A 55,924-nucleotide genomic window follows, 5' to 3' on the forward strand; every position below is an offset into this window, starting at 1 on the left:
TACAATGCAGAGCGCCCGCACGAGGCGATCGACGGCGCCGTGCCGCTCGACCGCTACCGGTCTTCCCCGCGCGACTTCAGGGAGACCCAGCAGCCCTTCGACTATGCGCCCGGCGACCATATCCGCAAGATCCAGCAGAAGGGCGCGACCTCGCTGTTCGGCCGCCACTTCAAGATCTGCAATGCCTTCGCCGGGCGCGCCGTCGCCTTCCGTGCGACCGACAACGACGGCGTCTTCAACGTCTTCTTCCGCCATCAGAAAATCCAAACCATCGACCTCAACCTCGTCGAGAGATAGCATGGAGCACTGTTCGCGATGTCCTCGCACACCTGTTCGCGATGTCTCCGGTCCAAACAGGGGGGAGATTGGCAGTTCCCGCGCCCTGCCCGCCCTTCCGGCGCCGGTGATTGGCGAAAGCCGAGGCGACATCCGATCTCCCCCCTTGAGGGGGAGATGCCCGGCAGGGCAGAGGGGGGTGCCTCGCGCCGACATTTCCTACCAAGGCATGACACTGATCTCCGGCCAGTTCTCCCTGGCACGCGCGCCCTTTGCCTCGTGCGTCTGGCGACTGTCCAGTACCCGGTTCGGCGTGATGCGAAACGAGAAGATGTCATCCAGGCCAAACGGCGCAACGAGATCAAGTCGCCCGTCCGTATCGAAGCGGACACCGACCGCATGGGTCTTCGAGGCGAAGAAGCGAACCGAGTCGCTGGAACTGGAATAACATGGACAGGACCGTCCGAACTTGGACGGATACCATAGATGCACCCGCGCCTGGTTGCGAATCTCGACCGGTAGGGGCAGATCGGCAAAGACCGGCGCGGCGCGGGCGATCACACTGTCCTCGGCTTCATAGGACAGATCGCTCTCATCGAAATAGAACAGGTCGACATCCCGGATGCCGTACCCCGAGGGCTTTCCGGTCAGATGATTCCAGACGCTGTTGTAAAGCGCGCCGGACACGACCAGCCAGTCCGGCAGGCCCAGCACCCGTACCCGCGACAGCGTCTCGGCAATCAGCGGATCGGCCGAGACGATATCGAGAAAGGCTGCACGCTGTTTCTCGAAAGACAGCCCTGAATAGCGCAAATGGTCCATCGCCCTTTGGACGGCGATTCGTCACCTGCCGGCAACCCCTCTAGATCATCAACGCGCCATGCGTTGTGCAATTATCGGAAAGGGCGTCGTGACGCCCATTTCTGCAGGCTAGTTTCCCTCCCGTCCAAGGCTCATTGTTCGGTCGGTCTCGGACCAGAAGACTGGCTCCTCGATTGACGGCCATTCTTCGCCATACACAAAGCCTTCGATCGCATCTAGCTTTCCTTCAATCCCATCGAAGAACAGCACCATGCCGCAAAGAAGCTGGTCAGGTCCAACGCACGCTACCCGAAGCGAACTGAACACTCGACTCTCAAAGCGCAATTCCGGGGGAACCGATGAGGGAGTGACTCTGGTCATGAATCCTACAGGATCGCGGCTGCGTTCTTTGACTTTCAGCGCACGCATCATGTCAGGAGAAACGCCGGCGGAACGGCAGAACTCTCCTTGACGAAAAACACTTCCAGCGGGGTCAGTTGCATTTAGCTCAGCGGCAGAACGGACAGCGTTTCATTGGCGCTTGTACATCACGTCCGTTCGGATGACGTACTTGCGCCCCGACAGCACCTCGTCGCCGCGATGCTCGATCGGATGGTAGAACGCCAGTGCCATTCCTTTCTTCGGCTTCACCAGAAGACTGCTACCGGCATAGCCCGGCATCTCGCCGCGAAACGAGGTTCCTCCCCCTTCAAATCCATCTGAAAGATAAATCATGAACGTGAACTGACTGCGCTCCAAGGCGTGGCGCTCGAAATAGCCGTCATGGTGCCAATCGAACTTCTGGCCCGGCCCATAGCGATAGAAACGGAAACGCTCATTCAGCCCGGTCAAGCGCCAGTCGCCGAGACCACGATAGAGCAGAGGCCGCGCCCGTGCGAAGAGCAAATCCGCAAGGTCCTCGTCATCGAAGACAACCCGGTCGTTATTGCGAAGCTCCTTCAGGACGGTGGCGCCGCCGGAGCTGTTCACCTTGGCCGCCTCGAAACCGCGCCGTTCACTGTCAGCGATCAGATCGGCGCATTCCTGGTCATCCAAGAACCCGTCGATCGTCCCGATATGCGTTGCCAGCCAGTTGATGGAGAGCTTGTGGTCCATCAGAGCATCCCCTTACATCCGCAGCACGCCGCCGGTCTGCTTGCCGACATTCTCGACGATGCGCTTGGCCAGCGCCTCGAAATCCTCATCGGTCAGCGTCTTTTCGACCGGCTGGATCGACACTTCAATGGCGATCGATTTTTTCGCCGCGCCGAGCGCTGCACCCTCGAAAACATCGAACACCGAGACGCCGGAAATCAGCTTCCGGTCGGCGGCAAGGGCGGCGCGAACGAGTGTGCCGGCTTCGACCGCCTTGTCGACGACGAAGGCGAAATCGCGCTTGACTGCCTGGAAGGCGGACAGATCCAGTCTCGGCTTTGTCCGCGTCGGCTTGGTCTTCGGCTCAGGCACCGCATCGATGAACACTTCGAAGCCGCAAAGCGGGCCGGAGATGTCAAGCCTCTCCAGCGTCTTCGGGTGGAACTCGCCAAACGTGCCAAGGATTACCTTCGGCCCGAGCTTGATCGTGCCGGAGCGGCCGGGGTGATACCAGGCCGGGCCGCTGGCCTCGATCTGCAGCCGCTCGACCGGCGCGCCGCAGGCTTCGAGTGCTGCGATCGCGTCGGCCTTGGCATCGAAGACGCCGACGGCGCCGGCATTGCCGGCCCAATGGCGGCCGGAGCCCTCGAGCCTGGCGGTGCCGCGCCGCACGCCGGCGGCAACACGCCGCTGCTGGTCGGCGCCGTCGCCCTCATAGGTGCCCGACACTTCGAACAGCGCGACATCGCCGATGCCCCTGTCGGCATTGCGTTGCGCTGCCGCGATCAGCCCCGGCAGCAGCGACGGCCGCATGTCCGACATATCGGTGGCGATCGGGTTGGCAAGCTTCAGCGCCTGCTGGCCGCCGCCGAACAATTCGGCGTGTTTTGCCGGAATGAACGACCAGGTGACGGCCTCCATCATGCCGCGCACGGCAAGTGCCCGCTTGGCGGCGCGGGTGCGGATCTGCAGCACAGTCAGGATCCTGGCGTTGACCGCATCGTGCGAACCGAGCGGCTGCGGCGCGATGTTGTCGACGCCGTGGATGCGCATGACCTCCTCGACCAGGTCGGCCTTGCCGTCGACATCCGGCCGCCAGGACGGGACCGCCACATTGACGACATCGCCCGTGCCCTCCGGCCTGAAGCCGAGGCGGGCAAGAATGTCGAGGCTTGTCGAGCGCGGCACTTCGATGCCGGTCAGCCGCTTCACTTCCGACAATGGGAACGAGACGATCTTCGGCTGATGGCCGGCATAGCCGACGACTTCGGTTTGCGCTGGCGTACCGCCGCAGAAATCGAGCACCAGCTTCGTCGCCAGCTCCACACCGGGAATCATCATTTCCGGGTCGACGCCACGCTCGAAGCGGTAGCGTGCGTCGGTGATGATGCCGAGCGTGCGGCCGGTGCGGGCGGTGGTGATCGGGTCCCAAAGCGCCGACTCGATCAGCACGTCGGTGGTGTTCTCGTCGCAGCCGGAATGCTCGCCGCCCATGATGCCGGCAATCGATTCGATGCCGTCCTGGTCGGCGATCACGCACATCTCCGGCGTCAGCGTGTATTCGCGGCCGTCGAGCGACAGCACCTTTTCGCCATCACGCGCCCGGCGCACGGCGAGATTGCCGGTGACCTTCGCAGCGTCGAAGACATGCAGCGGCCGGCCGCGGTCGAAGGTGACGTAATTGGTGATATCGACGAGCGCGCTGATCGGCCTCAAGCCGATGGCGAGAAGCCTTTGCTGCAGCCATTTCGGCGACGATCCGTTCTTGACGCCGCGCACCAGGCGCAGCGCAAAGCCGGGACAGAGCTCCGGCGCTTCGATCGTCACCTTGACCGGCGTCTCGCCCTTGCCGGGGATCGGCTCTATCGGGGCGCTCTTCAGCGTGCCGAGCCCGCTCGCCGCCAGATCGCGGGCGATGCCATGGACACTGGTCGCATCCGGCCGGTTCGGCGTCAGATTGATCTCGATCAGCGGGTCGTCGAGATGGGCATAGGCGGCGAAGCTGGTACCGACCGGCGCATCGGCCGGAAGGTCGATGATGCCGTCATGCTCCTCGGACAATTCGAGCTCGCGCTCGGAGCACATCATGCCATGGCTTTCAACGCCGCGGATCTTGCCGACGGTCAGCGTCACGTCGATGCCGGGAATATAGGTGCCCGGTGCTGCAAAGGCGCCGACCAGGCCCGCGCGGGCGTTCGGCGCTCCACACACGACCTGCACCGGCGGCTTGCCGTCGCCGGTGTCGACGGTCAGCACGCGAAGTCGGTCGGCGTCGGGATGCTGGACCGCCGTCACCACCTTGGCGATGACGAAGGGAGCCAGGCTCGCCCGGTCGTCGACATGCTCGACCTCGAGGCCGATCGAGGTGAGACGCTCGACGATTTCCGCCAGCGAGGCGTCTGTCTCGAGATGATCCTTGAGCCAGGAGAGGGTGAGTTTCATGACTGTGTTCCGTCTGGTCTGGGCACGTTGCACTTGAAGCTATGCGGCCGCGCGTCGGACATGTGCAGGAAGGCGAGCTGCCCGCGGATTTGCTGCGGCCCGGTCGTCACGCGCTCAAGCCCCCGAACAGCGTCGGCATGTCGAGCGGCCTAAAACCGTAATGCGACAGCCAGCGCACATCGGCGTCGAAGAAGGCGCGCAGATCCGGCATGCCGTATTTCAGCATGGCGATACGGTCGATGCCCATGCCCCAGGCGAAGCCCTGGTATTCGTCGGGATCGAGCCCACCGTAACGGAGCACATTGGGGTGGACCATGCCGCAGCCGAGGATCTCCATCCAGTCCGAGCCCTCGCCGAAGCGCACCTCGCCGGGCCGCGAACGGTCGCACTGGATGTCGACCTCGAGGCTGGGCTCGGTAAACGGGAAGAAAGACGGCCGGAAGCGCATCTTGACGCTCGGCACCTCGAAGAAGGCTTTGCAGAACTCCTCCAGCACCCATTTCATGTTGGCGACGTTGGCTGATTTGTCGATCACCAGCCCCTCGACCTGATGGAACATCGGTGAGTGGGTGGCATCGGAATCCTGCCGGTAGGTCTTGCCGGGGATGACGATGCGGATCGGCGGCTTCTGCATCTCCATGGTGCGGATCTGCACCGGCGAGGTGTGGGTGCGCAAAAGCTTGCGCTCCCCCTGCTCGTCCGGCTGGAAGAAGAACGTGTCGTGCATCTCGCGCGCCGGATGGCCTTCCGGGAAGTTCAGCGAGGTAAAATTGTAATAGTCGGTCTCGATGTCCGGACCTTCGGCGATGGCAAAGCCGAGATCGCCGAAAATCGCCGCGATCTCGTCGATAACCTGGCTGATCGGATGGATGCGGCCGCGCTCGGCCGGCGATTGCCTGACCGGCAAGCTGACGTCGACCTTCTCGGCGGCAAGCCGTGCCGTGATCGCCACATCTTTCAGCTCGGCGCGGCGCGCCGAAAGTGCCTCGGTGACGCGGTTCTTGAGGCCGTTGATTGCCGGGCCTTTGACCTGTCGCTCCTCGGCGCTCATCGAGCCGAGTGTCTTCAGCATCTCGGAAACCGAGCCCTTCTTGCCAAGGGCAGAGACACGCACCGCCTCGATCGCCTGCTCGTCGGCGGCCGAGGCGATCTCGGCCATCAGGGAATTTTCGAGAGTTTCCATGTCACTCATGTTCCAGATCCGATTGGAAGCAAAGAAAAACCCGCGCCAGCCCTGCCAGCGCGGGTTTCCCAAATCAAGTATCGAATAGCTTGGGAAGCGCTGGTCTTAAGCGACAGCGCTTTCAAAAGCATTCGGCGTGGTATTCTTCAGGTATTCGAGCGCGACTTTGGCCTTGGCCACGAGTGCGGCGAAGGCCTGCGGCTCGTGGATGGCCATGTCCGACAGGATCTTGCGATCGATCTCGATCCCGGCCTTGTTGAGACCGTCGATGAAACGGCCATAGGTCAGGCCATGCTCATGCGTCGCCGCATTGATGCGCTGGATCCACAGCGCGCGGAACGAGCGCTTGCGGTTCTTGCGGTCGCGATAGGCGTACTGCAGCGACTTTTCCACCGCCTGCTTGGCGATGCGGATGGTGTTCTTGCGACGGCCGTAAAAACCCTTGGCGGCTTTCAGGACCTTCTTGTGCTTGGCGTGCGAGGTGACGCCTCTCTTTACGCGTGCCATGTCATGATCTCCTTAACGCTGTCCAGACCGAAGGCTCAGAGGCCGTTCGGCAGAAAATTCTTGATGACCTTCTTGCCATCCGGTTCAGCCAGAACCATCGTGCCGCGGGCATTTCGAATGAACTTGTTGGACCGCTTGATCATGCCGTGACGCTTGCCGGCTGCAGCCGACAGAACTTTACCCGTACCTGTGATCTTGAACCGCTTCTTGGCGGCCGATTTGGTCTTCATCTTGGGCATTTTGCTACTCCGTTTATATGCGCACCAATGCGCTTGTTTGTTCGCTTCAGGCCGACCAAAGCCCGAAAAGCAAATGAAACCGCCACGGCATGCCCTGCCGGGCGGTTTTTTGGGAACGGCGGTCCTATACGTCAAAGCGGGGGCGCGCGCAACACCCCGTGCCCAGCAACACTGTACTCAGCAACACCGTACTCAGGGGAAACGGAACAGCACCGGCAATATGCCGGACTGCTGGGCGCCGTCGATCAGTTCGAAAGCCGGCAAGGCAACCAGGAAGACCAGACCGTCGAGCAGCGTGGTTCGTAGCAGGCGCGGCTTGAAGCCGCCGGTGTCGCCTTCCTGATACAGCGACAGTTTCGGGAAGAAGCGCGGCACTTTCAACAGGTAGGCCTGGTATGGCGCGCCAAGAACCTGCCTGAGGAATTTCTCCTCGCGCAGGATAACGATGTAAAATGCACCCGCGCAGAGCGCTCCAAAGCCGATCGTGGCGGTGATGGAGCCGATCTGTGCGCCGACACCGGCGGCAGCTAAAGTAGAGAAGACATAGAGCGGGTTGCGGGTGATCGAATAGGGTCCGCCGGTCACCACTTCGGAGGATTTGCGTCCACCAATATAGAGCGTCGACCACAAGCGTCCGACAACGCCGAGAAAGATCAGCAGGACGCCGACCATTTCGATCGTTTCATGCACAGGCGTATCGGGCGGAAAAACCGACTGCCCGAACAAAAGCATCGCGAAAAGGACGACGACGACGACGGCAAGCACCATCCTGCGCGTGTGCTGGTAGCTGCCCAGCCCATATTTGGCTTCCGAATGCTTGACGTCATTGACCATGTCGGGAATCCGATCGTCGAGGGAACCAGAGCGTCTTTGCTCTCGCCGGCGATCGCAGCGTCTGGCCAAGAAACAGGCGCCCCGCCGATCGCCGGGACGCCTTGCAACATGATTCAGGCGGATTTAATGCACGTCGCCCAAAAGTGCGCTGCGGTTTTGCGACAACGACATGCACAAACAGAACTAAAGCGCAACGCGCTTTAGCGGGGCGCCAGCACCATCATCATCTGGCGGCCTTCGAGCTTCGGTTCGGCTTCGACCTTGGCGATGGGCGCCACTTCCTCGCGAACCTTGTTCAGAAGCTGCATGCCGAGTTCCATATGCGCCATCTCGCGACCGCGGAAGCGCAATGTCAGCTTGACCTTGTCGCCTTCCTCGAAAAAGCGCCGGACGGCCTTCATCTTGGTCTCGTAGTCGTGGCTGTCGATGTTCGGGCGCATCTTGATCTCCTTGATCTCGATGACCTTCTGGTTCTTGCGCGCCTCGGCCGCCTTCTTCTGGTTGGCGTATTTCAGCTTGCCGAGATCGAGGATCTTTACGACGGGCGGCACTGCATTGGGCGATATCTCGACCAGATCGAGCCCAGCCTCTTCGGCGAGCAGCAATGCGTCGTTGATGGAGACATCGCCGCGGTTCTGGCCTTCGGCGTCGATTAGCTGGACCCGGGGAACCCGGATGTCACGGTTGGAGCGCGGGCCTTCCTTGGTGGGCGCCGCTGCTTTGAAAGGTCTGCGAATGGTCGTGGTCTCCTTGAGCCGTTTCGTTAAGGGGTTCTTCAGTTCAGAATTGCGAACGCGCAATGTGGTGAGCGCGCGGTCGGAGTCAATAGCACAGCATTCTCAGGAAATCACCTGCTCGATGGAATGCTCCTCTGCACCAAGCGAAGAAAGTGGCGGAGCACTTTTCGTTGAATGCCTTGCTGTGCCAAAAGACCGGCGTGAGGGAATACACCATGAGCACCACCCCGATCTTCCTGGACGTCGACGGGACGAGCATCGCCGTCAGGCATGCGGCAGGTGCCGAGCCCGGTATCGTCTGGCTTGGCGGCTACAAATCCGACATGCTGGGCACCAAGGCCGAAACACTGTCGGAATGGACGCGCAAAGAAGGCCGCGCCTTTCTCCGCCACGATTATTCCGGCCACGGCGAATCGGGTGGCGCCTTTGCCGACGGCACCATCTCGAAATGGCTGGGCGAGAGCCTGGCCGTTTACCGCCGTTTCACCCAGGGCAGGCAAATCCTGGTCGGCTCGTCGATGGGCGCGTGGATCGCGCTGCGCATGGTGCAGGAATTGCGCAAGGCGGGCGAGAACAGCGTCGCCGGCCTTGTGCTGCTGGCCCCGGCGCCCGATTTCACATTCGAACTGGTGGAGCCGGTGCTGACCGGGGCGCAGAAGCGCAACCTCAGGAAAAAGGGCTTTTTCGAGGAGCCGTCGGACTATTCCGCCGAACCGTACATCTACACGCGCGCACTGATCGAGGACGGCCGCAACAACCGGGTGATGACCGGGCCGATCGACACGCACTGTCCGGTCCACATCCTGCAAGGGCTGGCCGATCCCGACGTGCCGTCGAGCCATGCGCTGAAGCTGGTCAGCCTGCTGCCGGCCGACGACGTCACGCTGTCGCTCATTCCGGACGGCGACCACCGCCTGTCGCGGCCGCAGGATCTCGACATGCTGGTGCGGGCGGTGGACGCTATGGTGCGGCAGGCGGGATAGAGACATGCGCATTTCCATTCCGGTGTCCGCCTTCGTGGCGGCGATCGTCGGCTTCGGCGGTACGCTGGCCATCGTCATTGCCGCCGCCAAGGCGGTCGGCGCAACGCAGGTCGAGACCGCAAGCTGGGTGACGGCGCTTTGCCTGGCGATGGCGATCGAGAGCCTGTGGCTGTCCTGGCGTACGAAAATGCCGGTCATCACCGCCTGGTCGACGCCAGGCTTGGCGCTGATCGCCGCGTCGACCGGCTTTTCGATGGGTGAGGCGGTTGGTGCCTTCGTCGTCACCGCGGTCCTGCTGATCACCACAGGCCTGTTCGGGCCCTTGACCAAGCTGATCGCCAGAATACCGGCGTCCGTCGCGTCCGGAATGCTGGCCGGCATCGTCGTCACCTTCGCCATCAATGCGGTGAAAACCGTTCCCGTCGATCCCTGGCTGATCCTGCCGCTGGTTGCGGCGTTCTTCGTCATCCGCCTGTTCAACCCGGCCCTGTCGGTGCTGCTGGTACTGATCGGCGGCGGTCTCGCCGCCTTCCTCACCGGCCGGGTCGGCGGTCTGCCGGCACCGGAACTCTCGAGCTTGACGCTGGTGACGCCGCAGTTCACCGCCACTGCGATCATCGGCCTCGCCTTGCCGCTCTACCTCGTCACCATGGCCTCGCAGAACCTGTCCGGCCTCGCCGTGCTGAGGGCAGCCGGCTATCATCCCGAACCCGGGCCGCTGATCGGCGTCACCGGCCTGTTTTCGCTGCTGACGGCGCCGTTCGGCGCCTCGACCACCAATCTGGCGGCAATCTCGGCGGCGATCTGCACCGGGCCCGACGTGCATCCCGATCCGGCCGAGCGCTGGAAGACCGGGCCGTTCTATGCGTTGGCCTATCTCGTCTTTGCCCTGTTCGGCGCCTCGCTGGTGGCGATCTTCGCGGTATTGCCGCAGAGCCTGATCGCGCTGGTCGCCGGCCTGGCGCTGATGGCGCCGCTCGCCAATGCACTGTCGATCGCCTTGAAAGACGAGGACGAGCGAATGGCCGCCACCGTCACCTTCGCCGTCACCGCATCGGGGCTGACGCTGTTCGGCGTCGGTGCGGCGTTCTGGGGCCTGATCGCCGGATTGGTCGTGCTTTTCCTTGAAATGCTCAAAAAGCGATAATCATTTCAGCCGCTTGTCCGGTTTTGGCGGTTGCTGTCTTGAATCGCCGTTTTCTTCATCCCATTTCGATTCCACGCAGCCGGATTTGGCTGTCTCCAACTGAAGGATTGGGAGAAAATGAACACATCTGCATTGATCCGTCCGGCCTGGACGCCGGCAACCATCGCGTTGATGGTAATCGGGTTCATGGTGTTCTGGCCGCTCGGCTTCGCCATGCTCGCCTACATCATCTGGGGCGACCGGCTCGAGGGCTTCAAGCGCGACGTCAACCGCGCCACCGACGGCATCTTCGCCGGTTGCCGCCGCGGTTCCGACAGGGCCGCGCGCTGGGGCCATGGCTCCGCACGCACCGGCAACGTCGCTTTCGACGACTGGCGCGAAAAGGAACTCGAGCGGCTTGCCGAGGAACGCCGCAAGCTCGACGAGATGCTGAGCGAGTTCGATGAATATGCCCGCGAATTGCGCCGCGCCAAGGACCAGGAAGAGTTCGATCGCTTCATGGCCAACCGCAACAAGTCGACGTCGCCCACGACGGGTGGGTCAACTGGCTCGACGACGAACAACAAACGCGGCGGCAACTCCACGCCAGGCCTGCTCGACGAGTAAGGTCCCGTGCCCAGATAGATAATCCAACGGCGTCGCGTTAGCGGCGCCGTTTCTTTTTTGTTCTAGTCGTTTCCCTCGAATCACGTATCGTCCCGGAATGTCCTTCGGCTTCTTCCGCACCCCGACGAAACCCAAGCCCACGCCCGTCGTGGAGCGCGAGCATTGCGTTGCCGGCCGCACGCTGCCGCTCAAGATCGTCGAGAACGACCGGGCGCGGCGCCTGACGCTGCGCATCGATTCCGGCGGCCGTGGTCTGCGCATCACCGTGCCGCCGGGGCTGCGCCGCGGCGAGGTGGAAAAATTCCTCGACCGCCATCAGGACTGGCTGGAGCAAAGGCTGGCCAAGGTACCCAACCGGCCGCAAGTGCGGCCCGGCATCAAGGTACCGGTGCGCGGCGTGCCGCATCGCATCGTCCATGAACCGTCGAAACGCGGAACCGTCACGCTGTCGCGCGACGATCGCGGGCCGCTGATGATCGTGCATGGCGAACGCGTGCATCTGCCGCGCCGCATCGCCGATTTCCTGAAGCGCGAAGCCAAGCGCGAGATCGAAGCGCTGGTGACCAAACACAGTGCGGCGGTCGGCAAGCGCGCCAAGGCGATCCGCTTCAAGGATACGTCGAGCCGCTGGGGATCGTGCACGTCGGATGGCAATCTGTCGTTTTCCTGGCGCATCATGATGGCGCCGCGGCCGGTGATAAACTACCTCGTCGCGCATGAGGTGGCGCATCTCAAGGAGATGAACCACGGCCCGAAATTCTGGAAACTATGCGAGCAGCTTTGCCCGGATACCGAGCGCTGCAAGGATTGGCTCAAGCGCAATGGCGGCGCGCTGCAGGCGATCGCGTTCGAGTAGGATGCTTGTAGGGGCACGAAATGGAAACTGTAGCGATCCTTCGCGCCGGCCTCAATAGATTCTGCACTGCCGATCAATCGTCATTGGCCGCGTTCAACTCCTCCGGCCGCAACCCCTCATCGACATGGCGCGGCCAGGGCAGGAAATCCTTCTCGAAGGTCTCGTTGCTGAAATAAGCCAGCGCCCGGTGCGCCTCGGCGCCATTGAAGGCTGCCTTGTCCATCAAATGAGCGATGACCTCATGGGCCTGCGCCAGCTTTTGCCTGAGTTCCGCGACGGTCTTTTCCGGCATGATCTTTGTTCTCCCGCCTCTGTGCCTGAGCAAGTAGCGTTGCGCTCTTATATTAGCAAGGCAGCGCGTTGCGCTCTTACTTAGCAAGGTAGCGCGTTCCGCGCTGGCGGCAAACAGGACGCTTTTTCTCGACTCTTTGGCCGTTTCGTGCCAATCCCGCGCCATGGCGCTGGACATCAAGATATGCGGGTTGAAGACCGACAAGGCACTGGCTGCGGCATTGGCCGGCGGCGCCAGCCATGTCGGCTTCATTTTCTTTGCCAAAAGCCCGCGCTATGTCGAGCCGGCGGAAGCCGGCCGCCTGCGCGAAGCGGCGCGCGGCAAGGCCAAGGCGGTTGCCGTGACGGTCGACGCCAGCGATGCGTTCCTGGATGACATCGTCGAAAAGATGCAGCCCGATATGCTGCAGCTTCACGGCGCCGAGTCTCCCGAGCGGGTGGCCGAGGTGAAGGCCCGCTACGGCTTGCCGGTGATGAAGGCACTGCCGGTCAGCGGGGCCGCCGATCTCGGGCGAGTCAAGCCCTTCATCGGCATTGCCGACCGCTTCCTGTTCGATGCCAAGCCGCCTAAGGGTTCGGAATTGCCGGGCGGCAACGGTCTTGCCTTCGACTGGCGCATTCTGGCTGGCCTTGACGCCGGCGTCGATTACATGCTTTCCGGAGGGCTCAATGCCGGCAATATCGGCGACGCCTTTCGGCTGGCGAACCCGCCCGGAATAGATGTTTCCTCGGGCGTGGAGAGCGCGCCGGGCGTCAAGGAACCGGCGCTGATCGAACAATTTTTCCGCGCCGTCGGGGCAGCACGCGACAACCGCGCCGCCTGACCACGCTTCAAACCACAGACCAGGAGATCGGCGATGGACAAGCCGGCGATACCGAATTCCTTCCGCACCGGCCCCGACGAGCAGGGCATGTTCGGCATTTTTGGCGGTCGTTTCGTTGCCGAAACGCTGATGCCGCTGATCCTCGAGCTGGAGCGGCACTGGAACGAGGTCAAGAACGACCCGGATTTCAAGGCCGAACTGACCGATCTCTCGACGCATTACGCCGGGCGGCCGTCGAAGCTCTATTTCGCCGAAGGCCTGACCAGGCATCTTCGTGAGGTGTCCTCGGCGAAGGGCCTCGGGGGCGGCGCAAAGGTCTATTTCAAGCGCGAGGACCTGAACCACACCGGCTCGCACAAGATCAACAACTGCCTCGGCCAGATCCTGCTCGCCAAGCGCATGGGCAAGACGCGGATCATCGCAGAGACCGGCGCCGGCCAGCATGGTGTCGCTTCCGCTACGGTGGCGGCGCGTTTCGGCCTTCCTTGTATCGTCTATATGGGTGCAACCGACGTCGCCCGGCAAAGCCCCAACGTCTTTCGCATGAAGCTTCTGGGCGCCGAGGTGCGGCCGGTAACGGCCGGCCACGGCACGCTGAAGGACGCCATGAACGAGGCCCTGCGTGACTGGGTGACCAATGTCGAGGATACCTATTACCTGATCGGCACCGCCGCCGGCCCGCACCCCTATCCAGAGCTGGTGCGCGACTTCCAGTCGGTGATCGGCACCGAGGCGCGCGCCCAGATCCTCGAGCAGGAAGGCCGGCTGCCGGACACCATCATCGCTTGTGTCGGCGGCGGTTCCAACGCTATCGGCCTGTTCCATCCCTTCCTTGACGACAGTGAGGTGCGCATCATCGGCGTCGAAGCCGGCGGCCGCGGCCTCGACGGCATCGAGCATTGCGCCTCGATGAGTGCCGGCGCGCCCGGCGTGCTGCATGGCAACCGCACCTACCTCTTGCAGAACGCCGACGGCCAGATCATGGACGGCCACTCGATCTCGGCCGGGCTCGACTATCCGGGCGTTGGGCCGGAGCACTCATGGCTGCGCGATTCCGGCCGCGTCGACTATGTGCCGATCCTCGACGACGAGGCGCTGGAGGCGTTTCAGCTGACGACACGCGTCGAGGGCATCATTCCGGCGCTGGAATCGGCCCATGCCATCGCACAGGCGGTGAAGATCGTGCCTGACATGGACAAGGACCAGATCGTCATCGTCAACCTGTCCGGCCGCGGCGACAAGGACGTGCATACGGTGGCCAATATGCTGGGCATGGAGATCTGATCATGGCCACCCGTATCGACCGCCGCATGGCAAAGCTGAAGGCCGAGGGGCGACCGGCACTCGTCACCTATTTCATGGGCGGCGATCCGGACTACGATACGTCCCTGTCGATCATGAAGGCGCTGCCCGGCGCCGGCAGCGACATCATCGAGTTAGGCATGCCGTTTTCCGATCCAATGGCCGACGGCCCGGCGATCCAGGCGGCCGGCCTGCGGGCGCTGAAGGGCGGCCAGACTTTGGTCAAGACGCTGAAGATGGCCTCGGAATTCCGCGCCGGCGACAGTGAAACGCCGATCGTCTTGATGGGCTATTACAATCCGATCTACATCCACGGCGTCGAGCGCTTCCTGAGCGACGCGCTGGCCAGCGGCATAGACGGGCTGATCGTCGTCGACCTGCCGCCTGAGATGGACGAGGAGCTTTGCATCCCGGCACTCAAGGCCGGCATCAATTTCATCCGGCTGGCGACGCCGACCACCGACGACAAGCGCCTGCCCAAGGTGCTGCAGAACACGTCGGGTTTCGTCTACTACGTCTCGATGACTGGCATCACCGGTTCGGCGCTGGCCGACACCGGCAAGGTGGCGGCAGCGGTCAAGCGCATCAAGAGCCATACCGACCTGCCGGTCTGTGTCGGCTTCGGCGTCAAGACCGCAGAGCAGGCGCGCACCATCGGCGCGTCGGCCGACGGCGTCGTTGTCGGCACCGCGATTGTCAATGCAGTCGCCAACGTGCTGGGGCCGAAGGGCGAAAAGACCGCCGATCCGGCCGAGGCCGTCGCCACGCTGGTCAGCGGGCTTTCGCAAGGGGTTCGCGCGGCTCGCCTTGCTGCCGCCGAATAATCTTGATCTTCTGGTTGGCCATGATCTCCAGCGAAAACCGGTTTCCACTTTTCGGGATCATGGTCTAACTCTTCGTAAGGACAGGAGCCGAAGCGATGAACTGGATCACCAATTACGTCCGCCCGAAGATCAATTCGATGCTCGGCCGCCGCACCGACATGCCGGAAAACCTGTGGATCAAGGATCCCGAGACCGGCGAAATGGTGTTCCATAAGGATCTGGAGCAGAACCAGTTCGTCATCCCGTCCTCCGGCCACCATATGAAGATATCAGCCAAGGAACGGCTGAAATTCTTCCTCGACGACGGCAAATACGAGACGCTGGAAAACCCCAAGGTCGTTCAGGATCCGCTCAAGTTTCGCGACGAGAAGCGCTACGTAGACCGGCTTAGGGATGCCAAGGCCAAGACCGGCATGGAAGACGCCATCATCAATGCGCTGGGCACGGTCGAGGGCGTGCCGGTGGTGGTGACGGTGCAGGATTTTGCCTTCATGGGCGGCTCGCTCGGCATGGCGGCAGGTGACGCCATCGTGCATGGTTTCGAGGTCGCCTTGCAGCGCAAGCGGCCGCTGATCCTGTTTGCGGCCTCCGGCGGCGCCCGTATGCAGGAAGGCATCCTGTCGCTGATGCAGTTGCCACGGACCACGGTCGGCGTCGACAGGCTGAAGGAGGCCGGCCTGCCCTACATCGTCGTCCTGACCAACCCGACGACCGGCGGCGTCACCGCCTCGTATGCCATGCTGGGCGACGTGCATATTGCCGAGCCCGGCGCCCTGATCGGCTTTGCCGGCCCGCGCGTCATAGAGCAGACCATCCGCGAAAAGCTGCCTGACGGCTTCCAGCGCGCCGAATATCTGATGGAACACGGCATGGTCGACATGGTGGTGTCGCGGCTGGAGATGCGCCAGACGGTTGCACGGCTGCTGAGAATGCTGCTCAAGCTGCCGGAAGAGCAAAACCCGCGGGAGCCGGAAATCCTGCCGCCGGTGGCGATACCGGCCGAAGCCCGGCCACAAGCCTGACGCGACATCACGCGGCGCGAGCGGCTGTTGTGTGCCGTTGTGCGCGCGCGTAGGATTCCTTCATGACCACGCTTGCCGCCGACCGCGAAATCGAAAGCCTGATGGCGCTTCACCCGAAGGGCTTCGACCTTTCGCTCGACCGCATTTCGCGGCTGCTCGAGCGGCTCGGCAATCCGCAGGACCAGCTGCCGCCGGTCATCCACATCGCCGGCACCAACGGCAAGGGCTCCTGTGCTGCTTTTTCACGGGCGCTGCTCGAAGCCGCCGGCTACCGCGTCCACGTCCACACCTCGCCACATCTGGTGAACTGGCACGAGCGCTACCGGCTGGCCGCGGATGGCGGCGGCAGGCTGGTGGACGACAAGGTCTTCGCCGAAGCCATCGCCCGCGTCGCCAGAGCCAATCAAGGCCAGAAGATAACCGTCTTCGAAATCCTCACCGCCGTCACCTTCCTGCTGTTTTCCGAACATCCGGCCGATGCCGTCATCCTCGAGGTTGGCCTTGGCGGCCGCTTCGACGCCACCAATGTCATCGCCGAGCCGGCCGTGTCGGTGATCATGCCGGTGTCGCTCGACCACGAAGCCTATCTCGGCGACCGCGTCGAGCTGATCGCCGCCGAAAAGGCCGGCATCATCAAGCGCGGATGCCCGGTCGTCATCGGCGCGCAGGAAAGTGAGACGGCCCAGCAGGTGCTCATCGAAACCGCCGAGCGGCTCGACTGCCCCGCCTTCGTCTATGGCCAGGATTTCCTTGCCTATGAGGAAAACGGGCGCATGGTCTATCAGGACGAAGACGGATTGATGGACCTGCCGCCGCCGCGCCTGCCGGGGCGCCATCAATTCGCCAATGCGGCGGCGGCGATCGCGGCGGTCAAGGCGGCGGGCTTCGAGATCAGCCACCGCGCTGCCGAGAAGGCGATGGCGAATGTTGCCTGGCCGGGCCGCATGCAAAAGCTGCCGCAAGGACGGCTGAGCGAACTGGCGCCGAAGGGCGCCGACATCTGGCTCGACGGCGGCCACAATCCCGGCGCTGGCGTGGTCGTCGCTGAGGCGCTGGCCGAGCAGGAGGAAAAGAACCCGCGTCCGCTGTTCCTGATCTCGGGTATGATCAACACCAAGGACCAGAGCGGCTATTTCCGCGCCTTCAAAGGGCTGGTCCGGCATGTCTACACCGTGCCGGTGAGCCTGAGCGACGCGGGCGTGCCGAACGACGAGCTGGCGACCCGCGCCATCGAGGCCGGCCTGCCGGCCGAACCGGTCAGTTCCGTCGCCAATGCGCTGATGCTGCTGCGCGACACGTGGGACGGACCGCCGCCGCGCATCCTGATCGGCGGGTCACTTTACCTGGCCGGCGCGGTGTTGGCCGAAAACGGCACGCCGCCGGTTTGAGGCGTGCTTCAGCCGGGCCACGGTGACGCCACACTTGTCAGACCACCGCGAGGAGCCAATCATGATCAAGGTAAAGCAGCTCGCACACGTTTGCATTTTCGCGAATGACCTGGAGATGACGCGAAGCTTCTATCGGGACGTCCTCGGCATGGACACCCAGTTCAATTTCCTGCGCGACGGGAAGATTTTCGGCTTCTACCTCAATTGCGGCAGCCGTAGCCATGTCGAGGTGTTCCAGAAAGACGGCGCCAGCTATGGCGACTTGAACCAGATCAACCACTTCTGCCTCGAAGTGGAAAACATCGACGCCGCGATCGCCCATCTGAGGTCAAAGGGGGTTGATGTCACTTCCAAGAAACGCGCGTGCGATGACACCTACCAGGCTTGGATCCGCGACCCCAACGGCGTGAGGATAGAACTGTTCGAATACACTGAAAAAAGCGCACAATTCGTCGGCGGCGATCGTATCGCGGATTGGTGATCGCGCCTCGCCGGGACAATTGTAGCGGCGCAGCCGATGGTTGGTGGACTACTTCAGCTCGACCTCGATGAAGGCGAATTCGCCATCGTTTGCACTGATGACGTCATGTTCGACGCCCTCGTTGCGGAAATACGGGGCGCCCTTCTTCATCTCGGCAAAGGATTCGCCATCCTTGGTCAGGAGCTTCACCTTGCCGTCGGTCAACGGCACGATCACATAGTCGTGGCCATGGCGGTGCCAGCCGGTGTTGTCGCCCGGGGCGAAGCGGTATTCGGTGACGATGACGCGCTCATTGTCGATGAAGACGGTGGCCTTGGCGGATCCGGTCATATCGCTTCTCCTGCTTTAAGCCAGACAAGAGCATGAGACTGCAAGTGGCGAGTGCCAGATCTGCGGATCGGTGACGCCACAAGAAAGCCCGGCGCGAGGCCGGGCTTTTCTGCAAAATTTTGATCGGATCAGGCGAGGCTGCCGTTGATCCAGTGCGACAATGCAGTTTTCGGCGCAGCACCGACCTTCATGTCGGCGACTTCGCCGCCCTTGAAGATCATCAGCGTCGGGATCGAGCGCACGCCGAACTGCGCGGCCAGCTCAGGATTCTCGTCTATGTTGAGCTTGGCGATCTTTATCTTGCTGCCGAGTTCGATGGCGATGTCCTCGAGCGCCGGGGCGATCATCTTGCACGGGCCGCACCATTCCGCCCAGAAATCGACCACGACCGGCTCCTTGGCGTTGAGCACGTCGGCCTGGAAATTGCTCTTGTCGACCTTGACGGTGGCCATGCTGAGATCCTTTCGATTTATTCGTCCCACCAAATGTGGTGGTGATCGTGTCCGTCTTCAAGCAAGTGTTGTGTCACGCTCCCGTGAGTCTAGCAAGCGCGTCGTCCATGGCCGCTGCCGGCAGCTCGATCAGCCGCGGCACCTCGGTGAACAGCAGCGCCGCCGAGACCTCGCGTCCCGGATAGAGCGGCTGAAGCAGCGCGCGATAAAGTGCGAGCTGCAGAACATAGGCTTGCGGCACTTCGGCGAGCGTAGCTGGCGCTGGCCGATTGGTCTTGTAGTCGACGATCGAAACCTTGTCCGGCGTTACTGCCAACCGGTCGATCTTGCCGGAAATCGAGCGCAGTTTGCCCCTTACCTCCAGGCTGCCCATGATGGCGACTTCGGCGCGCGAGTTTGGCGCAAACAGCGGCGCGAAGCGGCTGTCGGCAAGAATTCTGAAAACGCCAGCCAAGGCCTTGTCGTGCTCGTCGTCGGGCCATGCCGCGCCGGCTCTTGCCAGATAGCGTTCGGCGGCATCCCGGCGTTTTCCCTCGGCGATGCCGGGCAGCATCTGCAGCAATTTGTGCAGCGCCAGCCCGCGCATGACGGCAAAACCGGGCTCGGCGTCGGCATCCAGCACCGGCGAACGCGTGTCGGCCACCGCTTGCCGCGCCTCGTCGATCAGCACCGAGGCGCCGGACGGCGAGAGCGGCCGCGGCAATTCCTCGAAGGGCGGCAGAGGCCGGAACAGGGTTTCCGGCAATGGCGCAAAGCGTTCCGCCTGTCGTGCCTCATTCACTGCCGCCAGTGGCATGGGCGGCAGTTTCGTCACCTGGAAACGATGCACGGTCTCGCCAGTGGCGGGATGCCGGCGTTCTTCGCTCTCTGCGGCACCGACCAGTGCGCGGCTGACGATCGAATGCCAGGTACCGATATTCGGCGCCCGCTTGCCGTGATAGCCGCAGACGATCAGCCGATCCTCGGCGCGGGTCATGCCGACATAGAGCAGCCGGCGGTATTCGTCGTCGGCGAGCTCGCGGGCGCGGGCCGATGCGGCGCGTGAAAACCCATTTGCGACATCGCTGGCCGAACGCCAGAGATAGCCCTTGCCCTCCCAGCAGTCGCCCGAGCCTTCGAACGGCATCAATCTCGGCAGATGCTGGTCACTGAACGGCGCGGAGCCGCCATCGACAAGGAATACCACCGGCGCCTCCAGGCCTTTGGCGGCATGCACGGTCATGACGCGAACCTCGTCGCGGGTCTGGTCCATTTCGCGCTTGATCTCGGGGCCGGCGTTTTCCAACGTCGACAGGAAGGATTCCAGTCCCGGCAGGCCGGTCCGCTCCTCTGCCAGGCAGAAATTCAGGAATTCGTCGAGGACGTCGCCGGCCTCCGGCCCGAGCCGCGCGATCATCTTCTTGCGCAGGCCGTCGCGGGCGAGAGCTGCAGCATAGAATTCGAACACCGGCTTGAATGCGGCCTCGTTCGACCATGTGCCGAGCCGGCTGACGACGGCGGCCAACGCCTCGCTTTCGCCGGCATGCCGGCGCAGCGAGGCGATCAGCGAGACGCTCGATGGCCTCTCCGCAGCAAGCGCGAAAAGCTGCTCTTCCGAGACATCGAAGATCGGGCTGCGCAGCACGGCGGCCAGCGACAGATCGTCCTCGGGCTGGATTAGAAAGTGACCGAGTGCGATCAGGTCCTTCACCGCGATATGGCCAGGCAGGCTGAGCCGGTCGGCGCCGGCCACCGGGATGTCGCGGCGCTTCAACGCCCGTGTCAGCGCATGGACGAAGCGGTCGCGCTTGCGCACCAGCACCAGCACGTCGCCGGGCCGGAGTTTCTTGCCACGCCCTTCGATGACCTCGCCGCCGCCGATCCAGCCGGCAATGGTCGCTGCAACGCTTTCGGCAACGCGCACCGCCGGTGCGTGGGCGTGATCCACCGCTTGCGTCCAGTCGTCCGGTTCGTCGACGATGTCGGCGCCGAGCGAGGGCCAGACGTCGACATAGCCCGGCGCATCGTTGCGGATCGCCTTGTGGTCGAGCGGATCGGGATCGTGGCTGATGCCGCGCCGCACGTTCGGGTCAGCAAAGACACGATCCACCGCCGCAAGCACGTCGTCGGTCGAGCGAAACGACCAGGTTAGCTTGAGATCGGCGAAGGCGGCGGCGGCGGATCTGACTTTGCCGGCAAACAAAAGCCGGCTGTCGGCAAAGGAGTCCGGGGCGGCGCCCTGGAAGGAATAGATCGACTGCTTTTCGTCGCCGACCGCAAAGATGGTGCGGTGGACGGCGTCGCGTGCGCCGAGCCCGGCAAAGAACTCCTCCGCCAGCCGCTTGACCACCTCCCACTGGTCGGGACTGGTGTCCTGCGCCTCGTCGAGGAGGATGTGGTCGATGCCCTGGTCGAGCTTGTACTGCACCCATGGGCCGGCGTCGGGCCGCGCCAGTAGATGGACCGTGCGGGTGATCAGGTCGTTGAAGTCGAGGAAGCCGCGGGCGCGCTTCAATTGCTCATAGCGGGCGATCAGCCAGTCGGCGATGGTCAGCGCCGCACGCGTGCCTTCCAGCATCCTGAACAAGGCCAGCCGGTCGGAGATTTCGAGAATGGCGTCGACCGCCGCCAGATATCGTTCGGCAAGATCGGGCAACCGGTTAAGCAATGCCCTCTTAAACGTCTTTGCCGGATCGTAAGGCTCGCCGTCGGCCCTCAGGAAAGCCTTGGAGAGCAAATTCAGGCGACGTACCGGATCCTCCTCGGCAAAGGCAAGGCGGGCGTATGGCAGCAGATTGTTCAGCACGATGCGCGCATCGGCGGCCTCGGCTGCCCGTGAAAAGGTGACGAGATAATCCGGCAGGAAGCCGGGCAGCGGCCAGACCGAGGCGGCTATACCTTCGGCCGTCTGGCCGGCGCGGAAATGGAACTCCTCGAACAGCGCCTGAAAACCATCGCCGCCGGCCGCGGCGATGAACGCACGCAAACCATCGCGCTTGCGCACGATCTCGGCCAACAGTGCGTCGAGCCCATGCTCGCCGCCGCGCTCCAGCACGGTGGCGAAGGCCTCGGACAATGCCGCATCGCCTGCAACGCCGCCCGAAATCATGTCGCGGCGGGCGGCGGCAAACAGCGAAGCCTCCATTTGCGGATCGAGCATTTCGAAATGCGCAGGGATATTGGCTTCCAGCGGGAACTGATGCAGCACCGATTCGCAGAAGGCGTGGATGGTCTGGATCTTCAGCCCGCCCGGTGTTTCCAGCGCCCCGGCAAACAACCGCCGCGCCCGGCGCATGGTTTCGCGGTCGGGCTGGCGGCCGTCCAGCGCCTCTATCCGTGTCGAGAGCTCGGCATCGCCCAGGGCCGTCCATTGCGACAGCGTCGAAAACACCCGGTTCGACATGTTGGCGGCGGCGGCACGCGTATAGGTCAGGCACAGGATCTTGGACGGATCGGTGCCGCGCAGCAACAGCCGGATAACGCGCTGGGCGAGTACATGGGTCTTGCCCGATCCGGCATTGGCCGACACCCAGGCGGAATTGCGCGGGTCGGACGCGCTTGCCTGGCTCGCGGCAGTGTCGCTTGGAATGGGGTAGGCCTTTTTCATGCCTCCCCTCCCTCGTCATCGGCGTCGCCGCCGGCGGACCATTCGAGCACGCGGGCGAGATGGTCGTAGTCGCCGTCGGTCTCGCCCTCGCGGAACGGCAGCGCCCGCGACAGATAGCCGGTCGCCGGGTCGGCGTAGTGGATCAGCAGTTTTTCCAGCCGCGCCCACGCTTCTTCGGCGAGATCGGCGGCGGTTCGCGGCTTGCGGTTGTATTCGAGGATGGATTCCTCGAACACTTCGCCATTCGGCCTCAGCCGCACGAAGGCCAGTTGCGACGGCTCGCATGCGCCAAGCTCCTTGAAAGCGCCGCGCCTGAGCAGCGCGCCCTCCAGTGCCAGTTGCGGCGCGAGCAGCGTGTGTGCCTGTGCTTTGGATGGCGAGGAGCCGGTCTTGTAATCGAGGATGTCGGCCATGCCGCCGGCCAGCAGATCGATGCGATCGGCATAGCCGGACAGGGTCACACCGGATCGGCCCACACCGGTCTTTTCGGCGCGTTCCTCGGCGTGCCGCCGTGCCACGGCTGCGGCCCGGCCGCGCTCCCATTCGATGATGCCGGCGGCAAGCTTTTCGAAGCGTGGCCACCACACCGCCTCGACATCGGCCGGCAGCGCCGCCTCGGCAAAGCAGGAGCGGCCTGCGGCGATGAGCCCGTCCAGCGCCTCCGGCGCGCGCGGGTCGGCCACCCTCGCCGAGAAGAGGTGCAGAATTGCGTGAAACAGCGTGCCACGCTCGGCAGCGCCCGGATCGCGAATGACCGGATCGAGCGGCATCAGGCCGAGTATCCTTCTGGCATAGACCGCATAGGGATCGCGGCGCAGCGTTTCGATCTCGGTGACCGAGAAGTGGTGCGGCCGCGCGGCGAGCGGCGGTTTCGGCTGCGGCCGCGGCGCAAAGTCCTGCTTTTCGCCGGCATCGAGCACACGCGCCCAGGCAAGCAGTTCATCGCCGCGCCGGCGAAGTGCAGCAGCGTGGTCCTCGCCGACGAATGTAAGGATGCGCTGCAGCCAGCGCGAAGGTACCGACGGTGCATCGCCGGAGCGGCCGGAGCGAGCCAGCACCACCTTTTTGGCGCCCATGGCCATCTGGAAATCATGGGCGGCAAGGCCGATGCGCCGCTCGGGCGGTTCAAGATCGATGCCGGTCTTCATCAGCCGCGACATGAAGCGGTCGCTCTCCGGCTTGCGCGGCCACACGCCTTCGTTGAGGCCGCCGACGACCAGCGTGTCGACATCCTGAAGCCGCGCTTCCAGCGCACCCCAGATGGCGATGTTCCTGTCGGTGCCCTGCGCCGGCTTGACCGTCTCGGGCGCGATCATCGCCTCCATCACGTCAGGCCATTCGTCAGCCGCGAAGGAGAACGACACCGAGGCCGCGACCAGCCCGCGCAAGAGCTCGTCGAGCTTTTCGCCGGCATCGCCCGCATAGAGTTCGCTCGGGCTGCCGTCAGCGGCGCGGCCGAGACTTTCGAGCGCAACGACGCTGGCGCGCACAAGGGTGGCAAGATCGGCATTCTCGTCGCCGCGAAGAGCAACCAGCGGCGCCAGCGCGGCCGTTAGCCGGATCAGCAGGTCGCGCGCCTGTTCGATGCGCCTGACCGAAAGCCGCGGCCACCAGAAGGGTGGGCGGCGATTGCCGCTGCCGTCGAATTCGAGGAGCCGGGTGTCGAAGAGCTGCGGCAGCGACGCCACGTCCGGACGCCCTGTGCCACCGCGCAGCGCCACAAGTTCGACGATTTCGGCCGCATGGCGCACGCTTGCCCGCTCCAGGCCGAGGCCAAGCAGGGGATGCTTGAGCAGCGACAGCAGGGCGACGGGGTCGCCCGGGCGGAAGGCTGCCTGAAGCGCCAGCCTGAGCAGGCTGGCGGCTGGTGTGTTGATCAGCGGCGTGCCGCCGGAATCGTCGGCGGCAACGCCGAAGCGCAGCAGCTCGACTGAGACGCGCCGCGCCAGAGCGCGGTCGCCGGTGACGAGTGCGGCGCGCTGGCCGGGCCGTTCGACAGCCTGTTTGAGCGCGACGGCGATCGCCACGGCTTCGTCGCGTTCGCTGGCGGCTTCGAGAAGCGTCACCTCGGCGAAGGCCTCGGCAATATCGCCGGCCCTAAAGCGGGCGCCCGTCTCGGCCCAGAGCTCGGTGGTCTCCGCCGGGCGCAGCGCTTCGCCGACAAGTGCGGCGCGCAGCGCAAGCGGTCGCGGCGCAACAGCAAGCTCCTCGACATCGGCGCGCGGCACGCCGATCTTGCCGATCAACTTTGCCAGGCCGTATTGCGGGTGGCCAAGCACGGCTGGGCGCGCGCCCGGTGTGGTGATCGCGGCAAAGGACGGCTCGTCCAACGCCCGGTCGAGCCCGGGCAGCACAACGGCGCCATTGGGCAGACCGGCGATCACGGCAAGCAGCTCGGCCGTGGCGGGAATGGAGCCGGTGGACCCGGCGGCGATCACCGGTCCGGCTGGCGGATTACGCTTCAGCCGCGCCGCCTCCAGCCTTATCAGGGCATTACGATGCGCGGCCGGATTGGAACGATGGCGTTCCTCGAGCAGGTTCGGCCAGTTCTCCGTCACGATGGTCAGGAAGTCGAGTGTCACCTGCCACCAGCCTGCAAGATTGCCGGTTACAAGGTCGGCGAGCCTTGCCCAATCCGTGCCTTCGGTGTCGATCTCATCCATCAGGCGTGCAAGGTCGCGCGCCAGCCAGATGGCGTCGGCGGCGGAGGCCGGTATGACGATCTCCTCGTCGAACAATGCCGCGACATGTGCCGGCAGGCGGCGTTTCCACGCCCGCACCAGCGGCGCAAGCAGCAGAAGACGCTCGACCACGGCGATCGGCGGCGCAAGGTCGATGGCGACCGAACCTCCTGCCTCGAAGGCGGCTTCATCCTCATCGAACTCACCAAGCGGGCGGATGACCGGCAGGATCGCCGAGCGGCTTCCCGAGCGCGAGAGAGCATCGACGAAGACGCCGCGAAGCGCCCGCGCCGCACGGCGCGTCGGCACATAGATGGTGAGATCGGCCAGCGCCAGCGGATCGCCGTCATAGGCGAAGCCGGGAACCAAGCGCCCCGCAAGCAGCGCCTCGGCCAGCGTCGGCAGGAACGGCGCTCCGGGCGGGATCGAGAAAATGCGGCGGGAGCCGCTCATTTCGACTCGGTAAGAGCGCCGGGTGCCTCACCGACAGCATTGGGCGTGCCGGCAAGCGCGGCGGCGACCGCTGCTTCCGCCCGCGGGATCGCGTCAGGTGTGCCGACAGTAATCCAGTGACCCTGCATTTTCATGCCGAACAGGCGGCCGGCGGCGATTGCCGCATCGAAATAGGCGTTGAGCGACAGCGGGCCGGCTGGCGCATCCTTGAAGATGCGCGGATGGACGATTGCGGCGCCGGCATAGATCAGGCCAGCCGGATCGTTGTTCGCACGCCGCAAGGCGCCGTCCGGCGCCATCAGGAAATCGGTGCCGCCGCTATGTCCGGTTGCCGACTGGAGATCCGCAAGCATCAGCAGAATGTCCATTGTCGCGCCCTCCCATGCAAGCGCAAGTCGCCTGAGATTGGAAACGCCGCTGTCGATCCAGAAGGTGTCGGCGTTGAGCACATAGAAGGGCGCCCCTAACCTGGGCAATGCCTTGACGATACCACCGGCGGAGTCAAGCAAGCCCCTACTCTCATCCGAGATGACGATTCTCGGCGCACTGCGGCGGGCTACATGGTCCACGATCTGTTGCGGGAGGTAATGGACGTTGACGACGGCCTTGGCGACGCCGGCTCCGGCTAGGCAGTCTAGCCCCCAGTCGAGCAATGTCTTGCCGGCGACCTTGACCAGCGGCTTCGGCATGGTGTCGGTGATCGGCCGCATGCGCTTGCCGAGCCCGGCGGCGAGCACCATGGCGGTCGTCGGCATCGGCTGCTCATCCGCCGCCTTCAGGCCCAAATCCTTAGCCGTCAAATCGAGCGTTCCTCCAGGAAGCCGTGGGCGATGTAGAAATCCTGCAGCCCGGCCAGCGCCGGATGCGCCAGTGCCCGGCGAAGATAGTCGCGGATGCGCGGCAGATGCTTCAGATAATAAGGCTTGCCGTCGCGTTTTTCGAGCCGCACGAAGATGCCGAGGATCTTGGAATTGCGCTGTGCGGCCATGATTGCATAGGTTTCGCGGAATTCGTTCTCATCGAAGGCACCGGCAGCACGTCGCGCGGCGATGTAGGCGGCGAGCGTGTGCTTTTCGATTTCAGGTGAGATGGTGACGCGCGCGTCCATGGCGAGCGAGGCGACGTCGTAGGCTGACGGACCGATCAGCGCATCCTGGACATCGACGACGCCGAGACGGTCGTGACCGAAACGGTCAGCGCGCCAGATCAGGTTGGGCGAATGAAAGTCGCGCAGCATCAGCGTGTATTCGCGCCCCTCGAGCCGATCGAGCACCGCACTCCATTCGCTGCGATAACCGGCGCGCAACGCCTCGCTTGGCGAAGCGCCTGATATCGCCGGGACATACCAGTCGACCAGCAATTCGGCCTCGATCATCATGGCGTCGCGGTCGAAAGGCGGCACCTCGTGGAAGACGCCGGGGCCGGCCTGCATGCGGGCCGGCCATGTTTTGCCGTGCATCATGGCAAGCAGTTCGGCCGCCGCCGCATAACGCGCGGCCACCGGCTGGCCGTGCTTGTCGAGGAAGCCTTGGGAACCGAGATGCTCCAGCAGAAGAAAACCCTGGTCGAGATCCTGGGCATGGATTTCCGGGACGCTGACGCCGCCGGCCCGCAAGGCCCGGTCGATGGCGACGAACGCCGAAACGGATTGCGCGGTGTGAGCGATCTCGGCATAGGGTTTGCCGTCGCGGACTGGCGGTCCGAGCACCAGCCTTGGCGAGTTCATCAGCACGCGCGGCGGAAATCCGGCGAGCGTGACGATCTCGTAGGAGCGAGCCGAGGCATCACCGATGAAATATCGTCGCTGCGCTTCGCCCCAACCGGCCTGCCCGAGAAAATCGCGCATTGCCAGCGATCGCGCCGCGCGCTCGAAGGCTGCGCCCTCTCCCGATAGTCTCGCCAGTCGGCCGTCGCCCTGCTGGAGAAGTTCGACCAGCACCGAGGTTTTCGGCAGATATGCCTCTGCCCGCTCCGGCCATTCGACCAGCGCGGCGCCTTGCGTCAGCGCCTCGTCGAAGCCCAGCTCGTCCAGCTCGGATGCCGTGCCCAAGCGGTAGAGATCGAAATGATGAACCGGCACACGCGCGTCGTAGCTCTGGACCAGCGTGAAGGTCGGGCTCGGCACGTCGAGCCCGGCATCGTCGGCCAGTGCCCTGATCAGCGCCCGTGCCAAGGTCGATTTGCCGGCGCCGAGATCGCCCTTGAGGGCGAGCACGTCGCCAACGCGCAGCGACATGGCGAGATCCTCGCCGAACCTTGCCGTCGCAGCCTCGTCGGCGAGAAAACGCTCCAGCACCAATACCGCCATCGAACGCGCTACTCGGCCGCCGCGCGGATGCCGGACGGCGTGTCGGGAAAGGCGCAAACAACCGTGGTGCCCTTATCCCTGCCGGTCTCGATGCGGACGCTGCCGCCATGCAGTTCGACAAAGCTCTTGACGATCGACAGGCCGAGCCCGGCGCCACGGCGGCGGCCGCCATTGGTGCGCGGCTCGAAGCGCCGGAACACTGAGTCAAGCAGGTCCGGCGGCATGCCGGGGCCGTCATCGTGAACGGAAAATTCCACGCCGTCGGCAAGTTGGCGGCAGGCGAGCGTTATGGTGCTCGCCTCCGGCGCGTAATTGGCGGCATTGCTGAGCAGATTGAAGAGGATCTGGCGGACGCGGATCTCGTCGCCGTGGAAGGTTTTCGGCGCGGCAGCCGCGTCGATCCTAAGCTTGATCGCATGTTCCTCCAGCCGGTCGGCGACCAGTTCGGCGGCAGCCGTAATGGTTCGATCGATGTGAACTTCGGAAATGTCGAGTTCCATGATGCCGGCATCCACCGTCGCCAGGTCGAGGATGTCGTTGACGATGGTGAGCAGGACCGAGGAGGACGAGCCGACATGCCCGATATATTCGCGTTGCTTCTGGTTCAGCGGACCAGTCGACGGCAGTGAAAGAAGCTCGGTAAAGCCGATGATGTTGGTGAGTGGCGAGCGCAGCTCATAGGAGACGTGCTGCACGAATTCGTTCTTGATCTGGTCGGACTTTTGCAGCGCCTCATTCTTGTCCTTCAGCGCCCGCTCGACATTGACGCTGTCGGTAACGTCGACGAAGGTCATCATCACCTGGCCGTTGGGCAAAGGGATGACGGCGTAGCGCAAAACGGTGCCGTTGTTCAATTCGGTTTGGCCGTGGCGGTCGCGGCGCTCGTCGTCGAAGCCGGTGATGGCGGCAACGAACCCGCCCCACGGACTGTCGACGGCACGGCGGTCGCAAAGGTCGCGGATCGTCGAGACATGGACGTTGGGTTTTGAGGCATCGGCATCCAGCCCCCACAATGCCGCGAACGCCGGGTTCGACAGTCTCAGCCTGCCGTCGGGGCCGAACACAGCGACGCCTTCGGCGAGGTTGTCGAGCGTCTCGCCCTGGACCCGGACGGCGGTCTGATAGCGGCTTTCAAGGTCCATCTTCTCGGTCAGGTTCTCGAACACCCAGGTGACGCCGCCCTTGGGCTGCGGATTGGCGACGACGCGAATGGTCTTGCCGTCCGGCAGATGCCACCAATGCTCCTGCGATTCAACCGCGCGGTAAGCGCCGAGCAGGCTCTCTTTCCAGCGCCGCCATTCGGGCTGCTCGGCGATCTTGCCTTCGCTGCGCAGGCGGTCGAGCAGCAAGGCGTTGTCCGGCGCGCTGTGCAGGAAGCCGCTGTCGAGGCCCCATAGTTTCTGGAACGCCTGATTGAAAAACCGCAATTTCTCGTCGGTGTCGAAAATCGCCACGGCGGTGTTGAGCTGATCGAGCGTGTCGGCGTGGCTCTGCATGGTCCGCTCATATTCGGCGCGAATGGCCTCGATAGCGCTGATGTCGCAGGCAAGACCAGCCGAACCATCCGCCCCGGCAAAATCGGTCACGGCAAACATACGGCGGTCGCCTTCGATGACCGTGGAGAGCGTCTGTTCAAAGACCGCGCGCGACCTGTGCTGCGCAGCGATCGTGTCGCGCGCCTGGCCGCCGAGGAATTCCTTGCCATCGCGGACCGCCGCTTCGGCATTCTCGGCCTCGACCGCTTCGGCATAGGCGCGGTTGACCCATTTCAGCCGCCCGTCGACAGTACGCAGCCATGACGGCATCTTGAGCGCATCCAGAAGACCGATCAGCGTCTCATGGTCGGCGGCTAAGCGCTGGTTCTCGATCTTCAGCCTGGCCTGGCTTCGCTGTGTCTCCGAAAGCGAGACGAAGCGAACCAGCACATGCGCCGCACTCTTGCGGCCGTGAACCTCGAGCGGCTGGCCGGCCTGCGATTCGATGACCAGATCGAACGGCTTTGCCTTGTCCCGCAGTGCCGCGACGGCATGTTCGAGTGCAGCCGCCGAACGCGGCATCAGCCAGCGGCCGAAAGCCAGGAAGGCCGCCCGGTCCTCCGGCGCGCCGCTCTCGATCGGCAATGTCCCGACAAGCTCGGGCTTCTTGTTCTCGGCCGCCCATACCACCACGCGCTGATCGCGGGAATGGAGCAGCGCCTCCGAGCGCTGCAGCGCGGCATTGACGTCGGCGATACGGGTCCTGAGCTCGGCATTTTCCGCCGCGGTGCGCGCCCGTTCGCGGATCAGAAAGATGGCCGACAGCAATGCCGCCCCCATAACGCCGACGAACATGGCGAGTTGCATGACCTCGACCGTGCTGACCGACAGCCCGGCCTTTTGCGCCACGCGGGTTTGGGCATGTGCAGTAAAGCCAAGCAGCGGACCAACCAGCGCGGAAGAAGCAAGCAGCACCCCGACACGGCTGCCGGCGCGCCATAGAAGGCTGCCGCCTCTGGCAGCGGAGCCCGTGATCGAATCGTTATGGCCGCCGGAAACGGCCTGTCCCGCGCAAGGCGGGTTATCCCCCGGCATGTCTTGGTCCTCTTCGCCGCCTGAATGCAAGACCGCCCTGATGCGTGCGCCCGGGCCTCGTCCCCGGACCGCGAATCAGCACCATAGCGCTTGCGCGAATCGGCGTGAAGAATCAATCAGCGCAAAAATAAAGCCGGGCGAAAAGTCAATCGCCCGGCTTCAATATCTAGTGGCAAGTTTCGCCGTGGTTAATAGCGGTAGTGTTCCGGCTTGAACGGTCCCTGCGGAGTGACGCCGATATAGGCGGCCTGTTCGCCGGACAGTTCGGTCAGGCGGGCACCGAGCTTGTCGAGATGCAGGCGCGCGACCTTTTCGTCGAGATGCTTCGGCAGGACATAGACCTGGTTCTCGTACTGGCCGGGCTTGGTGTACAGCTCGATCTGGGCCAACACCTGATTGGTGAATGACGCCGACATGACGAAGCTCGGGTGGCCGGTAGCGTTGCCGAGGTTGAGCAGGCGGCCTTCCGACAAAAGGATCATCCGCTTGCCGTCCGGGAAGGTGATCATATCCACCTGAGGCTTGATGTTGGTCCATTTCAGGTTGCGCAGCGAGGCCACCTGGATCTCGTTGTCGAAGTGACCGATGTTGCCGACGATCACCATGTCCTTCATCAGGCGCATGTGGTCGAGGGTAACGACGTCCTTGTTGCCGGTGGTGGTGATGACGATGTCGGCCGTCGGCGCCGCGTCTTCGAGCGTGACCACCTCGAAACCGTCCATCGCCGCCTGCAGCGCGCAGATCGGATCGACCTCGGTGACCTTGACGCGGGCGCCGGCGCCCTTGAGCGAAGCCGACGAGCCCTTGCCGACGTCGCCATAGCCGCAGACAACCGCGACCTTGCCAGCCATCATCGTGTCGGTGCCGCGGCGAATGCCGTCGACAAGCGATTCCTTGCAGCCATATTTGTTGTCGAATTTCGACTTGGTGACGGAATCATTGACGTTGATCGCCGGGAACGGCAGCAGGCCTTTTTTCTGCAACTGATAGAGCCGGTTGACGCCGGTCGTCGTCTCTTCGGTGACGCCGCGGATCGCTTCCTTCTGCTTGGTGAAGAAGCCGGGCGATGCCTGCATGCGCTTCTTGATCTGGGCAAACAGGATCTCTTCCTCTTCGCTGCCCGGATTGGACAGCACATCCTCGCCGGCCTCGGCGCGGGCGCCGATCAGGATGTACATGGTGGCATCGCCACCGTCATCGAGGATCATGTTGGAGGTGCCGCCATCGGCCCACTGGAAGATCTTGTCGGTGTAGACCCAATAATCCTCCAGCGTCTCGCCCTTGACGGCAAACACCGGAATTCCGGCCTCGGCAATGGCCGCGGCAGCGTGGTCCTGGGTCGAGAAGATATTGCAGGAAGCCCAGCGGATGTCGGCGCCGAGCGCTTTCAGCGTTTCGATCAGCACCGCCGTCTGGATGGTCATGTGCAGCGAACCGGTGATGCGCGCGCCCTTGAGCGGCTTCTTGTCGCCGAATTCCTCGCGGCAGGCCATCAGGCCGGGCATTTCGGTTTCGGCGATCTCGATCTCCTTGCGGCCCCAGCCCGCAAGCGCGATGTCAGCGACCACATAGTCCTTGCTACCCGTCATGGCAGTGCTCCGATGCGAATTGATTGCGGGACGCGCCCGCCCCGAAGGCATTTCGGAGGGCGCGAGTTGCCGGCCTGACTAGCAGATCGGGAGTGGGACGACAATGGGATATAAAGAAATCTTTATCCGTGCATGTCTTCAGCGGCGGCGGCCATGAGAGCGCGCAGAAGGGGTGCTGTCCAAGGTGGCCGTCCCTCAGACCTCAAATCGGCAACACTTTCAAAGCCGGAAACAAAAACCCGCCTCGGCGGGCGGGTCTTCGGGGCCAATTGGCACCATAGCGAAATTAGTAGCATAGCTGCCGGCACAAAGCAAGAACAAAATACGCGACGGTCGCGCAAAAATGCGATTTCCTTCACCGCCGCAAGGTTGCGCCCGAACATGCCGTAGCAGGTGCCGTCGGCGAAGCCGTCAGCATTCCTCGCCAAAACGGGAAGCAACCAGTTGCTCCAGCGCATCGATAACCTCCTCGGCCTCCGGGCCGGTGGCGGTGACGCGGATCGAATAACCGGGGCTCGCCGCCAGCATCATCAGGCCCATGATCGAGGTACCGCCGACCTTGACGCCGTCCTTCTCGACCTGGACCGTGGCGTTGAAGCCGCTGGCGATTTGAACGAACTTGGCCGAGGCGCGTGCGTGCAGGCCGCGCTGGTTGACGATTGGAAAGTCGCGAACGATCTTGTCCTTTTCCGGCAACAGCGCGCTCATTTGCTGCTCAGGAGTTGACTGGCGACATTGATGTATTTGCGGCCGGCAGCCTGCGCCTCATCCAGCGCGGCCGTCATGTTGTCGCCCTTGCGAACGCTGGACAGCTTGATCAGCATCGGCAGGTTCATGCCGGCAATGACCTCGATACGCCCGGATTCCATCACGGAAATGGCGAGGTTAGAGGGCGTGCCGCCGAACATGTCGGTCAAAACGATGACGCCTGATCCCGTATCGACGCGGCCGACTGCCTCGATAATGTCGCGGCGGCGCTGTTCCATATCGTCGTCGGCACCGATCGCCACGGTCTCGAAATTGTCTTGTGGCCCAACGACATGTTCCACGGCATTGCGGAACTCGGCGGCCAGTTGACCGTGCGTTACAAGCACGAGTCCGATCATTCTTTGGTGGCTCCCGTCATCGCCGCTTCACAGGCGCATTTTATGCTCGCCGACCGTTCCAGGTGGCGGGAGCGCTATCTTGTCGACGCAAGGCCCGTTGACAAGCCCAAAATTGCGCCGGCCCAAGCCAATTTGACGCATTGCAGCAAAAAATCGAAATCGGATCACAGGAAAGGTGCAATCGACAGGCGCGACATCACTGCCGGCAAGGCCGCCGCTACATTGCGCCCGGCAAGATCGATGCGCGGCACTGGTACGCCGACAACGAGTTCGCTGCAGTCTTCCTGGAAGCGGGCCATTTTGCCGGCTGGCACCAGCCGGATAATGAGGTCGATCACGCAGCTTGGCTCGAACTGTATCGGTTTGGGGCCGAATCCCGGCACCTCGACGAGGCCGGCTATGCTGGCTGGTGCGCGGCAGACCAGCCGCCCGTCGCAATCTGCAGCATAGAGCTGGTCATCGCCGATCAGCCGGGAAAACAGCTCACGCTGGCTGCAATGATCGATCAGGGCGAGCGCCAGCGTCGTCTTGCCCAAACCGGACGGTCCGGTGATGAGAATGCCGCGATCACCCATCAGGATCGCGGTGCCGTGAATATTTTCAGGCTGCACAATAGGACCAGGCGTGATTGGAATTCATCCGTCAGCCTTCCGCCGGCAGCGTCACCACGAAGCGCGCGCCCTTGATCTCGCCAGGCTTGGTGCCCGGGATGTTCTCGGCGCTCAGCGTGCCGCCATGGGCTTCAACGATCTGCCTGGATATCGACAGGCCAAGGCCCGAGTTCTGACCGAACGCCTCGCCGGCCGGCCGATCGGTATAGAACCGCTCGAAAATGCGATCGATGTTATCGGCCCGGATACCGGGTCCATTGTCGTCGATGGTGACGATGTTGAACTTGCCGGCGCGCGCCAGCGATATGGTGATGTGGCCACGTTCCTCGGGAACGAACGAGCGGGCATTCTCGATCAGGTTGGTGATCACCTGGCCGATCCTCAGATCATGACCGACGACGAAGTAGCCTTTCACGCCCTGTGGCAGTTTGGCGACCTTGAATTCGATCTCGACCGCCTTCTTGTTGCGCGTGGCCTCGCGCGAGACGGCGACCAGATCGGTGATGAACTTCTTGAGGTCGACGGTTCCTGCATCTTCCCGCGCCAGCTCGGCATCGAGACGGGAGGCATCGGAAATATCGGTGATGAGACGGTCAAGCCGCCTCACATCGTGCTGGATGATATCCATCAGCCGGCTGCGCGAATTGTCGTTCCTGGCCAGCGGCAATGTCTCCACCGCGCTGCGCAGCGAGGTAAGCGGGTTCTTCAACTCGTGCGAGACATCCGCGGCAAAACTTTCGATCGCCTCGATGCGGGCGTAGAGCGCATTGGTCATGTCGCGCACGGCGATCGACAGATTGCCGATCTCGTCCTGGCGGTCGGAGAAGTCGGGGATTTCCTCGCGGTTCTTGACGCCGCGGCGAACCCTGACCGCCGCCGCGGAAAGCCGGCGCAGCGGGTTGGCGATGGTGGAGGCCAGCAGCATCGACAGGATGGCGGTAACCAGGGCGGCAATGCCGAACACGCGCAGGATCGCCTTGCGCTCGGCCGCGACGATCTTGTCGATGTCGCCGCCTTCGGTCGACAGCATCAGCACGCCGAGAACGGCACGGAAGCGCTGGATCGGCACCGCCACAGAAACGATCTGCTCGCCCTGCTCCGAGATCCGCACGATCGTCGACGGGCTGCCGGTAAGCGCCTTGACCACTTCCGGAAACGCGGCGCCGTTGCCACCCGGCTGCTCGCGATAGACAGGCAGCTGCTTGTTGCGGAAGAAATCAAAGACGAATTTCTGGATGCGCTCCAGAAGGTCTGGCTGTTCCTCTTCGACCGGCGGCAAATCGTAGCGAAGGATCTGGCCGCGCGAATAGAGATGGCGGGAATCGAGCAGCAGGTTGGCGTCGCGGTCGTAAATGCGGGCGCGTGTGCGCGTCGGCGAGATCAACCGCCTGAGCACCGGCGCCACGCGTTCCGGATTGATCGGGAAATCGAGATTGTCGAGCTGATCGGAGCCCGGGCCGAGGCTTTCGCCGGCCTGCAACTCGAGCAGCTTCTCCGGATCGATGCTGATCGAATCGGTCTCGACCGTCGCCGAGGCGGCGATCGCGCCGGCGATGATCTCGCCTTGAGTCATCAGGCTCTCGACACGGGCGTCGATCAGCCCGTCGCGAAAGGTATTGAGATAGAGAATGCCGGTGACCAGGACGGCAAGGCCGGCAAGGTTGAGAAAGAGGATACGCCGCGTCAGGCTGGAAAAGATGTGATGGCCGAGAAACCGGCGCATCGGCACCGTAATTTTCGACACGAAGGCGGGCAGAATCCGCGGCGGGCGCCTGGCGGCGCCCGACCGTCTCACTCGCTCTACTTGCACTGCCATCGAATAGCAGCTCCCGCTCGACTCAAGCTTCGCGGAACCGATATCCGACTCCGTAAAGGGTTTCGATCATTTCGAAGTCATCATCAACGGCCTTGAACTTTTTGCGCAGCCGCTTGATATGACTGTCGATGGTGCGGTCATCGACATAGACCTGCTCATCATAAGCCGAATCCATCAGCGCATCACGGCTTTTTACGACCCCCGGACGCTGTGCCAGCGAATGCAGGATGAGGAACTCGGTGACGGTAAGCGTCACCGGCTCGCCCTTCCAGGTGCAGGTGTGGCGCTCCTGGTCCATGACAAGCTGGCCGCGCTCAAGCGACCGGGCCTGCTGGTTGGGCGCCTTGGCCGCCGCCTCGCGGGTGCTGGCGCGGCGCAGCACGGCGCGGACGCGCTCCACCAGAAGACGCTGCGAGAAGGGTTTGCGGATGAAGTCGTCGGCGCCCATCTTGAGGCCGAACAGTTCATCGATCTCATCGTCCTTGGAGGTCAGGAAGATTACTGGCAGGTCGGATTTCTGACGCATCCGGCGCAGCAACTCCATGCCGTCCATGCGCGGCATCTTGATGTCAAGGATGGCGAGGTTCGGCGGGCGCGCCGCCAGTCCCTCCAGCGCCGATGCCCCATCCGTGTAGGTTTCGACCCGATAACCCTCGGATTCGAGGGCGATCGAAACCGAAGTCAGAATGTTGCGATCGTCGTCGACAAGCGCGATTGTTGCCATTTCAAGCGGCTCCCTCATGAGCTGTCCCTTCTTTCGTCGAGAAGGGGCTTTTGCAGGACAAATTAGGTACAAAATGTGGCACAGGCTGTATCCGCTGTCACGCGCGGCATGTCGACGGCCACAATTGTACCTCGATATGGATTGGACGAATGAACATCGCCAATCCTTTGGGCAACCATCAGTGTTTTTGCACATATAAACGATTTAAACAACTTTCAAAATATTTAAATCGATTAATGATTTGATATCATTCGCCTTTTCTGGTTTTGACGTTTTTAGCTCCTGCAATGGGGGTTCCGGAATTCGCCGGTAAAGACGCGGTAAATCGAAGAAGGGACACCCATGTCGGAAGCCGGCAAACGCAATCCTGCATGTGCAATCGATCGCATCGGCCTGAGAACCACGGGCGTGGTACGCTATAATTTCGGCGCGTCCGCGCTCTACGAGGAGGCAATCCGCCGTGGCGAGGCCCGACTCACCGCGCATGGCGCGCTTGCCGCCGAGACCGGGCAGCACACCGGCCGCTCGCCCAGGGACAAATTCGTGGTGCGCGACGAAAGCACCACGCCGCATATATGGTGGGACAACAACAAAGCGATTTCGCCGATCCAGTTCGATACGCTGCTTGCCGATTTTCGCGCCCACGCGGCCGGAAAGGACCTTTATGTGCAGGACCTGGTCGGCGGCGCCGACGAGGAACTGAAGCTGCCGACCAGGGTGATCACGGAGCTTGCCTGGCACTCCTTGTTCATCCGCAATCTGCTCATCCGACCGGCCGCCGCCGAACTCGAGCATTTCATGCCCGATTTGACGATCATCGACCTGCCGTCGTTTCGCGCCGATCCCGCCCGCCACGGCACGCGCGGCGAAACGGTGATTGCCGTCGATCTTTCGCACATGATCGTGTTGATCGGCGGTACCTCGTATGCCGGCGAGATGAAGAAGTCGGTGTTCACCGTGCTCAACTATCTGCTGCCGGCAAAAGGTGTGATGCCGATGCACTGCTCGGCCAATGAAGGGCCCGTCGGCGACGCGGCCGTTTTCTTCGGCCTTTCCGGGACCGGCAAGACGACGTTGTCGGCCGACCCGTCGCGCACGCTGGTCGGCGACGACGAGCATGGCTGGGGACCGCACGGCATCTTCAATTTCGAGGGCGGCTGCTATGCCAAGACGATCAAGCTTTCGGCCGAAGCCGAGCCGGAGATCTTCGCCACCACCCAGCGCTTCGGCACGGTGCTGGAGAATGTGGCGCTCGACGCAGGCCGCGTGCCGGATTTCGACGACGGCGGGCTGACCGAAAACACACGCTGCGCCTACCCGCTCCACTTCATCCCCAACGCCAGCAAGACGGGGCGCGCCAGCCACCCTAAGAACATCATCATGCTGACCGCCGACGCATTCGGTGTGATGCCGCCGATCGCGCGGCTGACCCCGGCGCAGGCCATGTACCATTTCCTCTCCGGCTATACCGCCAAGGTGGCGGGGACCGAGAAGGGCGTTACGGAACCCGAAGCGACATTTTCGACATGCTTCGGCGCACCGTTCATGCCGCGGCATCCGTCGGAATACGGCAATCTGCTGCGCGAGCTCATCGCCCGCCACGGCGTCGATTGCTGGCTGGTCAACACCGGCTGGACCGGCGGCGCCTACGGCACCGGCAAGCGAATGCCGATCAAAGCTACGCGGGCGCTGCTTGCGGCGGCGCTCGACGGCTCGCTGAAAGCGGCCGACTTCCGCACCGACGCCAATTTCGGTTTCGACGTACCGGTGACGGTTGCCGGCGTCGACCGCGCCATTCTCGACCCTAGATCGACCTGGATCGACAAGCCCGCCTACGACCGGCAGGCGGCAAGGCTCGTCGGCATGTTCGTCGACAATTTCGAAAAGTTCGAAGCCCATGTCGACGCCACCGTGCTCGGCGCCGCACCGCGCATGCAGGTAGCGGCTGAATAGCCGTCGCCCCTGGTGATGCTTCAAGGCCCGGCTTCGATCGGGCCTTTTCTTTTTTCGCCTGCCGCGCCATGAGTGCGGCATGAACGCCGACGACAAGATCATCATTACCGACGATGCGGTGATTAATCCGGGCGACCTGCACGAGGACTTCATCCGTTCGTCCGGCCCGGGCGGCCAGAACGTCAACAAGGTGGCGACGGCAGTGCAATTGCGCTTCGATGCCGCCAATGCGGCTGGCCTGTCGGAGCGGGTGCGCGAACGGACCATCAAGCTTGCCGGCCAGCGCGCCACCAAGGACGGCGTTATCGTCATCGAAGCCGGACGCTTCCGCACCCAGGAGCAGAACCGGGCGGACGCCCGGGCGCGGCTGACGGCACTGGTCGCCAAGGCCGCCGAACCACCACCACCGCCGCGCAAGAAGACCAGGCCGTCTAAAGGCGCGGTCGAAAGACGGCTCAAGAGCAAGGCCGGGCGCGGCTCGATCAAGAAACTGCGCGGCCGGGTCGGGGATGAGTGACAGCCGAAGCGGCTTCGGATCTCAGATCGCCGGTTAAAGCGCGCAGCCACCGTCGGAGGCGGCTTTCGGGTCGCCGTTTTCATTTGACGGTGGCATTCTGATTTCTCCAGACCAACGGATTAAGCGACGCGATGCTCGTACTGCCCAAAGGCGTCCGCCATATGCCCGGCTACCTGTCGCGCGCCATGCAGGAAGTGCTGGTGGAAGATATCAGGCAGATCGTGCAGAACGCGCCGCTGTTCGTGCCGGCGATGCCGCGTACCGGCAAGGAGATGAGCGTGCGCATGACCAATTGCGGTCCGCTGGGCTGGGTCACCGACAAGGAGCACGGCTATCGCTACCAGCCGACCCATCCGGTGACCGGAAGGCCTTGGCCGCCGATCCCGGAGATGCTGCTCGAACTGTGGCGGGATGTATCTGCCTATGCGCACCCGCCGGAAGCCTGCCTGGTCAATTTCTATGCGCAGGATGCCAAGATGGGTCTTCACCAGGACCGCGACGAGAGCGATTTCTCCGCGCCTGTCGTCTCGGTGTCGCTCGGCGACGATTGCCTGTTCCGGGTCGGCCAGACGACGCGCGACGGCGCCACCAAATCGTTCAGGCTGAGGAGCGGCGACGTCGTCGTGCTTGGCGGCGAAGGGCGGCTCTGCTTTCACGGCGTCGACCGTATCTACCCGTCGACCTCGGCATTGCTCAGGAGTGGCGGCCGCATCAATCTGACGCTGCGACGGGTGACGATGCCGAAATAGGCTGTTCGGGTGGCCGGCGGCCCGGGCGGACATAATCGTCGCGCAGATAGATGCGCTCGGTCTCGTCCTCGATAAGAATGCGGTAGTGCGCCAGGATGGCGTCAAAGCCAAAATGCCCCATCAGTTGGCTTGTCCACATCGTGTTGTTTTTCTTGAAGACGACGATATCCGGGCGCAGACGCACGAACTCTTCGCGTTTGCTTTCGACGTAGCGCGCCATGATGGCTCGGTAACGCATGGCTTCGGCGGTGTCACCCGAGAGAGCTGCCTGCCGGGACAGGGAAAGTGCGAACGCTCCAAGCCAATCGCTGACGTGGGTCGAAACGAACTGCCCATCGATCATACGGTTCAACGGATGTCCCGAGGAAATATCCGAACTAACCAACGCTACGGTCGGCCGATCGGTGGCGGCGCGAATTGCAGCAACCAGCGCCGGCCCTGGTTTCTGGGTGCTCCAGTACGGCAAGAAAGCGATTGCCACCGCCGCCAATGCCCAAGCTCGCGAAGGAGCCGTCACGAACGTCAACAGCTTCGACGGCCGCTGCACGATCCTGGGCAGTGCCAACAGGCAGAAAATGGCTGCCACAGCGCAAAAGATCGCGGGATAGGCATGATAAGACCAGCCTTTGGCTTGGTAGAACAGGGGAAACATGCCGGCGATCGATGCCGCCAACGCTACCGCCGCCAGCTCTGGAAACCGCCTGGCCGGCCACAGCCACCAGATCAGGAAGACAAGGAAACACCACGAGAAACCGTAGCCGATCACAATCGGCCAAAAGATGCCGATCTTTGCATAAACGTCCGCCAAGAGGGGATAGATGTCGCGCACAAATTCCGGATGGATCAGCGTGACCGTGCTGAGATAGACAACGCAGATGCCGCCAATGACCCAGTGTTCCAGGGCGAAGATCGATTTCAGACTGCGCCGGCGCACTGCAACGACCAGCGCCGGCGCCAACACCATGATCGCATAGTAGGGCTTGACCAGTAGCAGAATGCTGCCCGACAGGCCGGCGAGTACGGCGAGCCCGGGGTCTGGTTGGGCAGCTGCATCTCTGCGCGCGCGCCAGGCATGAAGCGCAAGCAGCGGCATGAAAAGTGCCATGCCGATATGCTCCCGCTCGCTGAAGGCATTTCCGGGGAAGACCACCAACATTGCGCAAAACGCTGGCCCCAGTGCAAACAATGATGCAGTTTCGGTGAAACCCGCACGCTTGACGATCACGCCCGAGAGCGAAAGTCCGATAAGCACGGCAAGGTATGTCCAGGCCTCAACCAGGATTTCCGGGGCGGTGCCCAGCAATCTGGCTGCAGCCACTGGCGGCAGATAGAGCCAGACGCTGAATGGGGGATTGGTCTCGTAGATTTGCGAGTAAAGCCGCTCACCGGACAGCATACGCTCGCAGACCGTGATCAGCCAGCTAGTGTCGGGAACAGTCCCCCAACGTCGCTGCCAGAAGATCGAGAAGACGGTGACTGCGGCAATGGCCAGGACATTGCGGCTAGGAAGCAGCGACGCCGCAATATCCCGGTCGCGCCAGCGGCTCAAGCCGCCAATGTCGTTCGAGACGCTCATGCTGTTGCACCGAGGCTCTCGAGATCGAGCCATATGTCGTCCAGTGGAGCGATTGGATCCAGCCGTGTCATGGGTTTCCGGGGGCTCCTGCTCAATCGGTTTGGAGCGGCGCAGGCGCCGTGTAACGCAGATAGACAGTGATTTCCGGCTCGGCGTGCAGCAGACGATAGCCGGCCAAGGCGACCTGGATCCGCTTGTCCTGCAGCATCAGGGCAGTCCACGCCGGCGAGCCTGACAGCACGATATCGGGCTTCTTCGCTGATATCTCGGCGGCGTTTTCGCCGATCACCCGATCGCGGATGCTTTCAAGTTCCGGTCTCCGTTCGAGATCGCCGGTGACGCGGGCGAGCGTGTCCGCGTTGGAGACCGCCCAGGCGCTCGGATGGCGTGATATGAACCTGCCGCCGACCAGCCTGGCGAGGGGATGGGCAACCTGCATCTGGTCGGCAATCGACATGATGGCCGGGGTTTCGACCGTTGCGCGGATCGCGGCGACAGACCGGGCGATCGGGCCGTTATCCGTCGTCAGCGCCGCGTACTGTGCCCTGACCGCTATTTGCAGCACCAGCACGCAGCCGAAGATCAGGGCGGCCTTGCGAACGAAGCCTGCACTGCCGAATGTGCCGAACCGCACAAGCTGGATGCCAAATGCAAGTGTCGCAACAACGACCATCGGCAGCGCGTGATTGGGCCAACCCTTGCCCATGACAATGAAGGCCGGAATGAACCCCAGGGCGGTCAGGAGCGGAATCCTGACGTCCCAGTTCGTCTTTCTCAGGCCGCCGGCCGCAAGCACGGTGGCGGCGGCCAGAAGCAGCACCACTTTCGGCCAGTTTGCCAGCATATCGGCGGCAGAGGCCCTCAACGGAAGATAGACCTCCCTGACCAAGGGCAGGACGTCGCTGACGTAAGCGCGGTCGAAGAGCGCGATGGACGCTATATAGGCGGCCACGATCGCAGCGCCCACCAGGTTCTCTGCGACGAAGAGCGGTCTCAGCGACCGCCTTTCAAGCGCAAGACAGAGCGACGGCAACATGAAGGCCAGCACAAAATAGGGCGGCTTGACCATGACCACGACCGCCGCGCCGAAACCCGCGACCATGTGCTCCAGGCGCGAGCCCGCGCTGAAATCCAGGTTCCGCTGACGTGTGCATTGCAACGCCACCCAAGGCAGAATGGCAATCAATGCGAAGTGCTCGCGTTGGCCGAATTGATCCGGCATGAAACACAGGATCAAAAACAGGGCCGCCGCTGCCGCCCACAGCGCATGGGGCTGCCGGTAGACCGGTTCATCGCGCGCGAGAATACGGACGGAACCGAAAAGACTGGCCAGGCTCAGGCAAACGACGCCAAGCGTCAGCCAGAATTCCGCACGCATGCCAGTGAGCTTTTCCAGGAGCATGAACGGCATGTAGAGCCAGATCGAGAAAGGGGGGTTGGTCTCCACGATGTCGGTGTTGAGCCGCTCTCCGCCAAGCAGGCGGTCGCAGACGACCAGAAGCCATGACACGTCGACATTGGTCGGGATTGCAACGGTGGATAGCCAGACGGCGTATGTGACGACCAGGCAGGCCAGCAGCAACGGAGCACCCGCTACGCCCGCAAAGGGCGAGAAGCGGTTGGCGCCGGGCAGCAGTTCATTGAGGGGTCGCGCGCTAGAGACCACGAAACACCCAGCGCCCGAGGACGACATAGTTGATGACCGGCACGGCAATGCAGGTGAGCAGGATCGGGATTGCGGCAGGGACGCCGAGCATCTGGGTCAAAAGCCCCGGCAGGGCGATCGCGACGGCGAGGCCGGAAGCGGTGAGCAGGAGGAAGCGGGGCAGTTCCATCGCGTGGCTGCCGCCCGAGGTGAAGGTGAAATATTTATGCCCGGTGTAGGAGAACAGCGCGGCGACGGCGTAGGCCGCAAACGATGTGAGCGCCGCCGGTAGGGCCGCCGTCGCCTGTCCACGCGACAGCAGGAAAGCGCAAACGGCGTAGATCAGCGTCGACGCAATGCCAATCAGCGCAAAACGCGATAGTCGACGATACGAGCCGGTGCCCATGACGCGGTCAAGCTGCCAATTTCTCGTCGAGGCGAGCGGTTTCGACGGCGCTGTCCCTGCGGAACACCGCCAGCAGCGAAACGCCGAAGGGCAAGCTTGCATTTGGTATGATGCGGCCTTCCGCCGAAAACACTGCCTTCATCGCCGCATTCAGTGGTTTCGGCGGCGTGGCATGACCGGCTGGCAAGGCCGGCCTGCGCAACCTGTCCACCAGTCGTGCCAGCGCCGCTACCGGGAAGAGCGCGGCATTTGTGTAGCTCAGCCGGTCGATCGCGAAACCAGCCTTTTCAATTCGTTCACGCAGCAGATTGCGTGAATAGCGCCGCATGTGATGCAGCCCAACATCATGCGTGCTCCACAACCATTGGTGTGCTGGCACCGTGAGGACGACGCTGCCGCCCGGCTTCAGCATCTGGCGGATCGCGGCAAGCGACGCCTCGTCTTCGGCGACATGTTCCAGCACGTCGAACAGGCAGACGAGGTCGCAGCTTTGCGGCGCGACAGGAATGTTGTCCGGCAGATGTCCGGCGAGGAAGTCGCGGCCGGTCTTTTCCCAGGCAATCCTGCGCGCGAGATCGCTCATCTCGACTGCCGTCACTGCGCCGAACTGCTCCAGCATCCGGATGTTGCCGCCGGTACCGGCGCCGATCTCTACGATGCGCGCGTTTTCAGGCAGGCCGATGCTGCGAATGACCGCCTCGGCGATGGCGCGACGCCCGCAGAACCACCAATGCTCGTCTTCGGTGGCGGCCATCTGTCGGTAGGCGTCGATCTCCATCAGCTCATTCCCTCATATTTGCGGCGCACGATGTAGATCGGACGCTGCTTGATCTCGGCGTAGACCCTGCCGAGGTATTGTCCGATGATGCCGATGCCGAGTAACTGGATGCCGCCAAGGAAAAGAACACTGACCAGCAGGGAGGCGTAGCCGGGCACATCAACGCCAAAGATCATTGTCTTGGCGACGATCAGCAGGCCGTAGAGGAACGACAGCGCGGAAATCGTCGCGCCGACATAGGTCCAGATTTCAAGCGGAGCGGTGGAGAAGCTGGTGATGCCTTCGAGCGCGAAGTTCCACAGCTTCCAGCCGGAGAATTTCGACTGGCCGGCGATGCGCTGATCGCGGACATATTCGACGCTCGCGGTGCGGAACCCGACCCAGGCGAACAGGCCCTTCATGAAACGACGGCGTTCGGGCAAAGACCGCAGCGCCTGGATGACCTGGCGGTCGATCAAACGGAAGTCGCCGACATCGTGCGGGATCTTCTGCTGCGCGATCCAGTTGTGAACGCGGTAGAACATCGAGGCGGAGCGCTGCTTGAGAAAGCTGTCGCTCGACCGATTGGCTCGCTTGGCCAGAACAACCTCAAAACCCTCGCGCCACTTTTCCACAAGCAGCGGAATGACATGCGGCGGATCCTGCATATCGACATCCATCGGGATCGCTGCATCGGCATCGCAGCTGTCGAGCCCCGCGGTCATCGCGGCTTCCTTGCCGAAATTGCGTGAAAGGTCGATTACGTGGATGCGTGGATCGGTTTGTTGGGCTTCGATCAGCTTTTCGAGCGTCGTATCGCTGCTGCCGTCGTTGACGAAGATGAACTCGAGGGCAACGCCTTTGTCCTTCAGCGGCGCGGTGCTTTCGCATACCGCCTTCAGGAATGGAGCAATTGCGCCTTCCTCATTGTGGACAGGCACGATCAGGGCAATCGTTGCGCCGCCGCTGCCCGGACGTGCGATGCGGTCAGCTGCCGGCCGATCGATGTTTAGGAATGGCGCATTCATTTGTTTGCCGAGCCCGCAGATCAGGCCCGACAATAGAAAGACTGGGTTAAGATGACTTTAAGGAATGTCCCGGGATTTCACAGTTTCCTGAGCGCCACTTCCTCGACCAGATGGTTGGCGCCCTTGCGCAGGATGAGATCGGCTCGGGCGCGGGTCGGCAATATATTCTCGCGCAGATTCTTCAGGTTGATGTTGGTCCACAGGCCCTCGGCGATGGCGCGGGCCGCATCCTCGGAAAGTTGCGAATAGCGGTGAAAGAAGGAGGCCGGGTCGCGGAAGGCGGTTTCGCGCAGCCGCATGAAGCGGGCGATATACCAGTGATGGATCAGCGCCTCCTCGGCATCGATGTAGATGGCAAAGTCGAAGAAATCCGACAGGAAAGGCACGATCTTGCCGTCCTTCGGCAGCTTACCCGGCTGCAGGACATTAATGCCTTCGAAGATCAGGATGTCGGGCCGGTCGATAGTCTGGAACTCGCCCGGAATGACGTCATAGGTCAGGTGCGAATAGACCGGCGCGCGGACGTTGCGCTGCGCCGATTTGATGCCGGACAGGAAGCGCAGCAGGGCGCCGACGTCGTAGCTGTCGGGAAAGCCCTTGCGCTCCATCAGGTTGTTGCGGCGCAGGACTTCGTTCGGTAGCAGGAACCCGTCGGTGGTGACCAGGTCGACCTTGGGACTCGACGGCCAGCGCGCCAGCAGCTCCTTTAGCACGCGCGCCGTGGTCGATTTGCCGACCGCGACCGAACCGGCAATGCCGATGATGAACGGTGTCTTGGCCGCGTCCAGCGCGTTGAAGAAGGCCTGGCGCTGCCTGAACAGGAGTTGACTGGCTTCGACATGAGCCGACAACAGCCGCGACATCGAAAGATAGATGCGCTCGACCTCGTGGAGATCGACCGGATCGTTCAGCGACCGCAGACGACGGACCTCGTCCTCGGTGAGCGTCATCGGCGTATCAGCGCGGAACCGCGACCATTGCTCGGCCGAGAAGAAACGATAGGGTGAATACTTCTCGGTAGGAGCGAGCTGGTCCATCGAGTTCCTCCGCAGCGATCAGCCCCGGTCCACCCGAGACGCCTTTTCGGCGATGCCCGAACGACCGGTGCGGCGTTCAAGCTCGTTGAGCACATCGCTCAGCGGAATGTCCGCTATGCCGAGAACGACAAGCCAATGATAGATGAGATCGGCGCTTTCCGAAACAAGCGCGTCCCGGTCGGCGCTGACGGCTGCGATCACCGTTTCGACTGCCTCTTCGCCGAGTTTCTGCGCTGCCTTGCTCATGCCACGCTGAAAGAGCTTGGCCGTCCACGAATCCGGATCGCCGGAACGTGCGCGTTCGCCAATAATCTTCTCCAGATCGGAGAGCGAGAACTCGGTCATGACGGCGTTTACAGCCTCTTCTTAGCCGGAAAGGCTCTAGGACCGATTACCCGGCGAGTCCAGCCGCATCGGCAGTCCGGCCTGAGCCATGTGCAGCTTGGCTTCGGCGATGCTGTAGGTGCCGAAATGGAAGATCGACGCCGCCAGCACCGCGCCGGCATGGCCGTCGCGAATGCCTTCGACAAGGTGGTCGAGCGTGCCGACGCCACCGGAAGCGATGACCGGCACGCGTACGGCATCGGCGACCGCGCGGGTAAGGGCTATGTCGTAGCCGGCCTTGGTGCCGTCGCGGTCCATCGATGTTAGCAGGATCTCGCCGGCGCCGAGATCGACCACTCGCCGAGCGAACTCCACGGCGTCGATGCCGGTCTTCTCGCGGCCGCCATGGGTGAATATCTCCCAGCGATCAGCCTCGCTCGCAGCGGACACTTTCTTGGCATCGATGGCGACGACGATGCACTGGTTGCCGAATTTGTCGGCAGCCTCGGCGACAAAATTTGGGGTCTTCACCGCCGCCGTGTTGATCGACACCTTGTCGGCGCCGGCCAGTAGCAGCTTCCTGATGTCGGCGACCTGACGGACGCCACCGCCAACGGTCAGCGGCATGAAACATTGTTCGGCGGTGCGGGCGATGACATCGAAAATGGTCTCGCGGTTTTCCGACGAGGCGGTGATGTCGAGAAAGCAGAGCTCGTCGGCGCCGGCCGCGTCATAGGCTTTTGCCGCTTCGACGGGATCGCCGGCATCGACCAGGTCGACGAAATTGACGCCCTTGACGACACGGCCGTTCTTGACGTCGAGACAGGGGATGACGCGGGCTTTCAGCATCAGATCCTCTCGATCGCCGCAAGAAAGTCGACAAGCAGCTGGCCGACGACGGGCGGAACTTCGGACTGGGAATCAAAGGCCGGGTCGTAGGCCGAGAGCGTCACGCCGACGATTGGGATTGACCTGGCCAGTCCGCAGGCAAGCTGCCGTAGCTGTTCCGGACTCGGGCCTCCCGGGTGCGCGTAGCGGTTCACCTGCAACACATCCGGATCGAGGACATCCAGGTCGAGATGCAGATGCGCCCGCACAGTCCCTGTCGCCGTGAGCTTTCCGACCATATCGAGTGCACCGGCACATTCGGTGCGCACGATCGGCAAAGTTTCCAGCAGTCGCTTTTCGTCGGGATCGAGGTCGCGGGCATCGACCAGCATGCAGCGCGCCGGGTCTATCGGCCGGAACCCCGGAATTGCTGCCGCCATCGGATGCCAGCAGAGCCCGAGCGTCGCCGCCAGCGCCATGCCGTCGAGAAAGCCGTAGGCCGACGTCTCCGGCGTGTTGAGATCGCCATGCTGGTCGATCCAGATGATCGAATCCGCAGCTTCGCCGGCAACCGCACCGGCGGCAGTCAGGCAATTTCCAGCAAGGATAATGGGGAAGCGTCCTCCATCGCGGGCGAGGTTAACCTTGGTCGCGACGGCGTTGCAGACGGCGAAGCCGGTTGCAATTTCGCGCCCCTGCTCGTCTCCGACCTTGCCGATATCTTCGACGGCGACGTCATGGCCAGCCACGGTCAGGGCTTCGACCAGCCCACCGCCGACGATGGCGTCCGGCCCCTGGCCGCACCCTTCGTGATAATGCCCGCTGTCGTAGGGAGCAACGATAATCGAGACCTTCACGTTTCACACCCTGTCATCGGTTTGCCACGCAGGATCGCCAATGCCTCGGCCGGGTCGATGCGGCCGTCGTAGAGGGCGCGGCCGGAGATCGCGCCTTCGAGCTTGCGGGCATCGGGCATGGTCATGCGCACGATGTCGGCGATCGAGGCGAGCCCGCCCGAGGCGATAACCGGGATCGACACCGCGTCGGCGAGATCGATAGTGGCGTCCCAGTTGATGCCAGTCAGCACACCGTCGCGGTCGATATCGGTGTAGATGATGGCGGCGACGCCGGCACCCTCGAATTTCCTCGCCAGTTCAATGACGCCGAGGCTCGAAGCCTCAGCCCAGCCTTCGACCGCGACCTTACCGCCCTTGGCGTCGATGCCGACAGCGATCTTGCCCGGGAATGCCTTGCAGGCCTGCCTGACCAGATCCGGATCGCGGACCGCCACGGTGCCAAGAATGACGCGGGCCAGCCCACGGTCGAGCCAGTCCTCGATCTGCGCCAGGGTGCGGATGCCGCCGCCGAGCTGCACCGGATTGCTCGTCGCCTTCAGGATGGCGCCGACCGCGGCGCTGTTGACGCTCTGGCCCTTGAAGGCGCCGTTGAGGTCGACGACGTGCAGCCATTCGAAGCCCTGCTCTTCGAAGACGCGCGCCTGAGCGGCGGGATCGTCATTGTAGATGGTGGCGGTCGCCATGTCGCCATGCCTGAGGCGCACGCATTTGCCGTCCTTGAGGTCTATCGCCGGAAACAGAAACACCTTCAGGCGCCTTCGACGATGACAAAGTGGCCGGTCGAGCCGGCGAGCCTGTACTTCAACGCCTCCTGGTATTCAGGCGAGCCGTAGCATTCCAGCGCCTTTTCATAGGATTCGAATTCCACCAGCACGTGGCGATTGCCTGCCGGTCCTTCCGGGCTGGTGTACCGCCCGGCGCGCACCGGGAACTTCGCGCCGTATTTCGCGAAAGCCGCGGCATTGGCCTCGATATATCGCTTGTAGATCTCGGGATCGCGGACATCGACCATTGCCATCCAATAGCCCTTCTTGCTCATGGTTCAGGGCCTCCAGCCTAGGAAATTGGTGATCAGCGCCAGGCCCAGCGCCTGGCTCTTCTCGGGGTGGAATTGCGTTCCGGCGAGGTTGTCGCGAGCGACAGCGGCCGTTACCGGGCCGCCATAGTCGGCAACCGCCAGCACCTCATCCTCCTTCCGTGCATCGAGATGGTAGGAGTGGACGAAATAGGCGTGCAGTCCCTTGCCACCCGTCGCAATGCCGGAAAACAGCGGATGCTTGCGCTTCAGGTCAATCGTGTTCCAGCCGATCTGCGGGATCTTCAGTGTCGGATCGGCCGGCGTGATCTCCTTGACGTCGCCGGCGACCCAGCCAAAGCCCTTTGTGACGGTCTTTTCCAGGCCTCGCTCCGACATCAGCTGCATGCCGACGCAGATGCCGAGGAACGGCCGAGCCTTGGCGATCGCCACCTCCTCGACCGCTTCCCACATGCCGGCGACCTCACGCAGTCCAGCGGCGCAATCGGCATAGGCACCGACGCCGGGCAGGACGATGCGGTCGGCGGTCCTGACCCGCTCGGCATCGGCGGTGAGTTCGATCGCGGCGGCAATACCGGCTTCATGCGCGGCACGCTCGAAGGCCTTGGTGGCCGAGCGCAGATTGCCCGACCCGTAATCGATGATCGCTACCCTCATCTCAGGGCTTTCCCGGAATATGGTTCAGCCCCAGCGCCAGGCCCATCTGCGCCGACCGGGCATGTGCTGCGTCTGGGACGATGCGTTGCACCGTCGGTTGTTCATCCGACTGAGCATCGGCTTCCAATGCATAGCGGAGGTCTGCGTCGTCGAGCCTGTCGGCCTCGACCACGCCCCATTCATGCCAGCCGCGACGGCGCAGGGCTGCGATCCGCAAGCCCTGCCCTTCCAGTCCGACAAAGAGCATGACAAGCAGGGATAAAAGCGAGCCGGTTGTTTCCAGGTCCAGCCTTTCGCCTAGCATCGAGAGCAGGCCCATGGCGACAAACGCCAATGCCGCCTCGACCCACAGCCGGTGCCAGGCCAGCCACAGCGGCGGCACTAGGAAGCCGAGCCAGGCAAAGCCGTCACGGATAAAGGTAGTGTCCACGCTTTCGCTGCGGCCTGGCGGCTTCATCACGACATAGATGGCCATGACGCTATCCTTTCAGGGATCCCTTGGTGGAGGGAACCGCGTCCGGCTGGCGCGGGTCGCACTCAAGCGCCGAACGCAACACACGCGCCACGGCCTTGAAGCAGGTCTCGGCGATGTGGTGGTTGTTGGCGCCGTAATGATTGGTGACATGAAGCGTGATGCCGGCATTCTGCGCCAGCGCGTGGAAGAATTCGCGCACCAGCTCGGTATCGAACGTACCGATCTTCGGCGACGAGAACGAAACATTCCAGACCAGAAAAGGCCGGCCGGAGACATCGATTGCCGCCCGCGTCAGTGTCTCGTCCATGGCGAGATCGATCGAGGCGTAGCGCATGATGCCGCGCCGCTCGCCCAACGCCTTGGCCAGCGCCTGGCCGAGCGCGATGCCCGTATCCTCGACCGTGTGGTGGTCGTCTATGTGCAGGTCGCCCTTGGCCTTCACGGTCATGTCGATCAGCGAATGGCGCGACAACTGGTCCAGCATATGGTCGAAGAAGCCGACGCCCGTCGAAATGTCGGATTTGCCCGAGCCGTCGACCTGAACCGACACGGCGATGTCGGTTTCCCTGGTCTTGCGGCTTATCTCGGCGGAACGGGGCGCCATGACCTCATCCTTGTCTCAGATTTTGCACGATTCAGGCGTTCACATGCCTGAAAACGAAAGCCTTCTAGCAGCATGATCCGGCGATTGCCAGTTACCGCTGCGGAGCACAGTCCGGCCCGGCAGATGGCCGGTTTGCAATCATCCGGCCTATGCATACATATGGCCGATCAAGTCACTCGTAACGCGCCGATCGCCTCGATGGGATCGGTGCTGATCGGAGCAGAAAATGTCGAATGAACTGACCATGCATGCCACGACCATCCTGACCGTGCGCAAGGGCGGCAAGGTGGTGATCGCCGGCGACGGCCAGGTCAGCCTCGGCCAGACCATCATGAAGGGCAACGCCAAGAAGGTGCGCCGCATCGGCAAAAGCGGCAACGTCATTGCCGGCTTCGCCGGGGCCACCGCCGATGCCTTCACGCTGCTGGAGCGGCTCGAAGCCAAGCTCGAACAATATCCCGACCAGCTGACACGTGCCTGCGTCGAGCTCGCCAAGGACTGGCGCACCGACCGTTATTTGCGCCGGCTGGAAGCAATGATGCTGGTGGCCGACAAGTCGGTGTCGCTGGCGCTGACCGGCACCGGCGACGTGCTGGAGCCCGAATTTGGCGTCATGGCCATCGGCTCCGGCGGCAATTACGCGCTGGCAGCGGCACGCGCTTTGATGGACAGCGACAAGGGCGCAGAGGAGATCGCCCGCAAGGCGATGCAGATCGCGTCAGACATTTGCGTCTACACAAACAACAACTTCGTCGTCGAAACCCTCAATGCCGCCTGAGCGGAGCCTCCGCTATGGTTTTCGGCCGGTGATCCAGAGGGACCTGCCGATGATCGCCGGCTGGCTTGCCGAGCCGCATGTCGCCGAATGGTGGAACGACCCAGAGACCGAGATTGCGGAGATCCGCGAGCATATCGACAGCATTTCGGTCGAGCCGCTGATTATCGAGCTCGACGGAAAGCCCATCGGCTATTTGCAGAGCTACGATCCGCATCTGGAGGACGGCCATCCCTATAGCGACCAGCCGTTCGGCACGCTCGGCATCGATCTGTCGATCGGCGTGCCGGGGCTTGTCGGGGTCGGCCACGGCTCGGCGATCGTCCGGCAGTTCGTCGAGCAGCTTTTCGAGGAAGGTACGCCGCGCGTCATCATCGACCCGGACCCCGCCAATGCACGGGCTATCCGGGCCTATGAAAAGGCCGGTTTCAGGGCTATCGATCGCAGGAAGTCGGAATATGGCGATGCCGTGCTGATGGCGATTGATGCCCCAGAGGGTGACGCCGAACAGGGTGACGCAGAAGAGGGGCAATAGCAGCATGAGCGTATCCAGCGACAAAACCGTCTCGGCCTACGAAGACAGCTGGCGAATGGGGCTTCTGCTGGTTCTCGGCCTGGTCATCTTCCAGGCCGGGGCTCTCTACGGCATGGGGCGGACGCCGATCTGTACCTGCGGCTACGTCAAGCTGTGGCACGGCATCGTGCAGAGCTCCGAGAATTCCCAGCATATTTCCGACTGGTACAGCTTCTCGCACATCATTCACGGTTTCCTGTTCTATGCGCTGGCGTGGTTCCTTTTCCCGCGCTCGCCGATCGGGCTCAGGCTGGCCTTTGCGGTGGTTATAGAGGGCGGCTGGGAGTTGCTCGAGAACAGCCCTTTCATCATCGACCGCTACCGCGCCGGCACAATCTCGCTCGACTATTATGGCGACAGCATCATCAATTCGGTGTCCGACACGCTGGCCATGGTGCTGGGGTTTGTCATGGCGCGAAGGCTTCCTATATGGGTGATCGTGACCCTCGCCCTCATCTTCGAATTCGGTGTCGGCTATCTCATCCGGGACAATCTGACACTCAACGTGATCATGCTGCTGCATCCGTTCGAGTCCATTCGGCAGTGGCAAAGTGGAATTTAGTGACATGAGCACCTTCTCTCCCCGCGAAATCGTTTCGGAACTCGACCGCTTCATCATCGGCCAGAAAGACGCCAAGCGTGCCGTGGCGATTGCCTTGCGCAACCGTTGGCGCCGCCAGCAGCTCGAGGGCCAGATGCGCGAAGAGGTGATGCCGAAGAACATCCTGATGATCGGCCCGACCGGTGTCGGCAAGACCGAGATTTCACGCCGCCTGGCACGCCTTGCCGGTGCGCCTTTCGTCAAGGTCGAAGCCACCAAGTTCACCGAGGTCGGTTATGTCGGCCGCGATGTCGAGCAGATCATCCGCGATCTGGTCGAGATCGCCATCGGGCTGGTGCGCGAGAAGATGCGCGAGGACGTCAAGGCGCGTGCCCACATCAACGCCGAGGAACGGGTGCTCGAAGCGCTCGTCGGCAAGACGGCGAGCCCGGCCACCCGCGACAGTTTCCGCAAGAAGCTGCGCGACGGCGAACTCGACGACAAGGAGATCGAGATCGAAGTGGCCGATACCGGCAATGGCGGCATGCCTGGCTTCGAGATTCCCGGCATGCCGGGCGCCAATATCGGCGTGCTCAACATCAACGACATGCTGTCGAAGGCGATGGGCGGCAAGAAGACCAAGTTGCGCAAGACGACCGTCAAGGAATCCTACGGGCTGTTGATCAGCGACGAGTCCGACAAGCTGCTCGATCAGGACGAAGTGGTGCGCAGGGCACTCGAATCGACCGAGAATGACGGCATCGTCTTCCTTGACGAGATCGACAAGATCGCCTCGCGCGAAGGCGGCATCGGTGCCGGTGTTTCGCGTGAAGGTGTGCAGCGCGACCTGCTGCCGCTGGTCGAAGGCACCACGGTTGCGACCAAATATGGACCGGTGAAGACCGACCACATCCTGTTCATCGCCTCGGGTGCGTTCCACGTCGCCAAGCCCTCCGACCTGCTGCCGGAATTGCAGGGCCGCCTGCCGATCCGCGTCGAGCTGCGGGCGCTGGAGAAGGACGATTTCGTCCGCATCCTCACCGAGACCGAAGCCAGCCTGATCAAGCAGTATATCGCGCTGATGAAGACCGAAGGCGTCGACCTGGTCTTCACCGATGACGCGATCGATTCATTGGCCGGCATCGCCGTGGACCTTAACGCCAGCGTCGAGAATATCGGCGCCAGGCGGCTGCAGACGGTGATGGAACGGGTGCTGGACGATATCTCCTATGACGCGCCGGACCGCAACGGCACCTCGGTGACCATCGATGCCGCCTATGTCGAGAAGCATGTCGGCGACCTCTCCAGAAACACGGACTTGTCGCGTTTCATCTTGTAGGAGACGCTTCATTCTCGAAGAGGGTCGGGGAATTGCTCCCGGCCTCCCCAATTTGGCCCAGCATTCCCGATGTGTGGCCAAATGGAAGCATCCGGCAAGCTTTCGTCCCGTCGGGTGCAGGCGTCTCTCGACTCCCGGTGGAGCATTACCTAGTTTGCCGGCGACTATTTGGGCGGCGGCGCATGAAAAAACTGATCCTCGTCATTTTGGGGCTGACGCTGGCGGCAGCCATGTTCGCCGCGCAAGCGGCAACGATGGTGCCGCCGGGCAACCGCAACACCGAGCAGCCCGACATACCGGGCGCTTCGAGCCGGCGCACCCAGGCGACCAACACCACCTTCCAGGCGAAATACCGCAAAGTCTTTGCGCTGCTCCAGAACGATGCCGAGTTGCGCGGCAAGATCAAGCAGGCAGCCGCGGCCTATGGCATCGACCCAATGCATATCGTCGGCGCCATCGTCGGCGAGCACACCTACAATGTCGATGCCTACGACCGGCTGCAGACCTACTACGTCAAGGCGATTTCGTATCTGTCGAGCAAGCTCTCCTTTGCCTATGATGGCGAGGATATCTCCGATTTCGTGCAGCGGCCGCAATTTGCGAAATGCGCAGGGAAGTCCGACAGCTACGATCTGTGGGAGTGCCGCGAACAGGTGTGGAACCGGTCGTTCCGCGGCAAGACCGTCGACGGCGAGAGCTTTCCCAACGACCGCTTAGGCGCCACTTTCTTCCAGCCTTATTATGCCGGGCAGACTTTTGGCCTTGGCCAGCTCAATCCGCTGACGGCGCTGCAAATGAGCGACCTCGTGCACAAGGTTTCCGGCCTGCCGGAACTCGACGTCGGCGATCCCAACGCGGTCTACAAGACCATCATGGATCCTGACCTGACACTGCCTTATGTCGCAGCAACAATCCGGAAATCGATCGACGCCTATAGAAGCATTGCCGGCTTTGACATCTCAGGCAATCCCGGCATCACGTCGACGCTCTACAATGTCGGCAACCCCGAACAGCGCGCCTATGCGCTGAAGGCCGAGAACGACAAGCGCCGCGCTGCGGGCGAGCCGGAAAAACTGCCCGAGGAAAATTACTATGGCTGGCTGGTCAACGACAAGCTGCCGGAGCTGAAGGCGCTGTTTTAGCCGAACGCGCTCGGCCAATTATCCACGCGGCGGATCAAGCCGCCAGCAGCGACTTTAACTTGATGGTCTGCGAGCCTAGCGCTTCCGGCGCCGGCCTTGCCTGCTTCGCAATCAGCATCTCGGCCAGCCTTATGTCGCGGGCGACCGCGTTGCCGGCGCCGATGCCGCTTGCCGCAACCAGCCTGCCGTCCTCGGCGAGGTGGAACAGGATGAAGGCGCCGTCGCCGAGGTCGCGGCGCACGATGCTGCGGCCTTCGTCCGACAGGCCGGCGATCTGCAAGGTCAGGCCGTACTGATCCGACCAGAACCACGGCACTGCGGCGTGGGCCTCGCCGGCGCCAAGCATATTCCTTGCGGCGAGCGCGCCCTGCTCCTGTGCGTTGCGCCAGGCTTCGAGCCGCACGCGCCGGCCGCCATAGAGGGCGAGCGGAAACGAACAGCAGTCGCCGGCGGCAAAGATATCCGGGTCGCTGGTGCGAAGCTCGGCGTCGACGGCGACACCATTGCCGACGGTCAGCCCCGCCTCCGCGGCAAGTCCGGTCACCGGCACGGCGCCGATGCCGATCACGGCAAGATCGGCGACAATGTCGTGTCCACCGGCGAGCGCGATGCGCACTTCGGCGCCATCATCGGCAATGGCGGCGATGCCCTCGCCGCACAGGATTTTCACGCCTTCCGCTTCATGCGCCTGATGGATGACCTCCGCGATCTCGGCTGGCACGCCGCGCATCAAGATGCGCGGCTGCGCCTCGATGATGGTGACCGCGGCACCCAGTCTGCGTGCCGCCGCGGCAAGCTCAAGCCCGATGAAGCCGCCGCCGACTATGGCGATGCGATTTCCGGCGCTGAGATGGGCGCGAATGGCCAGCGCGTCGTTGAAGGTCCGGAGGTAGACGCAGCGCCCGCCAAGGCCCGGCATAGGCAGCTTGCGCGGCACCGAACCGGTCGCCAGCAGGAGCTTGTCGTAGGCCAGGGCGGAACCGTCCGAGAGGCGCACGACATGCGCCTCTCGGACGATCGCCACCGCCTGGACCGAATGG

Annotated in this window: 57 protein-coding genes and 1 pseudogene (1 of these 58 cut by a window edge); 19 read left to right on the forward strand and 39 right to left on the reverse strand. The window is 63.1% G+C overall.

The window, feature by feature from the left end; genetic code table 11:
- Positions 1 to 297 (forward strand): annotated as a pseudogene (locus NKH04_RS09340) (IS481 family transposase); the annotation flags it as partial.
- A gap of 198 nt (positions 298 to 495) precedes the next feature.
- On the opposite strand, the gene NKH04_RS09345 reads toward NKH04_RS09340, so the two are convergent.
- The 9 genes from NKH04_RS09345 to infC form a co-directional block, all read right to left on the reverse strand.
- Positions 496 to 1,098 carry a nucleotidyltransferase family protein gene (locus NKH04_RS09345; RefSeq protein WP_353044255.1) on the reverse strand — a complete coding sequence of 201 codons (603 nt, stop codon included), beginning with the start codon at positions 1,096 to 1,098 and terminating at the stop codon, positions 496 to 498.
- Positions 1,099 to 1,206: 108 nt separating this feature from the next.
- Positions 1,207 to 1,509 carry a hypothetical protein gene (locus NKH04_RS09350; protein WP_352616765.1) on the reverse strand — a complete coding sequence of 101 codons (303 nt, stop codon included), beginning with the start codon at positions 1,507 to 1,509 and terminating at the stop codon, positions 1,207 to 1,209.
- A 99-nt stretch (positions 1,510 to 1,608) separates the two neighbouring features.
- Positions 1,609 to 2,193 carry a prolyl hydroxylase family protein gene (locus NKH04_RS09355; RefSeq protein WP_352501133.1) on the reverse strand — a complete coding sequence of 195 codons (585 nt, stop codon included), beginning with the start codon at positions 2,191 to 2,193 and terminating at the stop codon, positions 1,609 to 1,611.
- Between the two features lie 12 nt (positions 2,194 to 2,205).
- Positions 2,206 to 4,614 carry a phenylalanine--tRNA ligase subunit beta gene (gene pheT / locus NKH04_RS09360; RefSeq protein ID WP_353044256.1) on the reverse strand — a complete coding sequence of 803 codons (2,409 nt, stop codon included), beginning with the start codon at positions 4,612 to 4,614 and terminating at the stop codon, positions 2,206 to 2,208.
- Positions 4,615 to 4,720: 106 nt separating this feature from the next.
- On the reverse strand, positions 4,721 to 5,806 hold the full coding sequence (pheS, locus tag NKH04_RS09365) for a phenylalanine--tRNA ligase subunit alpha (RefSeq protein ID WP_352451635.1): 1,086 nt from the start codon (positions 5,804 to 5,806) through the stop codon (positions 4,721 to 4,723).
- A 96-nt stretch (positions 5,807 to 5,902) separates the two neighbouring features.
- A complete protein-coding gene (rplT, locus tag NKH04_RS09370; RefSeq protein ID WP_006201247.1) occupies positions 5,903 to 6,304 on the reverse strand; it encodes a 50S ribosomal protein L20 in 402 nt (133 codons plus the stop codon).
- A 35-nt stretch (positions 6,305 to 6,339) separates the two neighbouring features.
- Positions 6,340 to 6,543 carry a 50S ribosomal protein L35 gene (gene rpmI, locus NKH04_RS09375; RefSeq protein ID WP_006201248.1) on the reverse strand — a complete coding sequence of 68 codons (204 nt, stop codon included), beginning with the start codon at positions 6,541 to 6,543 and terminating at the stop codon, positions 6,340 to 6,342.
- A gap of 192 nt (positions 6,544 to 6,735) precedes the next feature.
- A complete protein-coding gene (locus NKH04_RS09380; protein ID WP_352451636.1) occupies positions 6,736 to 7,377 on the reverse strand; it encodes a methyltransferase family protein in 642 nt (213 codons plus the stop codon).
- A 200-nt stretch (positions 7,378 to 7,577) separates the two neighbouring features.
- Positions 7,578 to 8,114, reverse strand: coding sequence for a translation initiation factor IF-3 (gene infC, locus NKH04_RS09385; RefSeq protein WP_023677573.1), 537 nt, complete (start codon positions 8,112 to 8,114; stop codon positions 7,578 to 7,580).
- Between the two features lie 215 nt (positions 8,115 to 8,329).
- Here infC and NKH04_RS09390 point away from each other — a divergent pair, with 215 nt between their 5' ends.
- The 4 genes from NKH04_RS09390 to NKH04_RS09405 all read left to right on the forward strand — a co-directional run bounded on the left by NKH04_RS09390 (position 8,330) and on the right by NKH04_RS09405 (position 11,706).
- Positions 8,330 to 9,097, forward strand: a complete 768-nt coding sequence (locus NKH04_RS09390; protein ID WP_352454792.1) for an alpha/beta hydrolase — start codon at positions 8,330 to 8,332, stop codon at positions 9,095 to 9,097.
- A gap of 4 nt (positions 9,098 to 9,101) precedes the next feature.
- Entirely contained in the window at positions 9,102 to 10,244 is a 1,143-nt protein-coding gene (locus tag NKH04_RS09395) for a benzoate/H(+) symporter BenE family transporter (protein WP_353044257.1), read from the forward strand.
- A gap of 117 nt (positions 10,245 to 10,361) precedes the next feature.
- Positions 10,362 to 10,850, forward strand: coding sequence for a DUF2852 domain-containing protein (locus NKH04_RS09400; RefSeq protein ID WP_352616779.1), 489 nt, complete (start codon positions 10,362 to 10,364; stop codon positions 10,848 to 10,850).
- Between the two features lie 97 nt (positions 10,851 to 10,947).
- Positions 10,948 to 11,706 (forward strand): M48 family metallopeptidase, encoded by a 759-nt coding sequence (locus NKH04_RS09405; RefSeq protein ID WP_352454795.1) that lies wholly within the window; start codon positions 10,948 to 10,950, stop codon positions 11,704 to 11,706.
- Positions 11,707 to 11,779: 73 nt separating this feature from the next.
- On the opposite strand, the gene NKH04_RS09410 is transcribed toward NKH04_RS09405, so the two are convergent.
- Positions 11,780 to 11,998 (reverse strand): hypothetical protein, encoded by a 219-nt coding sequence (locus tag NKH04_RS09410; RefSeq protein WP_254815955.1) that lies wholly within the window; start codon positions 11,996 to 11,998, stop codon positions 11,780 to 11,782.
- Between the two features lie 163 nt (positions 11,999 to 12,161).
- On the opposite strand from NKH04_RS09410, the gene NKH04_RS09415 reads away from it, so the two are divergent.
- The 6 genes from NKH04_RS09415 (at position 12,162) to NKH04_RS09440 (ending at position 17,838) form a co-directional block, all read left to right on the forward strand.
- The gene (locus tag NKH04_RS09415) at positions 12,162 to 12,821 is read left to right on the forward strand and encodes a phosphoribosylanthranilate isomerase (protein WP_353044258.1); all 660 of its coding nucleotides are present in this window, start codon (positions 12,162 to 12,164) and stop codon (positions 12,819 to 12,821) included.
- 33 nt (positions 12,822 to 12,854) lie between these two features.
- Positions 12,855 to 14,105, forward strand: a complete 1,251-nt coding sequence (gene trpB / locus NKH04_RS09420; protein WP_352813956.1) for a tryptophan synthase subunit beta — start codon at positions 12,855 to 12,857, stop codon at positions 14,103 to 14,105.
- Between the two features lie 2 nt (positions 14,106 to 14,107).
- Entirely contained in the window at positions 14,108 to 14,947 is an 840-nt protein-coding gene (trpA, locus tag NKH04_RS09425) for a tryptophan synthase subunit alpha (RefSeq protein ID WP_352451643.1), read from the forward strand.
- A gap of 95 nt (positions 14,948 to 15,042) precedes the next feature.
- Complete coding sequence (accD, locus tag NKH04_RS09430) at positions 15,043 to 15,969, forward strand: acetyl-CoA carboxylase, carboxyltransferase subunit beta (protein ID WP_352451644.1); 927 nt, start codon at positions 15,043 to 15,045, stop codon at positions 15,967 to 15,969.
- A gap of 62 nt (positions 15,970 to 16,031) precedes the next feature.
- A complete protein-coding gene (locus tag NKH04_RS09435) occupies positions 16,032 to 17,357 on the forward strand; it encodes a bifunctional folylpolyglutamate synthase/dihydrofolate synthase (RefSeq protein WP_353044259.1) in 1,326 nt (441 codons plus the stop codon).
- A gap of 61 nt (positions 17,358 to 17,418) precedes the next feature.
- A complete protein-coding gene (locus NKH04_RS09440) occupies positions 17,419 to 17,838 on the forward strand; it encodes a VOC family protein (RefSeq protein ID WP_352472566.1) in 420 nt (139 codons plus the stop codon).
- Positions 17,839 to 17,886: 48 nt separating this feature from the next.
- Here the strand turns inward: NKH04_RS09440 and NKH04_RS09445 are convergent, their stop codons facing one another.
- The 14 genes from NKH04_RS09445 to NKH04_RS09510 form a co-directional block, all read right to left on the reverse strand.
- Positions 17,887 to 18,168 carry a cupin domain-containing protein gene (locus NKH04_RS09445; protein WP_023718287.1) on the reverse strand — a complete coding sequence of 94 codons (282 nt, stop codon included), beginning with the start codon at positions 18,166 to 18,168 and terminating at the stop codon, positions 17,887 to 17,889.
- 128 nt (positions 18,169 to 18,296) lie between these two features.
- Complete coding sequence (trxA, locus tag NKH04_RS09450) at positions 18,297 to 18,620, reverse strand: thioredoxin (RefSeq protein ID WP_023677558.1); 324 nt, start codon at positions 18,618 to 18,620, stop codon at positions 18,297 to 18,299.
- Between the two features lie 73 nt (positions 18,621 to 18,693).
- Entirely contained in the window at positions 18,694 to 22,206 is a 3,513-nt protein-coding gene (addA, locus tag NKH04_RS09455; RefSeq protein WP_353044260.1) for a double-strand break repair helicase AddA, read from the reverse strand.
- Entirely contained in the window at positions 22,203 to 25,340 is a 3,138-nt protein-coding gene (addB, locus tag NKH04_RS09460) for a double-strand break repair protein AddB (RefSeq protein WP_353044261.1), read from the reverse strand. The genes addA and addB overlap by 4 nt, the downstream gene beginning before the upstream one ends.
- Positions 25,337 to 26,080, reverse strand: a complete 744-nt coding sequence (locus NKH04_RS09465) for a nucleotidyltransferase family protein (protein WP_352540039.1) — start codon at positions 26,078 to 26,080, stop codon at positions 25,337 to 25,339. Before NKH04_RS09465 ends, addB begins: the two co-directional genes overlap by 4 nt.
- A 56-nt stretch (positions 26,081 to 26,136) precedes the next feature.
- Positions 26,137 to 27,648: a tRNA (adenosine(37)-N6)-threonylcarbamoyltransferase complex ATPase subunit type 1 TsaE gene (gene tsaE, locus NKH04_RS09470; RefSeq protein ID WP_353044262.1), complete on the reverse strand. Its 1,512-nt coding sequence runs from the start codon at positions 27,646 to 27,648 to the stop codon at positions 26,137 to 26,139.
- Between the two features lie 8 nt (positions 27,649 to 27,656).
- The gene (locus NKH04_RS09475) at positions 27,657 to 30,218 is read right to left on the reverse strand and encodes a sensor histidine kinase (RefSeq protein WP_352539990.1); all 2,562 of its coding nucleotides are present in this window, start codon (positions 30,216 to 30,218) and stop codon (positions 27,657 to 27,659) included.
- 188 nt (positions 30,219 to 30,406) lie between these two features.
- Entirely contained in the window at positions 30,407 to 31,807 is a 1,401-nt protein-coding gene (gene ahcY / locus NKH04_RS09480; protein ID WP_023677552.1) for an adenosylhomocysteinase, read from the reverse strand.
- A gap of 122 nt (positions 31,808 to 31,929) precedes the next feature.
- Positions 31,930 to 32,265 carry a hypothetical protein gene (locus NKH04_RS09485; RefSeq protein ID WP_352813964.1) on the reverse strand — a complete coding sequence of 112 codons (336 nt, stop codon included), beginning with the start codon at positions 32,263 to 32,265 and terminating at the stop codon, positions 31,930 to 31,932.
- Positions 32,219 to 32,515: an HPr family phosphocarrier protein gene (locus tag NKH04_RS09490; RefSeq protein ID WP_023677551.1), complete on the reverse strand. Its 297-nt coding sequence runs from the start codon at positions 32,513 to 32,515 to the stop codon at positions 32,219 to 32,221. The genes NKH04_RS09485 and NKH04_RS09490 overlap by 47 nt, the downstream gene beginning before the upstream one ends.
- Positions 32,512 to 32,913, reverse strand: a complete 402-nt coding sequence (locus tag NKH04_RS09495; protein WP_023677550.1) for a PTS sugar transporter subunit IIA — start codon at positions 32,911 to 32,913, stop codon at positions 32,512 to 32,514. The genes NKH04_RS09490 and NKH04_RS09495 overlap by 4 nt, the downstream gene beginning before the upstream one ends.
- Positions 32,914 to 33,077: 164 nt before the next feature.
- Positions 33,078 to 33,524: an HPr kinase/phosphorylase gene (locus tag NKH04_RS09500; RefSeq protein WP_353044263.1), complete on the reverse strand. Its 447-nt coding sequence runs from the start codon at positions 33,522 to 33,524 to the stop codon at positions 33,078 to 33,080.
- A 31-nt stretch (positions 33,525 to 33,555) separates the two neighbouring features.
- On the reverse strand, positions 33,556 to 35,340 hold the full coding sequence (locus NKH04_RS09505) for a sensor histidine kinase (RefSeq protein ID WP_023677548.1): 1,785 nt from the start codon (positions 35,338 to 35,340) through the stop codon (positions 33,556 to 33,558).
- Between the two features lie 22 nt (positions 35,341 to 35,362).
- Positions 35,363 to 36,064, reverse strand: coding sequence for a response regulator transcription factor (locus tag NKH04_RS09510; protein ID WP_023677547.1), 702 nt, complete (start codon positions 36,062 to 36,064; stop codon positions 35,363 to 35,365).
- Between the two features lie 342 nt (positions 36,065 to 36,406).
- On the opposite strand from NKH04_RS09510, the gene NKH04_RS09515 reads away from it, so the two are divergent.
- The 3 genes from NKH04_RS09515 to NKH04_RS09525 all read left to right on the forward strand — a co-directional run bounded on the left by NKH04_RS09515 (position 36,407) and on the right by NKH04_RS09525 (position 39,283).
- Complete coding sequence (locus NKH04_RS09515; protein ID WP_353044264.1) at positions 36,407 to 38,017, forward strand: phosphoenolpyruvate carboxykinase; 1,611 nt, start codon at positions 36,407 to 36,409, stop codon at positions 38,015 to 38,017.
- Positions 38,018 to 38,096: 79 nt separating this feature from the next.
- Positions 38,097 to 38,534: an alternative ribosome rescue aminoacyl-tRNA hydrolase ArfB gene (gene arfB / locus NKH04_RS09520; RefSeq protein WP_023677545.1), complete on the forward strand. Its 438-nt coding sequence runs from the start codon at positions 38,097 to 38,099 to the stop codon at positions 38,532 to 38,534.
- 131 nt (positions 38,535 to 38,665) lie between these two features.
- Positions 38,666 to 39,283, forward strand: a complete 618-nt coding sequence (locus NKH04_RS09525) for an alpha-ketoglutarate-dependent dioxygenase AlkB family protein (RefSeq protein WP_352919882.1) — start codon at positions 38,666 to 38,668, stop codon at positions 39,281 to 39,283.
- Here NKH04_RS09525 and NKH04_RS09530 read toward each other — a convergent pair.
- The 14 genes from NKH04_RS09530 to hisB all read right to left on the reverse strand — a co-directional run bounded on the left by NKH04_RS09530 (position 39,246) and on the right by hisB (position 50,513).
- A complete protein-coding gene (locus NKH04_RS09530) occupies positions 39,246 to 40,832 on the reverse strand; it encodes a hypothetical protein (protein WP_353044265.1) in 1,587 nt (528 codons plus the stop codon). The two genes, NKH04_RS09525 and NKH04_RS09530, sit on opposite strands and share 38 nt — an antisense overlap.
- A 118-nt stretch (positions 40,833 to 40,950) precedes the next feature.
- The gene (locus tag NKH04_RS09535; protein WP_353044266.1) at positions 40,951 to 42,525 is read right to left on the reverse strand and encodes a hypothetical protein; all 1,575 of its coding nucleotides are present in this window, start codon (positions 42,523 to 42,525) and stop codon (positions 40,951 to 40,953) included.
- Positions 42,515 to 42,910 (reverse strand): GtrA family protein, encoded by a 396-nt coding sequence (locus tag NKH04_RS09540; protein WP_023677541.1) that lies wholly within the window; start codon positions 42,908 to 42,910, stop codon positions 42,515 to 42,517. Before NKH04_RS09540 ends, NKH04_RS09535 begins: the two co-directional genes overlap by 11 nt.
- Before the next feature lie 7 nt (positions 42,911 to 42,917).
- A complete protein-coding gene (locus tag NKH04_RS09545; protein WP_353044267.1) occupies positions 42,918 to 43,688 on the reverse strand; it encodes a class I SAM-dependent methyltransferase in 771 nt (256 codons plus the stop codon).
- Positions 43,688 to 44,695 (reverse strand): glycosyltransferase family 2 protein, encoded by a 1,008-nt coding sequence (locus tag NKH04_RS09550; protein ID WP_352454814.1) that lies wholly within the window; start codon positions 44,693 to 44,695, stop codon positions 43,688 to 43,690. Before NKH04_RS09550 ends, NKH04_RS09545 begins: the two co-directional genes overlap by 1 nt.
- A 77-nt stretch (positions 44,696 to 44,772) precedes the next feature.
- Positions 44,773 to 45,732, reverse strand: a complete 960-nt coding sequence (gene coaA / locus NKH04_RS09555) for a type I pantothenate kinase (RefSeq protein WP_352451662.1) — start codon at positions 45,730 to 45,732, stop codon at positions 44,773 to 44,775.
- 18 nt (positions 45,733 to 45,750) lie between these two features.
- Positions 45,751 to 46,077 (reverse strand): phosphoribosyl-ATP diphosphatase, encoded by a 327-nt coding sequence (locus NKH04_RS09560; protein WP_353044268.1) that lies wholly within the window; start codon positions 46,075 to 46,077, stop codon positions 45,751 to 45,753.
- A 36-nt stretch (positions 46,078 to 46,113) separates the two neighbouring features.
- Positions 46,114 to 46,908: an imidazole glycerol phosphate synthase subunit HisF gene (gene hisF / locus NKH04_RS09565; protein WP_023677537.1), complete on the reverse strand. Its 795-nt coding sequence runs from the start codon at positions 46,906 to 46,908 to the stop codon at positions 46,114 to 46,116.
- On the reverse strand, positions 46,905 to 47,741 hold the full coding sequence (locus NKH04_RS09570) for an arginase family protein (protein ID WP_353044269.1): 837 nt from the start codon (positions 47,739 to 47,741) through the stop codon (positions 46,905 to 46,907). The genes hisF and NKH04_RS09570 overlap by 4 nt, the downstream gene beginning before the upstream one ends.
- On the reverse strand, positions 47,738 to 48,487 hold the full coding sequence (gene hisA / locus NKH04_RS09575) for a 1-(5-phosphoribosyl)-5-[(5-phosphoribosylamino)methylideneamino]imidazole-4-carboxamide isomerase (RefSeq protein WP_353044270.1): 750 nt from the start codon (positions 48,485 to 48,487) through the stop codon (positions 47,738 to 47,740). Before hisA ends, NKH04_RS09570 begins: the two co-directional genes overlap by 4 nt.
- A 2-nt stretch (positions 48,488 to 48,489) precedes the next feature.
- Positions 48,490 to 48,780 (reverse strand): DUF1330 domain-containing protein, encoded by a 291-nt coding sequence (locus NKH04_RS09580; RefSeq protein WP_352472581.1) that lies wholly within the window; start codon positions 48,778 to 48,780, stop codon positions 48,490 to 48,492.
- A 3-nt stretch (positions 48,781 to 48,783) separates the two neighbouring features.
- On the reverse strand, positions 48,784 to 49,434 hold the full coding sequence (gene hisH, locus NKH04_RS09585; RefSeq protein WP_353044271.1) for an imidazole glycerol phosphate synthase subunit HisH: 651 nt from the start codon (positions 49,432 to 49,434) through the stop codon (positions 48,784 to 48,786).
- Between the two features lies 1 nt (position 49,435).
- Positions 49,436 to 49,909, reverse strand: coding sequence for a DUF2628 domain-containing protein (locus NKH04_RS09590; RefSeq protein ID WP_352451667.1), 474 nt, complete (start codon positions 49,907 to 49,909; stop codon positions 49,436 to 49,438).
- A gap of 4 nt (positions 49,910 to 49,913) precedes the next feature.
- Complete coding sequence (gene hisB, locus NKH04_RS09595) at positions 49,914 to 50,513, reverse strand: imidazoleglycerol-phosphate dehydratase HisB (RefSeq protein WP_353022258.1); 600 nt, start codon at positions 50,511 to 50,513, stop codon at positions 49,914 to 49,916.
- Positions 50,514 to 50,739: 226 nt separating this feature from the next.
- Here hisB and hslV point away from each other — a divergent pair, with 226 nt between their 5' ends.
- The 5 genes from hslV (at position 50,740) to NKH04_RS09620 (ending at position 54,884) form a co-directional block, all read left to right on the forward strand.
- Positions 50,740 to 51,291, forward strand: coding sequence for an ATP-dependent protease subunit HslV (gene hslV, locus NKH04_RS09600; protein WP_352813976.1), 552 nt, complete (start codon positions 50,740 to 50,742; stop codon positions 51,289 to 51,291).
- Complete coding sequence (locus NKH04_RS09605; protein WP_353044272.1) at positions 51,281 to 51,823, forward strand: GNAT family N-acetyltransferase; 543 nt, start codon at positions 51,281 to 51,283, stop codon at positions 51,821 to 51,823. The genes hslV and NKH04_RS09605 overlap by 11 nt, the downstream gene beginning before the upstream one ends.
- Positions 51,824 to 51,827: 4 nt before the next feature.
- Positions 51,828 to 52,424, forward strand: coding sequence for a DUF2585 domain-containing protein (locus NKH04_RS09610; RefSeq protein WP_352780865.1), 597 nt, complete (start codon positions 51,828 to 51,830; stop codon positions 52,422 to 52,424).
- Positions 52,425 to 52,428: 4 nt separating this feature from the next.
- Positions 52,429 to 53,742: an ATP-dependent protease ATPase subunit HslU gene (hslU, locus tag NKH04_RS09615; RefSeq protein WP_254815924.1), complete on the forward strand. Its 1,314-nt coding sequence runs from the start codon at positions 52,429 to 52,431 to the stop codon at positions 53,740 to 53,742.
- A 182-nt stretch (positions 53,743 to 53,924) separates the two neighbouring features.
- The gene (locus NKH04_RS09620; RefSeq protein WP_023677526.1) at positions 53,925 to 54,884 is read left to right on the forward strand and encodes a DUF1402 family protein; all 960 of its coding nucleotides are present in this window, start codon (positions 53,925 to 53,927) and stop codon (positions 54,882 to 54,884) included.
- 34 nt (positions 54,885 to 54,918) lie between these two features.
- On the opposite strand, the gene NKH04_RS09625 is transcribed toward NKH04_RS09620, so the two are convergent.
- A protein-coding gene (locus NKH04_RS09625) for an NAD(P)/FAD-dependent oxidoreductase (protein ID WP_353044336.1) crosses the window boundary here: on the reverse strand, positions 54,919 to 55,924 show its 3' portion. The gene runs 224 nt beyond the window's last position; 1,006 of the gene's 1,230 nt are visible here — the last part of the coding sequence; its start codon lies off the right edge, out of view; the stop codon is at positions 54,919 to 54,921.

The organism is Mesorhizobium sp. M1365, from assembly GCF_040317865.1.
Taxonomy (GTDB): Bacteria; Pseudomonadota; Alphaproteobacteria; order Rhizobiales; family Rhizobiaceae; genus Mesorhizobium.

Coding starts and splice junctions, on each gene's coding strand:
- NKH04_RS09465 (WP_352540039.1), bottom strand. CDS start 26,080: ATGGTGCTCGCCGCCGGGCTCGGCAAGCGCATGCGGCCGATCACCGAC.
- NKH04_RS09610 (WP_352780865.1), top strand. CDS start 51,828: ATGAGCGTATCCAGCGACAAAACCGTCTCGGCCTACGAAGACAGCTGG.
- tsaE (WP_353044262.1), bottom strand. CDS start 27,648: ATGGCGGTATTGGTGCTGGAGCGTTTTCTCGCCGACGAGGCTGCGACG.
- pheT (WP_353044256.1), bottom strand. CDS start 4,614: ATGAAACTCACCCTCTCCTGGCTCAAGGATCATCTCGAGACAGACGCC.
- NKH04_RS09345 (WP_353044255.1), bottom strand. CDS start 1,098: ATGGACCATTTGCGCTATTCAGGGCTGTCTTTCGAGAAACAGCGTGCA.
- NKH04_RS09400 (WP_352616779.1), top strand. CDS start 10,362: ATGAACACATCTGCATTGATCCGTCCGGCCTGGACGCCGGCAACCATC.
- ahcY (WP_023677552.1), bottom strand. CDS start 31,807: ATGACGGGTAGCAAGGACTATGTGGTCGCTGACATCGCGCTTGCGGGC.
- NKH04_RS09390 (WP_352454792.1), top strand. CDS start 8,330: ATGAGCACCACCCCGATCTTCCTGGACGTCGACGGGACGAGCATCGCC.
- trpB (WP_352813956.1), top strand. CDS start 12,855: ATGGACAAGCCGGCGATACCGAATTCCTTCCGCACCGGCCCCGACGAG.
- coaA (WP_352451662.1), bottom strand. CDS start 45,732: ATGGACCAGCTCGCTCCTACCGAGAAGTATTCACCCTATCGTTTCTTC.
- NKH04_RS09350 (WP_352616765.1), bottom strand. CDS start 1,509: ATGATGCGTGCGCTGAAAGTCAAAGAACGCAGCCGCGATCCTGTAGGA.
- pheS (WP_352451635.1), bottom strand. CDS start 5,806: ATGAGTGACATGGAAACTCTCGAAAATTCCCTGATGGCCGAGATCGCC.
- addA (WP_353044260.1), bottom strand. CDS start 22,206: ATGAAAAAGGCCTACCCCATTCCAAGCGACACTGCCGCGAGCCAGGCA.
- hisB (WP_353022258.1), bottom strand. CDS start 50,513: ATGGCGCCCCGTTCCGCCGAGATAAGCCGCAAGACCAGGGAAACCGAC.
- NKH04_RS09380 (WP_352451636.1), bottom strand. CDS start 7,377: ATGGTCAATGACGTCAAGCATTCGGAAGCCAAATATGGGCTGGGCAGC.
- NKH04_RS09435 (WP_353044259.1), top strand. CDS start 16,032: ATGACCACGCTTGCCGCCGACCGCGAAATCGAAAGCCTGATGGCGCTT.
- NKH04_RS09505 (WP_023677548.1), bottom strand. CDS start 35,340: ATGGCAGTGCAAGTAGAGCGAGTGAGACGGTCGGGCGCCGCCAGGCGC.
- NKH04_RS09485 (WP_352813964.1), bottom strand. CDS start 32,265: ATGCGCTGGAGCAACTGGTTGCTTCCCGTTTTGGCGAGGAATGCTGAC.
- NKH04_RS09445 (WP_023718287.1), bottom strand. CDS start 18,168: ATGACCGGATCCGCCAAGGCCACCGTCTTCATCGACAATGAGCGCGTC.
- NKH04_RS09560 (WP_353044268.1), bottom strand. CDS start 46,077: ATGACCGAGTTCTCGCTCTCCGATCTGGAGAAGATTATTGGCGAACGC.
- NKH04_RS09580 (WP_352472581.1), bottom strand. CDS start 48,780: ATGAGCAAGAAGGGCTATTGGATGGCAATGGTCGATGTCCGCGATCCC.
- NKH04_RS09605 (WP_353044272.1), top strand. CDS start 51,281: ATGCCGCCTGAGCGGAGCCTCCGCTATGGTTTTCGGCCGGTGATCCAG.
- NKH04_RS09395 (WP_353044257.1), top strand. CDS start 9,102: ATGCGCATTTCCATTCCGGTGTCCGCCTTCGTGGCGGCGATCGTCGGC.
- hslV (WP_352813976.1), top strand. CDS start 50,740: ATGTCGAATGAACTGACCATGCATGCCACGACCATCCTGACCGTGCGC.
- NKH04_RS09405 (WP_352454795.1), top strand. CDS start 10,948: ATGTCCTTCGGCTTCTTCCGCACCCCGACGAAACCCAAGCCCACGCCC.
- arfB (WP_023677545.1), top strand. CDS start 38,097: ATGAACGCCGACGACAAGATCATCATTACCGACGATGCGGTGATTAAT.
- NKH04_RS09355 (WP_352501133.1), bottom strand. CDS start 2,193: ATGGACCACAAGCTCTCCATCAACTGGCTGGCAACGCATATCGGGACG.
- NKH04_RS09590 (WP_352451667.1), bottom strand. CDS start 49,909: ATGGCCATCTATGTCGTGATGAAGCCGCCAGGCCGCAGCGAAAGCGTG.
- NKH04_RS09550 (WP_352454814.1), bottom strand. CDS start 44,695: ATGAATGCGCCATTCCTAAACATCGATCGGCCGGCAGCTGACCGCATC.
- NKH04_RS09525 (WP_352919882.1), top strand. CDS start 38,666: ATGCTCGTACTGCCCAAAGGCGTCCGCCATATGCCCGGCTACCTGTCG.
- hisH (WP_353044271.1), bottom strand. CDS start 49,434: ATGAGGGTAGCGATCATCGATTACGGGTCGGGCAATCTGCGCTCGGCC.
- hslU (WP_254815924.1), top strand. CDS start 52,429: ATGAGCACCTTCTCTCCCCGCGAAATCGTTTCGGAACTCGACCGCTTC.
- addB (WP_353044261.1), bottom strand. CDS start 25,340: ATGAGCGGCTCCCGCCGCATTTTCTCGATCCCGCCCGGAGCGCCGTTC.
- NKH04_RS09510 (WP_023677547.1), bottom strand. CDS start 36,064: ATGGCAACAATCGCGCTTGTCGACGACGATCGCAACATTCTGACTTCG.
- NKH04_RS09440 (WP_352472566.1), top strand. CDS start 17,419: ATGATCAAGGTAAAGCAGCTCGCACACGTTTGCATTTTCGCGAATGAC.
- NKH04_RS09540 (WP_023677541.1), bottom strand. CDS start 42,910: ATGGGCACCGGCTCGTATCGTCGACTATCGCGTTTTGCGCTGATTGGC.
- NKH04_RS09545 (WP_353044267.1), bottom strand. CDS start 43,688: ATGGAGATCGACGCCTACCGACAGATGGCCGCCACCGAAGACGAGCAT.
- NKH04_RS09475 (WP_352539990.1), bottom strand. CDS start 30,218: ATGCCGGGGGATAACCCGCCTTGCGCGGGACAGGCCGTTTCCGGCGGC.
- NKH04_RS09490 (WP_023677551.1), bottom strand. CDS start 32,515: ATGAGCGCGCTGTTGCCGGAAAAGGACAAGATCGTTCGCGACTTTCCA.
- trxA (WP_023677558.1), bottom strand. CDS start 18,620: ATGGCCACCGTCAAGGTCGACAAGAGCAATTTCCAGGCCGACGTGCTC.
- NKH04_RS09410 (WP_254815955.1), bottom strand. CDS start 11,998: ATGCCGGAAAAGACCGTCGCGGAACTCAGGCAAAAGCTGGCGCAGGCC.
- NKH04_RS09415 (WP_353044258.1), top strand. CDS start 12,162: ATGGCGCTGGACATCAAGATATGCGGGTTGAAGACCGACAAGGCACTG.
- NKH04_RS09620 (WP_023677526.1), top strand. CDS start 53,925: ATGAAAAAACTGATCCTCGTCATTTTGGGGCTGACGCTGGCGGCAGCC.
- accD (WP_352451644.1), top strand. CDS start 15,043: ATGAACTGGATCACCAATTACGTCCGCCCGAAGATCAATTCGATGCTC.
- rpmI (WP_006201248.1), bottom strand. CDS start 6,543: ATGCCCAAGATGAAGACCAAATCGGCCGCCAAGAAGCGGTTCAAGATC.
- rplT (WP_006201247.1), bottom strand. CDS start 6,304: ATGGCACGCGTAAAGAGAGGCGTCACCTCGCACGCCAAGCACAAGAAG.
- NKH04_RS09515 (WP_353044264.1), top strand. CDS start 36,407: ATGTCGGAAGCCGGCAAACGCAATCCTGCATGTGCAATCGATCGCATC.
- NKH04_RS09495 (WP_023677550.1), bottom strand. CDS start 32,913: ATGATCGGACTCGTGCTTGTAACGCACGGTCAACTGGCCGCCGAGTTC.
- trpA (WP_352451643.1), top strand. CDS start 14,108: ATGGCCACCCGTATCGACCGCCGCATGGCAAAGCTGAAGGCCGAGGGG.